Genomic DNA, 57671 nt, shown 5'->3' with positions numbered 1-57671 from the left:
TAGCACCGGATGTATTCTGGATGAATATGCCTAATTTCCAGCAGTATGTTAAAAATGGCATGCTGGAACCACTGAGCAATTATCTGAAAGAGAAATCAGCGCCGAAACTGGATGATTTTGTTAAAAGCTCAGTCGATGCCTATCAATACCAGTCGCAGCAGTATGCCATCCCAAGGGATATTGATGCAATTGCCGTCTGGTACAACAAAAAAATGTTCGATCAGGCTGGCGTGAGCTATCCCGATAAAAACTGGACATGGGACGATTTAAAACAAAAATCAGTGCAGTTGCGTAAAGGGCTGGATAAACAGTCTTATCCACTGGCAATGGAATTCAGCAGCGGGCAGGACAGTTACTTTAATCTGCTATTACAGGCTGGCGATAAGATTGTCCTGCCTGAGGGCAAAACGGATGTTGCCAATGACAAAGCCATCGCCGTCTATCGCGATGTTCAAGGCATGCTGAACGCGGGACTAATCCAACCGCCAGGCGAGATGGAAGCCTCGGATGTCTTCCAGTCAAACCGGGTAGCCATGGTCTACGCAGGCTCATGGTGGGCATTACCCTTCTCTCAAAATGAGCTGATTAAGGATCACATCGGCGTGGTACCAATGCCTAAAATGGCAGAGCAGGCAGGTGTATCCCATAGCCTGGCATTTGCCATGTCAGCAAAAAGTCAGCATAAAGATGCGGCGTGGAAGTTCATTGAGTTCATGAGTTCTGAGCATGCGCAGCAGACGCTGGCTACGGGAAAAGTCGTGATCCCCGCGAACCAAAAAGTGGCCAAAGAGTGGGCTGAAGGCTTTAAGGGTATTGATGTTTCAGCCTATATAGATTCATTGGCTTTCTCACATAAATATCCAACCGCAGGCTCTAATACCGCCAAGTGGAATAGCATCCTGAATGATGGCTTGAAAAAAGTCTGGACGGGTACTGACCCAGAAAAAGTCATGCCTGGTGTTGCAAAACGCGTTGAACGAGAAATGCAGAAATAATCCTGAGGGAGCCATGCTCCCTCTCGCTTTCGCCCACGCAATATATTTTGGTTGCACAGTGAGCATCCCGGAGTCTGTATGAGCTATTCAGATGAAACTGCATCCCCACAATTACCAGCCAGGGAAGTGCACAAAAAATCCCTGACCAAGCTGGAAAAAGAAGAACGCTTCTGGGGATGGATAATGATTATGCCGTTACTGGCGGGGTTAATTGTTTTTTACTTTACTCCATTCTTCCAGAACGTTTTTTATAGTTTCACCGACCTGGGCGAGTTTCAGATCTGGACGACAATCAGCTTAGATAACTATATTAATTTATTCAGCGATGATGAGTTTCGTTCAGCAATATATAACACCCTGGCCTATGTTTTTATTTGCGTACCGATAATCACCATTTTGTCATTACTGCTCGCAATTGGCCTGAATCAGGCGATTCGCGGTCAGTGGTTGTTTCGCACGCTGTTATTTCTACCCGCTGTCACTATGCCTGCGGCCATTGCTATGGTCTGGCAGTGGTTGATGAACCGAAACTTCGGCTTAATTAATCAGATCCTGGCTTTTTTCGATCTTCCGGCCATCGGTTGGTTATCCGATCCCGATGTCGTCCGCCTGAGCGCCTCGTTGGTTATCATCTGGTCGGCTATTGCGCTGAAGATGATCATTCTGCTCGCTGGATTGCAGGGGATCCCCAAACAAATTTATGAAGCGATGTCGCTGGATGGCATCAGCAAATTGCGTGGATTCTGGTCTATTACCTTACCGCTAATGATCCCAACGCTGTTTTTCGTACTGGTGATCTCTTTTATCGAAACGCTGCAAATTTTCGATGTGGTTTATCTGCTGTTTGGTAGTTCATCCATGGTGGACGATCAGACGATGACCATCGCCTATCTCTTCTATAAATACGCCTTTATCTACCATGAAAAAGGGTATGCCTCAGCAATCGCCGTGGTGATTTTCGTTATCACGATGGTCCTGACGCTGCTGCAAATATGGATTGGTAAACGACTTAAAGCACAGTGAGGCACCACGATGTTCATGACAAAACGTGAAAAATGGCTAATTTACGGCCTGATGATCCTCGCGACGCTGGTAACGGTGGTTCCGTTTATCTGGATGATCATCACCTCTTTTAAAACCCAGGCAGAAAGCATCGCCTTTCCGCCGATCCTGCTACCCGCCAACCCAGGGTTTCAGGCTTACGGTAAAATCTTGCATGAAATGCCTTTTGGCAGCTTTTACTTTAACTCGATCGTCTCCACGCTGGTCATCGTCATTTTGCAGACGCTGATTGCGGCAATGGCAGCGTACGGTTTCTCCCGACTGCGTTTCAAAGGACGAGATGTCCTGTTTATGCTGTGTATTTCAATTCTGATGGTGCCCGGTCAGATCTTTTTAATCCCACAGTTTTTAACCGTTGAAAAAATCGGTTTGCTGAACTCAATTCCTGGACTGGTGCTACCGGGCTTATTCAGCATATATAGCGCCTTTTTATTACGTCAGTTTTTTCTGTCAGTACCTAAAGAACTGGAAGAAGCAGCCATTATGGATGGGTATAACCATCTGACTATTTTCTTCAAAATTATGCTGCCATTAATTAAACCGGGACTGATTGCCTGCGTCATTATTAACGGACTGTGGAGCTGGAATAATTTAATGTGGCCGCTGATCGTCAACACTTCCATGGATAAAATGACATTACCAGTAGGATTAGCCTCACTTTCTGGCCGCTCAGGCGTGGAATATCCGATGTTAATGGCGGGCGCATTGCTGGCGATTATCCCGATGTTGTTACTTTATATCTTCTTCCAGCGCTATTTTATTCGCGGCATCGCTGGTGCCGGAATTAAAGGATAAGGGGCAGTGTTATGTCAGGTATTCAATTACAGGCAGTAAGCAAAGTCTATCCCAATGGCTTTCAGGCGATCCATGGCGTTGATCTTGAAATCCACGACGGCGAATTCATGGTGTTTGTCGGGCCATCAGGCTGCGCCAAATCAACGCTGCTACGCATGATTGCAGGTCTGGAAGATATCACTCATGGCCATATCGCAATCGGAGAGAAGTGCGTCAACGACCTGCTACCAAAGGAGCGAGGCGTTGCCATGGTCTTCCAGAATTATGCCCTTTATCCCCACATGACGATTTATAAAAATATGGCATTCAGTCTGTTAGGGAAAATGAGCAAAGAAGAGATTGATATCCGCGTCCGGGAAGCAGCACACAAGCTGGAAATCGAAACATTGCTCGACAAAAAGCCCGGTCAGCTTTCAGGCGGTCAATGCCAGCGCGTAGCCGTTGGCAGGGCCATCGTGCGTAAGCCAGACGTTTTTTTGTTTGATGAGCCGCTGTCCAACCTGGATGCAAAACTGCGTGTTTCAATGCGCGTACGGCTGACAGAACTGCATCGACAACTGCGTCACGAAGGCGTGAGCGCAACCATGGTGTACGTCACGCACGATCAGATTGAAGCGATGACGATGGGAGACAGGATTTGCGTTCTAAATGGCGGCCGTATTATGCAGGTGGATACCCCAGGGAATATTTACCATCACCCCAGGAATAAATTTGTTGCTGGTTTTATTGGTAATCCGGCAATGAATATTATGCTGCTTGATATTGACCCCAGCACTCGTGGCCTGCGCCTGGCTGATAATTTAATCCTGCCACTAAATACGCGCTTGAGTAACCTACTGGAGCAATATCCGCACTCCAGCGTCTGGTTTGGCATCCGCTCAGAGGCCATTCAGTTAGCCTCGCAGCATGATGCCTCGGCGTTCGATGCGCACATTACCAACGTAGAAAGGATGGGCAACGAAGACCTTCTGCATTTTGATATTGGTGAGCAACATATGATCTTACGTATTAACTCCTCACCCGACTGGACCCCACTTCCCGGTGAATCTATCAAAGTGAAATTTAATCTGGAAGCCGCCTTTTTGTTTGATAAAAAACATGAAGAAAATTTGGTCTGACCGTTATTCAGGCTAAGTGAAAAATGAGAGGTTTATATGTGTGCGAATAAAGTGACCGTATTAGTGGTAGGGGCTGGTGCGCGCGGAGAAATATATTCTCGCTATGCGCTTGAACATCCAGACAGAATGCAGGTGGTAGGCGTTGCCGAGCCCAGAGAGGCATACCGCCAGCAGTTTGTCGCACAGCATAAGATTGACCCAAATAACGTGTTTTGCGACTGGCAAGAAGCTGCGGCCCAACCCAAAATGGCCGATGTGGTACTTATTTGCACGCAGGATAATATGCACAAAGATCCTGCCGTGGCGTTTGCAAATCTCGGCTATCACATTCTGCTGGAAAAACCGCTCGCCCCTACGCCAGAAGATTGCCGGATCATTATTGATGCGGTCAAACGCAACAACGTATTACTGGCCGTCGCGCACGTCCTGCGTTACACCCGCTATACGCAAAAGCTGAAATCACTGCTTGATGATGGCGTAATTGGCGATATTGTCAGCATGCAGCATCTCGAACCCGTAGGTTACTGGCATCAGGCGCACTCGTTTGTACGTGGTAACTGGCGCAATGAAGCAGAATCGTCATTTATGTTGTTACAGAAATCCTGTCATGATTTGGACTGGATCCGCTACATCATGAGCGACAACTGCCAGGACGTAGGATCATTTGGTAGCCTGAGTCACTTTGTGAAAGAGAATCAGCCTGCTGGTGCCGCCGACCGCTGCCTTGATTGTCAGGTTGAAGCAACCTGTCCCTGGTCTGCCTGCAAAATTTATCTGGGTGAAAACCACAAATGCACTCCACACTTCCGTCGAGTGCTGACTGCAGATCCTAGCGAAGAGAATGTTCGCCAGGCGCTGCGCGATGGGCCTTATGGTCGTTGCGTTTATCGTTGTGATAATGATGTAGTGGATCATCAGGTTGTTAACTTACGTTTTGCCCACCAACAGACAGTGACCTTTACCATGACCGCGTTTACCAAAATGGAAGATCGAAAAACGCGCCTGTTTGGCACCAGAGGTTATCTGGAAGGTGATGGCGAGCAAATCAGGGTGTTTGATTTCCTGACAGACAAAGAAACAGTGCATCAGATCGAGGAGATCGCCGCTGGCACACAAACCCAGATGGGGGGGCATGGTGGTGGCGATTACTACCTGATGGATCGCTTTATCCACGCAGTGATGGCCAACGATCAAAATATGATTCTTTCTGGCCCAGATGAATCACTGGAAAGTCACTTAATGGTCTTTGCCGCAGAGCGCGCTCGCAAGGAAAACTGTCTGGTTACGCTGTGAAGCCGGAGGAGATGAGGCATGTTTTACGGTGTTGATATTGGTGGAACCAAAACTGAAATTGTCGCTTTTGATAAGGAAATGCAGGTTTGCTGGCGTAAGCGCGTCGCCACGCCAGTGCAGGATTATGAACTCTTTCTTTCGACCTTTACTTCACTTATTGATACCGCCGACTGGGCGACTGGAACGCAAGGAAAAATTGGCATCGGCATGCCCGGTCTTATGGACAGACATACCGGAAAATTACTGTCATCTAACGTGCCTTGCCTCACAGGACGCCAGGTGATGAACGATCTGGCCCACCGCCTCAATCGTTCGGTTGAACTGGACAATGACTGCTGCTGTTTTGCACTCTCGGAAGCCCATACCCAGCAGGCTCGCCAGTTCTCCCGAATTTTTGGTGCCATTATTGGCACCGGCATGGGTGGAGGGTTAGTCATTGACGGTCAGTTGTATCGGGGTCGCAACCGAATGGCCAGTGAGTTCGGCCATTTACCGCTTCCGGCAACGTTTATGCGTCGTTATCACTTGCCTGAGTTGAAGTGCGGCTGTGGCTTACAAGGGTGTCTGGAACGCTATCAATCCGGTCCTGGTTTACTGTGGCTCCACAAACACTTCAGTGGAGAACAACTCAAAATGGAGACCCTGCTGGAGCATTATCGTCATGGCAATGCCAGCGCCGTTACTACCATAGAAGCATGGATTGATATGTTGGGTTGTACGCTGGCGCAATTGCAGTTGATTCTGGATGTCGATGCTTTTGTTCTCGGCGGTGGAGTTTCCAACATCGAGGAAATTTATACGTTGCTGCCGCAGGCCATGTCACGTTACTTGTTCCCGGGATTAGAGCCTGCCCGCGTATTCCCGGCCATCCATGGTGCATCCAGCGGGGTTCGCGGTGCCGCATTGCTGCTGGTTGAACAGGGTACGCTGACCCACTAAAACACTGCTGGCGAGAAAATCTCGCCAGCAATTTCAGTTATTCATCCGCAATCACCACATCCACCCCAAGCTGGATTAACGTCCGGTGATAATTTTCAGGGATACCGCTGTCGGTAATCACCCGGTCAATCCCGCTGATTTCGCTAATCATACAGAAACTTTTGCGGCCAAACTTGCTGGAGTCAGCGACTACCGTGACCTCCTGTGCAACCTCACACATTACCTGATTCAGATGCGCTTCTCCCGGATGTGGCGTGGTTATCCCTGCTTCCAGGCAGAATCCATCAACGCCCAAAAAAAGCTTATCAAACCGGTATTGTCTGAGCTGGTGTTCTGCTGAAGGGCCATACAATGAATAGACGCTTTGCCTGACGTTCCCTCCCAGGATCATGACGTCTACGCGCTCAAAATTCGCCAGCTCCCACGCAATGTTGAGCGCATTGGTCATCACCACCAGATCGCGGCGATTCTTTAACATTGGAGGAATGAGCGTGGTGGTCGAACCGGAATCGAGGATTAACGTGTCACCATCTTTCACAAAGCTGGCTGCTTTTTCGGCAATACGCGTTTTCACATCGCGATTCAGCCGGTCCTTATCCTGCAAAGGTCGGTCAAGGGCAAAGTGCTGATTGAGAACCGCCCCGCCGTAGGAGCGCATGACGCATCCTTTCTGCTCCAGATAACGTAAGTCGTTGCGGATCGTGACCGATGACACACCAAAATGGACGCTCAGTGGCTCGACACGAACGCTACCCTGATCGCACAGCAGATCAATTATTTGCTCGCGACGTCTTAAGTTATCCAGCATTTCTATTGCTCCATCAAATATTCATGTTGTTTTGTTTTAGCGCTTTAGCGCTTTCGTTTTCTTTTGAATATATTACATCAGAAGCAATAAGGTGAATTTGTGCGCACAGACTCAGCGTTTAATTTAACCAAAACTGACTATTTTCTTTCGTTTTAGCAAACCGAAACGAAGAAAACCGAAAAAATGAAAAGACTCAAAACGGGTAAGATGCGAGAAAGAGACGGGAAGCATGCAAAAAAACGAAAGCGAGCTACTAAAAAAGCTCGCTTATGGTTTGTTTTTGTTTAATTGAATGGGATCACATTTTTGAATTTTAGAGCGGGACTACTCAACAATGATCACTTCAACACCGCTGCGGCGTAGTTCCTGCAAACTCTCCTCTGGGATACCTTCATCAACAATGATGGTATGGATCCTCTGAGTATCAATGATCTTATGCAGGCTGGAGCGGTTAAACTTCGTCGAGTCGGTAACAACAATAATACGTTCAGCCACTTCACACATCCGACGGTTGAGACGCGCTTCATCTTCGTTGTGCGTGCTAACACCACGCTCTAAATCAATAGCATCAACGCCAAGAAACAGCATGTCGAAGTGATAATTTTGGAGCGATTGCTCTGCCTGATCGCCATAAAAAGATTGTGACTGACGACGCAAATGACCGCCGGTCATCAGCAGCTCAACCCCTTCTGCTTCCAGTAACGCATTGGCGACATTCATACCGTTGGTCATAGCAATGACATTGGTATGCTGGCGCATCAGGCGGGCAATTTCATAGGTCGTGGTACCGGAGTCAAGGATCACGCGGTGTCCCGGTTGAATCAGCTCTGCGGCGGCTCTGGCAATACTGCGTTTTACTGCCGTATTAAGTGAACTCTTATCTTCAACAGAAGGCTCCACAACAGGCGCATTGCTTTCGCAAATCAGCGCCCCGCCATAGGCACGTACCGCAATCCCCTGCTTTTCCAGAAAAGCGAGGTCGTTGCGAATAGTGACCGTGGAGACGCCAAAAAATAAGGAGAGATCGTTAACCTGAACGCTTCCCTGCTGCCGTAACCGCTGGATGATCTGCTCACGTCTTTCGCTGGTGCCAATAACGCGCTTGTCTGCAGAGGACTCGGTGTTACTCATAAGAAATCCTTTAGTTGAACCTTTCGTTTTATTTCGTTTTATCTATTAACGCCTTTCTTTTATGCGAATGCAAGCCCCGCAAGCAGGGAAGAGCCGGACGAACTTACGCTGAAACCTTTCATTGCGTTTCTTTTGTGAAACAGATCGGAAAACTATTATCTTTCGTTTTATTTTTATAACACCATAATGCAGTATTAAATGAAACAAAACGAAAGATTGATGTCGCAGTAATCTGACCTGGAGAGGAAAGTGAAACATCTAACTAAAATGGTCGAGCAGCATAAACGGGGGAAGGCAAACGGGATTTATGCCGTTTGTTCCGCGCATCCAATCGTACTGGAAGCCGCAATACGCTACGCCCATGCCAATCATACACCGCTGTTGATCGAAGCAACCTCTAATCAGGTTGACCAGTTTGGCGGCTATACGGGTATGACACCAGCCGATTTTCGCAGTTTTGTCTGCGGTTTAGCCGACTCGCTTAATTTTTCTCAGGATATGCTGATTCTCGGTGGAGACCACCTTGGACCAAACCGTTGGCAAAATCTGCCAGCAGAACAAGCAATGGCCAACGCTGACGATCTGATCAAGAGTTATGTCGCCGCTGGCTTTAAAAAAATCCACCTTGATTGCAGCATGTCTTGTGCTAACGACCCAGTTCCACTAACGGATGAAATCGTCGCCGCGCGCGCCGCGCGGCTGGCAAAAGTTGCCGAAGAAACCTGTATTGCGCATTTTGGTGAATCTGATCTGGTCTATGTAATTGGCACAGAAGTTCCGGTTCCTGGTGGCGCACACGAAGCGTTAACCGAACTGGCGGTAACAACGCCGGATGCCGCACGTGCAACGCTGCAGGCCCACTATCACGCCTTTGAAAAGCGCGGGCTGGAAGGTATATGGGCACGTATTATCGCCCTGGTCGTGCAACCTGGCGTTGAATTCGACCACACGCACATCATTGATTATCAACCGCAGAAAGCCGTGGCACTCAGCAAAATGGTGGAAGACTACGACACGCTGGTTTTTGAAGCGCATTCTACCGATTACCAAACGCCTCAGTCCTTGCGCCAGTTGGTTAAAGATCATTTCGCGATCCTGAAAGTCGGCCCGGCGCTGACCTTTGCCCTGCGCGAAGCGTTATTTTCATTAGCCGCTATTGAAGAGGAATTGCTGCCCGCAAAAGCCAGCTCAGGCCTGCGACATGTCCTGGAAAGCGTGATGCTTGATCGTCCGGAGTACTGGCAGAGCCACTATCACGGCGATGGCAATGCGCGCCGTTTGGCCCGCGGATATAGCTACTCAGATCGGGTTCGTTACTACTGGCCGGACAGCCAGATTGATGAGGCATTCGAACGTCTGGTGCGTAACCTGGCCGACGAACCGATCCCGTTACCGCTGATTAGCCAGTATCTACCCTTGCAGTACGTAAAAGTGCGCGAGGGAGATCTCAGCGCGACACCGCGAGAACTCATCATTAACCATATTCAGGACATACTGCAGCAATATCACTGCGCCAGCCTGGGTGATTCATCCCATAACGCATAACAAGAAAGAGAAAAATACCATGCCAAACATTGTATTAAGTCGCATTGACGAACGTTTAATTCACGGTCAGGTCGGTGTGCAATGGGTCGGATTTGCGGGGGCAAATCTGGTGCTGGTCGCCAATGATGAGGTGGCTGAAGATCCGGTGCAGCAAAACCTGATGGAAATGGTTCTGGCGGAAGGGATTGCCGTGCGCTTCTGGTCACTACAAAAAGTAATCGACAATATTCACCGTGCCGCCGATCGCCAGAAAATTTTGCTGGTCTGCAAATCGCCTGCGGATTTCTACCGTCTGGTCGAAGGCGGTGTTCCTGTTAATCGTATCAACGTTGGCAACATGCACTATGCCAACGGCAAGCAGCAAATCGCCAAAACGGTTTCTGTAGACGCTGCCGATATAGCGGCGTTCAACGGGTTGAAAGCCGCTGGGGTGGAATGCTTCGTTCAGGGCGTTCCAACAGAACCCGCCCAGGACCTCTATAAACTTCTCTGAGGGATTCACAATGGAAATCAGTCTGTTGCAGGCTTTTGCGTTGGGTATTCTCGCCTTTATTGCAGGCCTGGATATGTTCAACGGGTTAACGCACATGCACCGCCCGGTTGTTCTCGGGCCGCTGGTCGGCCTGATTCTGGGCGATCTGCATACCGGTATTTTAACCGGGGGTACGCTGGAACTGGTGTGGATGGGCCTGGCTCCGCTGGCGGGAGCACAGCCGCCAAACGTCATCATCGGCACCATCGTAGGAACAACTTTCGCCATCACCACTGGCGTAAAACCGGAAGTAGCTGTCGGTGTCGCTGTACCGTTCGCGGTAGCGGTACAAATGGGCATTACCTTCCTCTTCTCCGTGATGTCCGGGGTGATGGCTCGCTGCGATCGCATGGCGGCGAATGCCGATACAGACGGAATTGAGCGGGTCAACTATCTGGCGTTACTGGCGCTGGGGACGTTCTACTTCTTATGCGCTTTCCTGCCGATTTACTTTGGTGCGGAACATGCCAAAACAGCTATAGATGTTCTGCCGACCCGCCTAATTGACGGCCTCGGCGTGGCAGGCGGCATCATGCCAGCTATCGGTTTCGCCGTACTGCTGAAAATCATGATGAAAAACGTCTACATCCCTTACTTCATCCTGGGTTTTGTCGCCGCCGCCTGGCTCAAACTCCCTGTGCTGGCAATCGCCGCAGCAGCACTGGCCATGGCACTGATCGATTTTCTGCGTAAATCACCTGAAACTACAGCTCCCGCAGCACAAAAAGAGGAATTCGAAGATGGCATCTAATCAAACGGCTCTGCCGAACATTTCCGAAACCGAAGAAACGCTGCTGTCCGGCACGAATGAAAACGTCTACGAAGACCAGAATATCGGTGCCGAGCTGACGAAAAAAGATATCAACCGTGTTGCCTGGCGTTCCATGTTGTTACAGGCCTCTTTCAACTATGAACGTATGCAGGCATCAGGATGGTTGTACGGCCTGTTACCTGCACTGAAAAAGATCCATACCAACAAGCGAGATCTGGCACGTTCAATGAAAGGCCATATGGGCTTCTTCAACACGCACCCGTTCCTGGTTACGTTTGTTATCGGGATTATCCTGGCGATGGAACGCTCCAAGCAGGATGTGAACAGTATTCAAAGCACCAAGATTGCCGTCGGTGCGCCGCTTGGCGGTATCGGTGACGCCATGTTCTGGTTAACGTTATTGCCTATTTGCGGTGGTATCGGGGCAAGTCTGGCGCTGCAAGGTTCTATTCTTGGCGCTGTAGTCTTTATTGTGATGTTTAACGTGGTTCATCTTGGTCTGCGCTTTGGGCTGGCACACTATGCTTACCGAATGGGCGTTGCAGCTATCCCACTGATTAAAGCTAACACTAAAAAGGTTGGTCATGCGGCATCTATCGTTGGGATGACGGTGATCGGCGCGCTGGTAGCGACCTATGTTCGCCTGAGCACCACGCTGGAAATTACTGCTGGCGATGCGGTTGTGAAACTACAGACAGACGTTATAGACAAGCTGATGCCTGCATTTTTGCCGCTGGTCTACACATTGACCATGTTCTGGCTGGTTCGTCGTGGCTGGAGCCCTCTGCGCCTTATCGCTATTACCGTAGTACTCGGCGTTGTGGGTAAGTTCTGTCACTTCCTGTAAATATAAGGGGTTGTAGATGTTAGGTATTATTTTGACGGGTCATGGCGGGTTTGCCAGCGGAATGGAAAAAGCGATGAAACAGATTTTAGGTGAACAGACTCAGTTCATCGCCATCGACTTTCCGGAAACCTCAACAACAGCCTTACTCACCTCGCAACTAGAACAGGCAGTGAGTGAGCTGGATGCTCAGCAAGACATCGTGTTTCTGACAGACCTGTTGGGCGGGACGCCATTTCGCGTCGCTTCCACGCTGGCCATGCAAAGGCAAGGTACTGAAGTGATCACTGGCACCAATCTGCAACTGCTGCTGGAAATGGTACTGGAGCGCGACGACCTGAGCAGCGAAGCATTTCGTTTGCAGGCGCTGGAATGCGGACATCGGGGGTTGACCAGCCTGGTGGACGAGCTGGGACGCTGCCGCGAGGAAAAACCCGTCGAGGAAGGGATATGACACAGGTGCTACGCGCCAAGCGTCTGCTCACGGAACAAGGCTGGCTGGACGATCATCAGGTGCGTATTGAGGATGGCACCATTACAGCCATTGAGCCTATCGTCTCAGGCGTGATGGTGCGCGATGCTGAGCTGTTGTGCCCTGCATATATCGATACCCATGTGCACGGAGGCGCAGGTGTCGATGTCATGGATGATGCGCCGGATACGCTCGATAAGCTGGCAATACACAAAGCGCGTGAAGGGGTAGCCAGTTGGCTACCCACCACCGTCACCGCCCCATTACCAGATATTCACCGGGCGTTGAAACGTATTGCCCATCGCTACCATTCCGGCGGGCCTGGCGCGCAGGTACTGGGTAGTTATCTTGAAGGTCCGTACTTTACGCCTCAGAACAAAGGAGCGCATCCGCCTGAGCTCTTCAGGGAACTGGAGCTCAGGGAACTGGATGAACTGATTGCGATTTCCCAACAAACATTGCGCGTCGTTGCGCTGGCGCCAGAAAAAACCGGCGCATTGCAGGCTATCAAACATCTGAAGCAGCGCAACGTACGGGTGATGCTGGGCCACAGCGCAGCCACCTGGGAGCAAACCCGCGCCGCCTTTGATGTCGGGGCTGATGGACTGGTTCACTGCTATAACGGTATGACCGGTTTACACCACCGGGAGCCCGGAATGGTTGGTGCAGGGTTAACCGACTCTCGCGCCTGGCTGGAGCTTATCGCTGACGGACACCATGTCCACCCGGCGGCCATGAAGCTGTGCTGCTGTTGCGCGAAAGACAGACTGGTGCTGATCACCGATGCGATGCAGGCAGCTGGTATGCCGGACGGGCGCTATACACTCTGCGGTGAGGAAGTGGAAATGCGCAGCGGTATTGTGCGTACCGCTTCCGGTGGCCTGGCGGGCAGCACGCTCTCGGTTGATGCAGCCGTACGTAATATGGTCGAGTTCACCGGGATCACCGCTGAAGAGGCGATCCACATGGCTTCGCTCCATCCCGCTCGCCTGTTGGGAATCGATCGCCAACGCGGATCGTTAGCGGTGGGCAAATATGCCGACATTATCGCCCTCAATAGCAGCCTGCATTTGCAGCAGATCTGGATTCAGGGTCAGTCTCTCCCCCTTTAGACCTTTCATTTTGTCTCGTATTGGCCTGCGGTCTTTGATCGCCGGGCCTTTCTTTTCCTTTCGCTTATAAAATTTTGATTCGCACTATCTGCAAGCGATTCTTTAAATATCAACAAGATGATTACAGCCTTAGTTCTCACGATCACAAATTTCGTTTTATTTCATTTTACATCATTGCTCTTTCACTTTCTTTCATATAGATTTTAATCAATCGATCATATGAACAAGTGAAACGAAACGAAAGATAGCTACATTCTCGCCAGCGTCTTATGTGGAATTTACAAGACTAAGGACTTAAGTTATGCCAGAAACCTATACCCCTGTTACCGCGGTAACGGGCACCTGGACCGAAGAAGAGATCCGTCAACAACCTGCCAGTTGGATCCGTTCCCTTACGAATATCGACAACATTCGATCTGCCATTGACAGCTTTCTCGCGCCATTACTGCGCAAAAACGATCTGCGGATCGTACTGACCGGGGCGGGTACTTCCGCATTTATCGGCGACATTATTGCTCCGTGGCTGGCAAGCCAAACCGGAAAAAACATCAGCGCCGTGCCGACCACCGATTTGGTCACCAATCCGATGGATTATCTGAATCCAGCACATCCGTTGCTGCTGGTTTCTTTCGCTCGCTCAGGTAACAGCCCCGAAAGCGTTGCGGCTGTGGAACTGGCTAATCAGTTTGTACCTGAGTGCTATCACCTGCCAATTACCTGTAACGAAGCAGGTAGCCTGTATCAAAACGCCGTCGCAAGCGACAATGCCTTTGCACTGTTAATGCCTGCTGAAACGCACGACCGTGGCTTCGCCATGACCAGCAGTATTACTACCATGATGGCCAGTTGCCTGGCGGTATTCGCCCCGCAAAAAATCAACAGCCAGACCTTCCGCGACGTGGCCGATCGTTGCCAGACGATCCTGACTTCACTGGGTGATTTCAGCGACGGCGTGTTCGGCAACGCGCCATGGAAACGGATCGTCTACCTCGGTAGCGGTGGGCTACAGGGAGCCGCGCGTGAATCGGCACTGAAAGTCCTGGAACTGACAGCGGGTAAACTGGCGGCATTCTATGACTCACCGACCGGTTTTCGTCATGGGCCAAAATCGCTGGTTGATAACGAAACGCTGGTAGTGGTCTTTGTTTCCAGCCACCCATATACACGCCAATACGATCTTGATCTGTTAGCTGAGTTACGCCGCGATCGGCAGGCGCTGCGGGTAGTCGCGATTGCCGCACAAACCGATGACGTGATTGAAGCCGGCCCGCATATCCTGCTGCCGCCTGCCCGCAGCTTCATTGATATGGAACTGGCGTTCTGCTTCCTGATGTATGCGCAGGTCTTCGCCCTGACACAGTCAATCAGTATCGGTAATACGCCAGATACGCCTTCTGCCAGCGGTACCGTGAACCGCGTCGTACAGGGCGTTGTTATTCATCCCTGGAACGCCTAAAAGGATCGTTTTATGAGCATTATTTCTACAAAATACCTCCTGCAGGATGCGCAAAAAAAAGGCTATGCCGTACCGGCCTTTAACATCCATAACGCCGAAACGATCCAGGCGATCCTGGAAGTGTGCTATGAAATGCAATCGCCGGTGATCCTTGCCGGAACGCCGGGTACGTTTAAACATATCGCGCTGGAAGAGATCTACGCGCTGTGCAGCGCTTATTCCACCAGCTACGGTATACCGCTTGCGCTGCACCTCGATCACCATGAATCACTGGACGATATCCGTCGCAAGGTAAATGCCGGGGTGCGCAGCGCCATGATTGATGGCAGCCACTTTCCGTTTGAAGAAAATGTGAAACTGGTGAAATCCGTTGTGGACTTTTGCCATGCCAAAGATTGCAGCGTGGAAGCTGAGCTGGGCCGCCTCGGCGGCGTTGAAGATGATATGAGCGTGGATGCCGAAAGCGCCTTCCTGACCGACCCGCAGGAAGCGAAACGGTTTGTCGAACGTACCGGCGTCGACAGCCTGGCTGTTGCCATCGGCACAGCACACGGTTTGTACACTAAAACACCCAAAATCGATTTCCAGCGTTTAGGGGAAATTCGTGAAGTGGTGGATATTCCGCTGGTGCTGCATGGTGCAAGCGATGTTCCTGACGACTACGTCCGCCGCACAATCGAGCTGGGAATATGCAAAGTTAACGTGGCCACCGAACTGAAAATCGCCTTTGCCGACGCGGTCAAAGCATGGTTTGCAGAAAATCCGCAGGGCAACGATCCTCGCTATTACATGCGGGTCGGTATGGATGCAATGAAAGAAGTGGTGCGGAGTAAAATTAACGTCTGTGGTTCAGCAAACAAATTGATGGCTACCTGCGAATTATCGTGACCATTATTATATTCTGCGCGAGTGCTATCTGCGTGATGTCAGGTAGCGCTCATCTTCCGAATATTAAGGATATATATTCTTTAAGTTCCGCTGAATGAATTAATATTTTTTATACTGCAACAATAATATATTCCAATAATCAATGTTATTCAATGTTTTTATGGTGAGGATTCAAATATGAGTAGTCCAAATATTCTATTAAGCCGTATTGATAACCGATTAGTACATGGGCAGGTTGGCGTTACATGGACATCAACAATTGGTGCTAACTTGTTAGTCGTTGTTGATGATGACGTTGCTCAGGATGAGATTCAGCAGAAATTAATGGGTATCACTGCCGAAACCTACGGTTTTGGCATTCGTTTTTTTTCCATAGATAAAACCATAAACGTTATCGGTAAAGCCGCGCCACATCAGAAAATTTTTCTTATTTGTCGGACGCCACAAACGGTAAGAAGATTGCTTGAAGGCGGTATTAAGCTGAACGATGTCAACGTAGGCAATATGCATTTTTCTGAAGGCAAAAAACAGATCAGCAGCAAAGTTTATGTTAACGGACAAGATCTTGATGACCTTCAATTTATAAAGAAACAGGGTGTTAATATCTTTATTCAGGATGTCCCTGGCGATCAAAAAGAACAGATCCCTGATTAAAAGGCAAACAACTTTTTCATAATAAAAGGATTTATTTACTTGGGGTGATCTATATGCATGAAATAACTCTTATTCAGGGTTTATCCCTGGCTGCATTAGTCTTCTTTCTGGGAATCGACTTTTGGCTGGAAGCCTTGTTTTTATTCAGACCAATTATCGTATGTACTTTGACCGGCGCTATCTTGGGTGATATTGACATTGGCCTGATTACGGGAGGTTTGACCGAGTTGGCTTTTGCCGGTCTGACCCCCGCAGGAGGTGTGCAGCCTCCCAATCCAATCATGGCTGGTTTAATGACCACGGTTATCGCATGGTCTACCGGCGTGGATGCCAAAACGGCCATCGGTCTTGGTTTGCCCTTCAGCCTTCTGATGCAATACGTAATATTGTTCTTTTACTCAGCCTTCTCATTGTTCATGGCAAAAGCTGATAACTGTGCGAAAGAAGCAAACACAAGCGCATTTTCGCGTCTGAATTGGCTGACAACGCTGATTGTTGCTTTTTCATACGCCATCATCGCCTTCTTGTGTACATATCTGGCCCAGGGCGCTATGCAGTCACTGGTAAAAGCCATGCCCGCCTGGTTAACACATGGATTTGAAGTGGCTGGTGGCATTTTGCCCGCGGTCGGTTTTGGTTTGTTACTCCGCGTGATGTTCAAAGCACAGTACATTCCTTACCTGATTGCTGGCTTCCTCTTTGTTTGCTACATCCAGGTTAACAACCTTCTGCCAGTCGCAGTGTTGGGCGCAGGTTTCGCCGTATATGAGTTTTTCAATACGAAAGCCAAACAGCAGGCTCAACCTCAGCCTGTCGCCAATAAAAACAATGAAGAAGAGGACTATAGCAATGGGATCTGAAATCAGTAAAAAAGACATTACTCGTCTGGGCTTTCGCTCGTCGCTTCTTCAGGCCAGCTTTAACTATGAAAGAATGCAGGCAGGTGGTTTTACCTGGGCTATGCTCCCGGTGCTGAAAAAAATCTATAAAGATGATAAAGCCGGTCTAAGCGCGGCGATGAAAGATCATTTAGAATTTATCAATACCCACCCTAACCTGGTCGGTTTTCTGATGGGATTGTTAATCTCCATGGAAGAAAAGGGGGAAAACCGAGACACCATCAAAGGCTTGAAAGTGGCGTTGTTCGGACCTATCGCCGGGATCGGTGATGCCATTTTCTGGTTCACCTTACTGCCTATTATGGCAGGGATCTGCTCCTCTTTTGCTAGCCAAGGAAACATACTGGGGCCAATTTTATTTTTCGCCGTTTATTTGATGATCTTTTTCCTGCGCGTTGGCTGGACGCATGTCGGTTATTCAGTAGGAGTTAAGGCTATCGATAAAGTACGAGAAAATTCGCAGATGATCGCCCGCTCAGCAACGATCCTCGGGATCACTGTTATTGGCGGACTTATCGCGTCCTATGTACACATTAATGTTGTAACTTCTTTTGCAATCGACAGTAGCCACAGCGTGGCCTTACAGCAGGATTTTTTCGATAAGGTATTCCCGAATATTTTACCGATGGGTTACACATTGCTGATGTACTACATGTTACGGGTGAAAAAAGCACACCCGGTATTGTTAATCGGCGTCACGTTTGTACTGTCTATTATCTCGTCAGCACTTGGCATTCTTTAATCGAAAGGAGGATGAAGCGGCCTGCAACATCCTCCTGCAAAAGGACTCGAAAATGCAATATACCCAGTACTGCGATAATTATGACGTCTTAAGCGATCGCGCCAGCGAACAGCTAATTACGTTGATACAGAATAAACCTGACGCAACCATCTGTCTGGCAACAGGGGGCACACCGCTTCTCACCTATCGCTACTTTGTTGAAAAAATTAACCAACGTAAGATCGATATTGAGCGGGTGGTTTTCGTTAAACTGGACGAGTGGGTCGGTATTCCGCTGAACTCACCCGCAACGTGTGAATCTTTCCTGCAACAACACATCGCTCAACCACTAGGGTTACGAGCAGAACAGTTGGTTGGTTTTCAATCTGAAAATGTTAGCGAGCAGGAGTGCGAACGCATCACAGAGATTATTGCCAGCCGGGGCGGCCTCGATTTATGCCTGCTAGGAATAGGCAAAAATGGCCATTTGGGGTTGAATGAGCCCGCAGAGATCCTGGAACCATTTTGCCATATCAGCATACTTGAAGAAAAAACGCGCCATCACGACATGTTAAAAACGGCTGCTAATCGTGTGACCCACGGTATTACGTTGGGGTTGAAGGACATCCTGAACGCAAAAGAGATCTTGCTGCTGATAGCAGGCGAAGGGAAGCACGATGCGGTAGAAAAATACCTCGCCGCCACCGTTACAACGACTATGCCTGCTTCATTTTTATGGCTGCATCGCAATGTGAGTTGCCTGATTGACGGCTCACAATACTCTGATAAATAAAATTTACAGCAAGCGCCACATTCTCCTTTTTGTCGCGCCACTGCGTTGCAGTTTGCCTTTTAGCTGCAACGCTTTCATCGAGTTCTTCCGACATTTCTTCCGACATTTCTTCCGACAAGCAGACGTTTAATCTCAGTCTTTTTACTCCCCCTGCTGGTCCAGCGCGTACTTATACAGCGCATTCTTTTTCACGCCGTGAATTTCCGCCGCCAGCGCCGCCGCTTTCTTCAGCGGCAGCTCTTTTTGTAACAACGCCAGCGTACGCAGCGCATCAGCCGGGAGGTCATCTTCTTGCGCTTTATGCCCTTCGACAATCAGCACCATTTCGCCCTTACGACGGTTTTCATCTTCCTTGACCCACGCCAGCAGTTCGCCGACCGGCGCGCCGTGAATGGTTTCCCAGGTTTTGGTCAGTTCGCGTGCCAGCACCACATAACGGGATTCTCCCCAGACGGCGACCATATCTTCCAGGCTATCCAGTAAACGGTGGGTGGATTCATAAAAAATAAGCGTACGCGGTTCTGCTTCAATGGCTTTCATCACATCGCGGCGGCCTTTTGATTTCGCAGGCAGGAAACCTTCGTAGCAAAAACGGTCAGACGGCAGACCAGCAGCACTCAGCGCGGCAATCGCCGCGCACGGGCCAGGCAGCGGTACCACGCGGATGCCTGCTTCGCGACAGGTGCGCACCAGGTGGTAGCCTGGGTCGTTAATCAGCGGCGTTCCGGCATCGGAAACCAACGCGATGTTTTGCCCCTCTTTAAGCTTTGCCACCAGCGTCTCGGCTTTTTGTTGCTCATTGTGATCGTGTAAGGCAAACAAACGGGCGTTAATCGCGAAATGTTGTAACAATAATCCGGTATGACGAGTGTCTTCAGCGGCAATTAAATCAACGGCTTGTAAAACTTCGAGCGCTCGTTGGGTAATATCAGCCAAATTTCCGATAGGAGTAGGTACAATAAAGAGTTGGCCTTGAGAATTATCCGCCGATTCGTGTTGTTTCATTGTGTCGTCCGTATTGCCGATTTAATATTGAGCATTGCGTAAAAAAATATCACTGGATACAGTATGGTACCCTCAACATTTTCTCGTTTGAAAGCCGCGCGCGCGCTACCAGTCATTCTGGCAGCATTGATTTTCGCAGGCTGTGGCACCCAGGCGCCAGACCAAAGTGCAGCCCATATGCAGGGCACTGCGCAGGCTGATTCCGGCTTTTATCTGCAACAGATGCAGCAAAGCTCAGATGATAGCAAGACCAACTGGCAATTACTCGCCATTCGTGCACTGCTGAAAGAAGGCAAGAGCCAGCAGGCTATCGAATTGTTCAACCAGTTACCGCAGAAGCTAAACGATGCCCAGCGTCGTGAGCAGTCACTGCTGGCCGTCGAGATCAAGCTCGCGCAGAAAGATGTCGCGGGAGCACAGGCCCTGCTGGATAAACTCACGCCCGCCGATTTCGACCAAAACCAGCAGGCGCGTTACTGGCAGGCGCAAATCGACGCCAATCAGGGTCGCCCGTCGCTGACTCTGCTGCGCGCCCTGATCGCGCAGGAACCGCTGCTGGCCGCGAACGCTAAGCAGAAAAACATAGATGCAACCTGGCAGGCGCTGTCGTCCATGACCCAGGAACAAGCGCAGACGCTGGTCATCAATGCTGATGAAAACGTACTGCAAGGCTGGCTGGACCTCCAGCGCGTCTGGTTCGATAACCGTAACGACCCGGACATGATGAAAGCCGGTATTGCCGACTGGCAAAAACGTTACCCACAAAACCCGGGGGCAAAACTGTTGCCAACGCAGTTGGTTAACGTGCAGAGCTTTAAGCCCGCCTCCACCAGCAAAATTGCGCTGCTGCTGCCGCTGAACGGTCAGGCCGCTGTATTTGGCCGTACTATCCAGCAAGGCTTTGAAGCTGCGAAAAACATGGGCACTCAACCCGTAGCAGCCCCAGCTGTTGCCGCGCCTGCTGCAGATACAGCAGCCATGGCGACTACGGAACAACCGCAAACGACAGACGGTGTTGCCAGCCCTTCTCAGGCGTCAGTAAGCGATCTGACCAATGAGGAGCCTGCACAGCCAGAAACGACAGCCCCACAGCCAACAGCGCCTGCACAACCAACAACCGCCAGCGCGCCGGCAAATCCGTCCGCTGAGCTGAAAATCTACGACACCTCGTCGCAGCCGCTGAATCAGATCCTGACCCAGGTACAGCAGGATGGCGCCAGCATCGTGGTTGGCCCGCTGTTGAAGAATAATGTTGAAGAGCTGATGAAAAGCAACACGCCATTGAACGTCCTGGCGCTTAACCAGCCGGAGGCGGTGAAAAACCTGCCGAACGTCTGCTACTTTGCCCTGTCGCCAGAAGATGAAGCGCGCGATGCCGCACGCCACATCCGTGATCAAGGCAAACAAACGCCGCTGCTGTTGCTCCCACGCAGTTCGTTAGGCGATCGCGTGGCTAATGCTTTTGCACAGGAATGGCAAAAACTGGGCGGCGGCGTAGTGCTGCAGCAGAAGTTCGGCTCCACGGCTGAGCTGAAAATGGGTGTCAACGGCGGCTCTGGCATTTCCCTGACGGGCAGCCCGGTAGCCTCTTCTGTACCTGCGCAGCCTGGCGTGACGATTGGCGGTCTGACGATTCCGGCAGCGCCTACAGATGCACAAATCACCGGCGGCAGTGGTCGTGTTGACGCCGTGTATATTCTGGCGACGCCGGAAGAAATCGCCTTTATTAAACCGATGATCGCCATGCGTAACGGCAGCCAGAGCGGAGCATCGCTGTATGCCAGCTCCCGTAGCGCTCAGGGAACCGCTGGCCCGGACTTCCGTCTGGAAATGGAAGGCTTGCAGTACAGCGAAATCCCAATGCTGGCAGGCGCTAACACGCCTCTCATGCAGCAGGCGCTTGGCGCGGTGCGTAACGACTACTCGCTGGCGCGTATGTACGCAATGGGTGTCGATGCATGGTCGCTTGCCAACCACTTCTCGCAAATGCGTCAGGTGCAGGGCTTCGAAATTAACGGCAACACTGGCGCATTAACCGCAAATCAGGATTGTGTGATTAACAGGAAGTTATCATGGCTCAAATACCAGCAAGGACAGGTCGTCCCCGCCAGTTAACGAGTAAACAGACCGGTGACGCGTGGGAAGCTGTTGCGCGTGACTGGCTGCACAGCAAGGGACTGCATTTCATCGCCGCCAACGTGCGTGAACGTGGCGGCGAAATCGACCTGATAATGCGTGAAGGCAACACCACCGTATTTGTTGAAGTTCGCTATCGGCGTTCAGCCCAGTTTGGCGGCGCGGCGGCGAGTGTGACCCGGAGCAAACAACACAAATTATTACAGACCGCCCGCTTGTGGCTTGCGCGCCACAATGGGAGTTTTGATACTGTGGATTGCCGGTTCGATGTGTTAGCCTTCACCGGAAATGATGTTGAGTGGTTTAAAGACGCGTTCAACGACCGCTCATAGTTGAAGATTCAGAGCCTGGTTCTTAAGGATTAGCGTGTTAGATAGAATTAAAGTCTGCTTTACAGAAAGCATTCAAACTCAGATAGCTGCGGCTGAAGCGCTCCCGGATGCGATCTCCCGTGCAGCCATGACGCTGGTTCAGTCCCTGCTCAATGGCAACAAAATTCTCTGTTGTGGTAATGGGACGTCCGCTGCCAACGCACAGCATTTTGCTGCCAGCATGATCAATCGTTTTGAAACGGAACGACCAAGTTTACCTGCTATTGCACTAAATACTGATAATGTGGTCTTAACTGCGATTGCCAACGATCGCCTGCACGACGAAGTTTATGCAAAACAAGTCCGTGCTCTGGGACATGCAGGTGATGTTCTGCTGGCAATCTCTACGCGTGGTAATAGCCGCGATATCGTAAAAGCTGTTGAAGCCGCAGTGACACGCGACATGACAATCGTCGCGCTGACCGGGTATGACGGAGGGGAGCTGGCCGGATTGCTGGGGCCGCAGGATGTTGAAATCCGCATTCCCTCACACCACAGTGCCCGCGTTCAGGAAATGCATATGCTGACGGTCAACTGCCTTTGCGATCTCATCGATAACACGCTTTTTCCTCACCAGGATGATTAAGGAGTACACATGAAGGCATTTTCGCCGCTTGCTGTGATTATCGCTGCACTGCTGCTGCAAGGCTGTGTAGCTGCCGCCGTGGTCGGAACCGCAGCCGTCGGGACTAAAGCCGCGACGGATCCGCGTAGTGTCGGCACTCAGGTAGATGACGGAACCCTGGAATTACGCGTCAATACGGCGTTGTCGAAAGATGCCCAGATCAAGAAAGAAGCGCGTATCAACGTTAGCGCCTATCAGGGCAAGGTTCTGCTGGTCGGTCAGTCACCGAATAGCGAACTGTCTGCGCGGGCAAAACAGATTGCAATGGGCGTAGAAGGTACCACTGAGGTCTTTAATGAGATCCGTCAGGGTCAGCCAATCGGTCTGGGCGATGCGTCCAACGATACCTGGATCACCACCAAAGTACGTTCCCAGTTGCTGACCAGCGATCAGGTGAAATCCTCTAACGTGAAAGTCACCACCGAGAACGGGGAAGTGTTCCTGCTGGGTCTGGTTACTGAACGTGAAGCGAAGGCGGCGGCAGATATCGCCAGCCGGGTAAGCGGCGTGAAACGCGTCACTACGGCCTTTACGTTTATTAAGTAATACCGATGCCGGATAGCGACGCATGGGCGTCTTATCCGGCCTACAGGACGTCATCGTTTGTAGGTCGGATAAGCGTCAGCGCCACCCGGCATTTTATTTTGCCCTTTCGCGTAGCTCGGAAGAGGTCAGGATGGTAACGCCCTCATCTCCTGGCGCCAGCGCTTCTGCCAACATTGCCCGTGCAACATCCCGCGCTTCAATCGACTTCCAGTTACCCGGCAGCAGCCTGAACAACGGCGCTAAAAACTTCTCATTCGTCCGCTGCTTATCCCGTTCTCCCAGTAGCATCGAAGGTCGGACAATCGTCAGGCGCGGCCATTTCTGCGCGATTAACGCCTGCTCCATTTCCCCTTTCACCCGGTTATAAAAAAACGGTGAATTCGCATTCGCGCCCATCGAACTCACCACCAGCATATGCTGAGCGCCTAACCGACGTCCCGTCAGGGCGGTGTCCACCACCAGCGTATAGTCAGCGTGGATAAACGCCTCTTTCGAGCCGGCTTCACGTCGGGTGGTTCCCAGACAACAAAAAACGATATCGACCGGATCGGTGACTTGTGCCAGAGCATCGGTTAGCTGCGGATCATGGGGATTATAAACGCCAACCGTATAAGCCAGCGGTCGACGCGTCGGCGCCGTAATGGCGTTGACCCGGGGTTCATTAAGCAGCATACGCAGCAAATTTCCGCCTACCAGCCCCGTTGCGCCTGTTATTAACACCTGACTCATCCTCGCTCCTTTACAGAATTGTCCGTCTTGCACTCTCAGCCTTAGCGACCAGACTTAATAGTCCGTGAGGTAATTATCCGTCAACATGGAAATTCTGCCTTATTCGCAACCAACTCAACGGAGGAAACATGAGCAAGAAGATTGCCGTTTTAATCACTGATGAGTTTGAAGATTCAGAATTTACATCACCAGCAGCAGAATTCCGCCAGGCCGGGCATGAAGTCATCACCATTGAAAAACAGGCAGGAAAAACGGTGAAGGGGAAAAAAGGTGAAGCCAGCGTCACCATCGATAAAGCGATCGAGGATGTGCGCCCTGCCGATTTTGACGCCCTGCTACTGCCAGGCGGTCACTCGCCGGACTACCTGCGCGGGGACGATCGTTTCGTGACCTTTACCCGGGATTTTGTTAACAACGGCAAGCCGGTGTTTGCTATTTGCCACGGCCCACAGTTGCTGATCAGCGCGGATGTCATTCGTGGCCGTAAACTTACCGCCGTGAAACCTATCATCATTGACGTAAAAAACGCGGGCGCCGAATTTTACGATCAGGAAATGGTGAATGATAACGATCAGCTGATAACCAGCCGAACACCGGACGATCTTCCGGCGTTTAACCGTGAGGCATTACGTATTCTCGGGGCGTGAATCACGTAGCCAGAGCATCTTTTTGCCAAAGCCCAGCGTGTTATCGGTGAATTTGATTTCATCCAGCCGAATCTCCCACACGGGTGCAGGCAACATTCTGGCCACGGGGAAGCGGCGATTATACGCTTTACGCGCAACGTCGCTCTCCTCTCCCTCAAGACGGCGGATTTCCCCTTTAAACTGTACCCCACGAATCAGGGCGACCGTTTTGGGCTGGCCGTTTACCGTGCCGGCAACGGGCGCGCGCGGGCCGGACATCTGAGCATGGCGCGTTATCTCTTCGGTCAGCACATAGAATGCCATCTTCTGAGCATCAAACAGGTAAAACGCATTCGCGCACCACAATTCACCCTCATGGTGTACACACCAGGTCACGACATGCTGCTTCGCCAGCCACCGGGTCATCGCAGTCAGTGTTTCCATTTCTGTTCTCTTTTATACTGTAGGCCTGAAAATTATCACGTCGATGGTGACAATGACACCCTGGTATCTGTACCTGATCCGTACCGCGGACAACGCCTTATACACCGGAATTACCACCGATGTGGAGCGCCGATATAAGCAACATCAGAGCGGGAAAGGCGCGAAGGCGCTGCGTGGAAAGGGGGAACTCTCCCTGGCATTTGCGGCGCAGGTCGGCGACCGTTCGCTGGCTCTGCGCATCGAGTATCGCGTCAAACAGCTCACAAAGCGTCAAAAAGAGCGCCTTGTAGAAGGCGAAGGGCTTGAGGCTCTGCTGAGCAGCCTGCAAGCCCCGGATGTTAAAAACGATTGAAGTGATCGTGGTATTCCACCAGGCCCGTCACGCCCTCCAGCGCATCGTCCGCCAGGCGATGAACCTGGAACGCGCTTTCGGTGCCCGGCCAGCGGCAGCGCAGGTCATGATGTGCTGCCAGCTCAAAGCCAAAGCGGCTGTACAGTGCCGGATCGCCCAGCGTAACCACTGCGGCGTAGCCAAACTCGTTCAGGGAATCGAGTCCTTCATAGACCAGCTGACGCGCCAGCCCCTGCCCCCGGTAGTTTTCATCCACCGCGAGCGGCGCCATGCCGACCCATTGCAGATCTTCGCCCTGAACATCGACAGGACTAAACGCGACGTAACCCACTACCTGACCTTCGTCATCGGTCGCAACCAAACCCAGCGTTAAGAAACCATCTTCACGCAGGTCGTGCACTAATTTCGCTTCCGCATCGCTCTCAAATGAACGGCGTAACAGCGCATCAATACCAGGGGCATCAATGGGAATCTCAACTCGAATCAGCATGGCTCACCTACCGAGGTCTGTTTGGTGTCTGGCGTTGTTTTCATTCCCGCCTCAACAAAATCCGCCAACTGCATCAGCATGACGCGCAGCGCTTTAGGCATCTGATCCAGCTCGATGGCGTCCATCAGATTTTTTACATACAGCCCTAATTCTGTATCACCTTCAATTACCAGGCGACGCTGGAAGAAAAGCGTATCCGGATCCTGCTTACGTGCCGCAATCATCAGTAAGTCACTGGCGTCAGCGCTAAAACTCACATCCGCATCGGCATTTTGGCTGACGATAAGTTTATCGTTCTCAACAGAGGTATACCATTTGAGACCAATGTCACGTACATGGATGCTTAACCAGCGGCCTTCGAGAAACTCCAGCTCTCCATCAGCCAGCGCCTGGCTAAACTGCCAGCTCAGAACCTGCTCCAGGACCTGGCGCTTCAGCGCAAAGGGCGTCAGTTTAACCGGTACACTCATCAGAGAAGGACCAAAATGTACTAAGCGTGAACGCAGTTTATCCAACACGAGCTTTACTCCCTGTTTCAATAGTCCTGCTATTTTGCCATATCAAATAAACGACATAGCGGCATAAATCAACAATTCGATGCGAAATTGTTACCTCTTTATTGCTGTCACCAATACGACTTTAACTGCCTCAAATCAAAAATTGTCTCAGCAAGGTTAACTAAAATCCCTCTTCGTTAACATTTCTGCGCCTTTCACGGCGCAACGTTCAGGATAAATTATGGAGCTGCTCTGCCCTGCCGGAAATCTCCCGGCGCTTAAGGCGGCCATCGAGAACGGCGCTGATGCTGTCTACATCGGGCTGAAAGATGATACCAACGCCCGTCATTTCGCCGGCCTTAATTTTACCGAGAAAAAATTGCAGGAAGCGGTGAGTTTTGTCCATCAACACCGCCGTAAGCTGCACATCGCGATTAACACCTTTGCGCATCCGGATGGTTATGCGCGCTGGCAGCGTGCCGTAGATATGGCGGCGCAACTGGGTGCGGATGCGCTGATCCTTGCCGATCTTGCCATGCTTGAGTATGCCGCAGAGCGCTATCCGCATATTGAGCGCCATGTCTCTGTTCAGGCATCTGCTACCAACGAAGAGGCGATTAATTTTTATCATCGCAACTTTGATGTCGCCCGTGTGGTGCTGCCGCGCGTGTTGTCTATTCATCAGGTGAAACAGCTCGCTCGCGTCACGCCTGTTCCACTCGAAGTGTTCGCCTTTGGGAGTTTGTGCATTATGGCGGAAGGCCGGTGTTATCTTTCATCCTACCTGACGGGCGAATCGCCTAACACGGTTGGCGCCTGCTCTCCCGCGCGTTTTGTTCGCTGGCAGCAGACCCAACAGGGCCTGGAATCCCGTCTGAATGAAGTGCTGATTGACCGCTATCAGGACGGAGAAAACGCCGGTTATCCGACGTTGTGTAAAGGCCGCTATCTGGTTGACGGCGAGCGCTATCATGCGCTGGAAGAACCCACCAGCCTGAACACACTGGAGCTGCTGCCGGAGCTGCTGGCGGCCAATATTGCCTCGGTAAAAATCGAGGGACGCCAGCGTAGCCCGGCCTACGTCAGCCAGGTGGCGAAAGTGTGGCGTCAGGCAATCGACCGCTGTATAGCCGACCCGCAAAACTACGCACCACAGGCGGCATGGATGGAAACGCTCGGTTCCATGTCCGAAGGCACGCAGACCACGCTAGGCGCGTATCACCGTAAATGGCAGTGAGAGAAGCAATGAAATATTCCTTAGGGCCGGTGCTGTGGTACTGGCCAAAAGAAACGCTGGAAGATTTTTATCAGCAGGCCGCCGCCAGCCAGGCCGATATTATCTATCTTGGCGAAGCGGTATGCAGTAAACGCCGTGCCACCAAAGTGAGCGACTGGATCGATATGGCGAAGTCGCTCGCTGGCAGCGGTAAACAGGTGGTGCTGTCAACGCTGGCGCTGGTGCAAGCCTCGTCTGAGCTGGGCGAATTAAAGCGCTACGTCGAAAACGGCGACTTCCTACTGGAAGCCAGCGATCTCGGCGTGGTAAACATGTGCGCCGAGCGTAAGCTGCCGTTTGTCGCCGGACACGCGCTCAACTGCTACAACGCGGTGACGCTGCGTTTACTGCTCAAACAAGGGATGGTGCGCTGGTGTATGCCGGTAGAATTATCTCGCGACTGGCTGATCAATCTGCTCAACCAGTGTGAAGAGTTGGCTATCCGCGATAAGTTTGAAGTAGAGGTATTGAGCTACGGCCATCTGCCGCTGGCGTACTCTGCCCGCTGCTTTACGGCGCGCTCCGAAGACCGACCAAAAGACGAATGTGAAACCTGCTGCATCAAATACCCGAACGGGCGAGATGTGCTGTCGCAGGAGAATCAGCAGGTCTTTGTTCTCAACGGGATCCAGACCATGAGCGGCTATGTTTATAACCTCGGTAACGAGCTGACATCCATGCAGGGTCTGGTGGATATTGTGCGCCTGTCACCTTCTGGCACGGAAACATTCGATATGCTTGATGCCTTCCGCGCCAATGAAAATGGCACTGCCCCATTACCGCTCGCCGCTCATAGCGACTGCAACGGTTACTGGAAACGTCTGGCCGGGCTGGAGCTGCAGGCGTAAAAAAGCTCACTTTGTTAACAACGTTAATCAAATTTTAATGCAGTATTAAATGATTAACCGGTAACAAAGTGAGCCGTTATGACTGACAAAACTATTCCGTTCTCGGTGCTGGATCTGGCACCGATCCCTGAAGGATCTTCGGCAAAAGAAGCCTTTACGCACTCGCTTGATCTCGCCCGGCTGGCTGAAAAGCGCGGCTATCACCGCTACTGGCTGGCAGAACATCACAACATGACTGGCATCGCCAGCGCCGCAACCTCAGTTCTGATTGGTTATCTGGCTGCCAATACCACCACGCTGCATCTGGGTTCTGGCGGCGTGATGCTGCCCAACCATTCGCCGCTGGTGATCGCCGAGCAGTTCGGTACCCTAAATACACTGTATCCGGGACGCATCGATCTCGGGCTTGGCCGCGCGCCGGGGAGCGATCAGCCAACGATGCGCGCGCTGCGTCGCCATATGAGTGGAGATATCGATAACTTCCCACGCGATGTAGCAGAACTGGTGGACTGGTTCGACGCCCGCGACCCGACCCCCCATGTACGCCCCGTGCCTGGATACGGCGAGCAGATCCCAGTCTGGTTATTAGGTTCCAGCTTGTATAGTGCACAGTTGGCGGCACAGCTTGGCCTGCCGTTTGCCTTCGCCTCGCACTTTGCTCCGGATATGCTGCATCAGGCGCTGCATCTGTATCGCAGCCAGTTCAAGCCCTCAGCGCGGCTGGCAAAGCCCTATGCGATGGTGTGCATCAACATCATAGCCGCCGACAGCAATCGCGACGCCGAGTTTCTTTTCACCTCGATGCAGCAGGCGTTTGTGAAACTGCGTCGTGGCGAAACCGGCCAGCTACCGCCGCCGGTAGAGAATATGCATCAACTGTGGTCCGCTTCTGAACAGTATGGCGTGCAGCAGGCGCTAAGCATGTCGCTGGTCGGTGATAAGGCGAAAGTGCGACACGGGCTGGAGGCTATCTTGCGTGAAACCCAGGCTGATGAAATTATGGTTAACGGCCAGATTTTTGATCACCAGGCGCGGCTACACTCATTTGATTTGGCGATGGATGTGAAGCAGGAATTGTTGGGGTAGTACAATTTGTGCCGGATGGTGGCTGCGCCTTATCCGGCCTACTCAATCTCTGTAGGCCCGGTAAGGTAGCGCCACCGGGCAATTGTTCTACTGGTACACTGGCAGCAGGTTAACGCTCGACAGGATATGGATAACCGCGTTGCCGACACCGAAGACCAGAATCAGGGCAATCATCGGTTTACCGCCCCAAACACGGAATTTCGGGCTGCCGAAACGTTCGCGGGATTTACGTGCCAACAGCGCTGGCACAATGGCAGCCCAGATAGTTGCAGCTAAACCTGCATAACCAATGGCGTACAGAAAACCGTTCGGCCACAGCAGGCCACCGACAATTGGCGGGACAAATGTCAGCAGTGCCGTTTTGAAACGACCCATTGCCGAGTCATCAAAACCAAACAGATCCGCCAGATAGTCGAACAGACCGAGCGTCACACCGAGGAATGAACTCGCCACCGCAAAGTTGGAGAACACCACCAGCAGCAGATCCAGACTACGGCTGTTCAGCACACCGCTCAGCGCCTGGACCAGCACGTCAATATTCCCGCCCTGCTGCGCAATACCAATAAATTCCGGACGAGGAATATTCCCCATCGTACCCAGCAACCATACGATATACAGCACCAGCGCCAGCAGCGTGCCGTATACCAGGCACTTAACGATGGTCTTGGGATCCTTGCCGTAATACTTCATCAGGCTCGGGACGTTGCCGTGATAACCAAACGACGCCAGACAGAACGGCAGCGTCATCAGCAGGTACGGCGTATACGAAGCGTTGCTCTGCGCCACGTTAAACAGCGTTGCGGGCTGCACGTGTCCCAGCAGGCTGCCGAAGGTCAGGAAAAAGGTAATGACCTTCGCGCCCAGCACAATCGCCGTCATACGGCTAACCGCTTTGGTGCTTAACCACACCACAAACGCGACCAGTAGCGCAAAGCCAAGACCTGCCGCGCGCGCCGGAACGTTCAGCGACATCTCGGCAAAGGTGTGGTGCAGAATCGAACCGCTCGCCGAAATATAGGCATAGGTCAGAATGTAGAGCACAAAGGCAATAGAGATGCCGTTCACAACGTTCCAGCCTTTGCCCAGCAGATCTTTCGTGATGGTGTCGAAGCTCGAACCAATGCGGTAATTGAGGTTGGCTTCGAGGATCATCAACCCGGAGTGCAGCATGCAGAACCAGGTGAAGATCAGCGCCGCCATTGACCAGAAAAACCACGCCCCGGACATGACCACCGGCAGAGAGAACATCCCCGCGCCAATAATGGTGCCGCCGATGATCACCACGCCGCCAAGCAGCGAAGGTGACGTTTGGGTGGTGGTTAGTGTTGCCATTTAGCCGTCTCTCCAGTCATTTATATTGTGACTACATCTCAATGTGCTGCACTGTACCAGTACACGAGTACAATTGAAATAAAAAAAGCCCCGATTGTTGAGATCGGGGCTGTATATATTACTTTACGCTGTTAAACCGTGAGGCTTATGCGTCACCGCCGAAACGACGACGACCGGCTGAGTCATCACGACGCGGAGCTGAAGAATCGTCACGGCGCGGGCCACGACCACCTTCACGACGTTCGCCGCTGAAACGACGACCATCACCACGACCGCCTTCACGACGCTCGCCGCCAAAACCACGGCCTTCACCGCGACCGCCTTCACGACGCTCGCCGCTGAAGCGACCACCGCCACGACGCTCACCACCGGTGTGCGGTACTGCATCGCCAACCAGTTGCATGTTCATCGGCTTGTTCAGGATGCGGGTACGGGTAAAGTGCTGCAGCACGTCGCCCGGCATACCTTTCGGCAGTTCGATAGTGGAGTGGGAAGCAAACAGCTTGATATTACCGATGTAACGGCTGCTGATATCACCTTCGTTAGCAATCGCGCCAACGATATGACGTACTTCAACACCGTCATCACGACCCACTTCAATGCGGTACAGCTGCATATCACCAACGTCACGACGTTCACGACGCGGACGGTCTTCACGGTCGCCACGCGGGCCACGATCGTTGCGGTCACGCGGACCACGATCGTCACGGTCGCGGAATTCGCGTTTCGGACGCATCGGCGCATCTGGCGGCAGGATCAGCGGACGTTCGCCCTGAGCCATTTTCAGCAGTGCGGCTGCCAGCGTTTCGATATCCAGCTCTTCTTCCGGCTGCATTTTCGCCAGCAGAGCACGGTACTGATCCAGATCGCTGCTTTCCAACTGCTGCTGTACTTTCGCCGCGAATTTTTCCAGACGGCGTTTGCCCAGCAGCTCTGCATTCGGCAGTTCTACTTCTGGAATGGTCAGCTTCATGGTGCGTTCGATGTTACGCAGCAGACGACGCTCACGGTTCTCAACGAACAGCAGCGCACGACCCGCACGACCCGCACGACCGGTACGGCCGATACGGTGAACGTAAGACTCGGAATCCATCGGGATGTCGTAGTTAACAACCAGGCTGATACGCTCAACGTCCAGGCCACGGGCCGCAACGTCGGTTGCAATCAGAATATCCAGACGGCCATCTTTCAGACGCTCCAGAGTCTGCTCACGCAGAGACTGGTTCATGTCGCCGTTCAGTGCAGCGCTGCTATAACCGCTACGCTCCAGCGCTTCTGCCACTTCCAGGGTCGCATTTTTGGTACGGACGAAGATAATCGCCGCATCAAAATCTTCTGCTTCCAGGAAACGCACCAGCGCTTCATTTTTACGCATGCCCCATACAGTCCAGTAGCTCTGGCTGATGTCAGGACGGGTAGTAACGCTGGACTGAATACGTACTTCCTGCGGCTCTTTCATAAAGCGGCGGGTAATACGACGAATCGCTTCCGGCATGGTGGCAGAGAACAGAGCGGTCTGATGACCTTCCGGGATCTGCGCCATGATGGTTTCAACGTCTTCGATGAAGCCCATACGCAGCATTTCATCAGCTTCGTCCAGTACCAGACCGCTCAGTTTGGAGAGGTCCAGAGTACCGCGCTTCAGGTGATCCAGCAGACGGCCCGGCGTACCGACGACGATCTGTGGTCCCTGACGCAGAGCACGTAATTGCACGTCATAACGCTGGCCGCCGTACAGGGCTACCACGTTCACGCCGCGCATGTGTTTAGAGAAATCCGTCATGGCTTCTGCAACCTGAACCGCCAGTTCGCGGGTCGGTGCCAGCACCAGAATCTGAGGTGCCTTCAGCTCAGGATCAAGATTGTTGAGCAGCGGTAAAGAGAACGCTGCCGTTTTGCCGCTACCGGTCTGGGCCATACCCAGAACATCGCGACCGCCCAGCAGATGCGGAATGCACTCTGCCTGGATTGGAGATGGTTTTTCGTAACCCAGATCGTTAAGGGCTTCAAGGATAGGAGCCTTCAGGCCCAGATCTGCAAAAGTGGTTTCGAATTCAGCCATGTAGTACGTGTGCCTCAAAATTAATGGCGGCCAGTCTACATAACTCATCATGAAATTGATCTGCAATTTTCATTGAAAAGTGTGAACCGGCTCAAAGTAGGTGTATTAACGAACAACAACGCCCTCACCCGTGAAGGTGATGGCAATCAAAAAAGATTACGGGCTGATGTGTACGTCAGCTATTGCTGGTCCGATTCTGCCAGGTCATCTTGGTCCTGGCCCAGGAGCGATAATTCCAACAATGCGTATCGGTGCTCAACAAAGTTATGAACGTTGTTAGCCACCGCCAGTTTGAACAATGCCGTAGCGTTGTCCAAATCCCCCAGACTTAGGTAGTACTTACCTAAATAGAAGTTGGTTTCACTGAGATGCTCAGCGAGCGAGGTGTTATCCGTTGCGTCCGCCTTCAGGCGTTCCATCAGCGTTACTTCGCTAATGTTGCCCAGGTAGAACTCGACAATGTTCCATCCCCATTGCTCTTTATCCGATTTTTCGAAGCGTTGTTTTAACGCTTCTTTAGCCTGCTTCTCATCGAGCTTCTGCTCGGCAAGATAAAGCCACAGACTGCGGAAAGGATCATTGGGATCGTCTTGATAAAACGCCAGCAGATCATCTTGCGCTAACTTGTCGCGACCGCCGTAATACAATGCGATACCGCGATTTAAGTGCGCGTAGTTGTAAGTTGGATCAAGCTCAAGTACAGAATCAAACGCTTCATAGGCAGCATCAAAATTGCCTGCCTGCGTTAAATATATACCTAAGTAATTGAATACTTCAGGCATATCTGGTCGGATTGCCAGCGCTTGTGAAAAATCATTTCGCGCAAGTGCCCTCAGACCGAGACTATCATACAACACTCCGCGCTCATATAAAAGCTGTGCGCGTTCGTCATCGGTTAAAGCCCGGCTGGCAAGAATTTGTTCCATACGTGCCAGAATCACTTCCTGCTGCAAAGTCGGTTGCAATGGTACTGCGAGGACTTCACTCTTACGCCAGGCGGAATTACTGCATCCAGCCAGCGTGAGTGCTGTCGCAACGAAACACCAGCGCAAAAAAGGCTTCATTTCCCACTCCCGAAGACAACGATTGAATGAACGTCCAGGTTCCCCGGTTGCTAACAAGGCGTCCTGCCGGGTTAAAGGCCCTCCGCTCTCACGGAGGGCAATGGCAACCTTACTCGCCCTGTTGGCTTACCGGAGCTTCCGGTTCGCCTGCAGGCTGAGACTGCTCAGTTGCTTCTTTAATGCTCAGACGTACACGGCCCTGGCGATCAACTTCCAGAACTTTAACCGGTACTTCCTGGCCCATCTGCAGGTAATCGGTCACTTTCTCAACGCGCTTGTCAGCGATCTGAGAAATGTGTACCAGACCTTCTTTACCGCCACCGATGGCCACGAAGGCACCGAAGTCAACGATACGGGTCACTTTACCATTGTAGATACGACCTACTTCGATCTCTGCGGTGATCTCTTCGATACGACGGATAGCATATTTCGCTTTCTCGCCGTCGGTCGCTGCGATCTTCACAGTACCGTCATCTTCGATTTCGATAGTAGTGCCAGTCTCTTCGGTCAGGGCACGGATAACAGAACCGCCTTTACCGATAACGTCTTTAATCTTGTCCGGGCTGATCTTGATGGTGTGGATACGTGGCGCGAATTCAGAGATATCGCCACGCGGCGCGTTAATCGCCTGTTCCATCACACCCAGGATGTGCAGACGCGCACCTTTAGCCTGGTTCAGAGCAACCTGCATGATCTCTTTGGTGATACCTTCAATTTTGATATCCATCTGCAGTGCAGAGATACCGTCGCGGGAACCCGCCACTTTGAAGTCCATATCGCCCAGGTGGTCTTCGTCGCCCAGGATGTCAGACAGAACAACATAGTTGTCGCCTTCTTTCACCAGACCCATCGCGATACCCGCAACGGCGGCTTTGATCGGCACGCCTGCGTCCATCAGCGCAAGGGAAGCCCCGCATACGGAAGCCATGGAAGAAGAACCGTTAGATTCGGTGATTTCAGAAACCACACGCACGGTGTACGGGAATTTATCCAGTTCCGGCATCACTGCCAGCACGCCACGTTTCGCCAGGCGACCATGACCAATCTCACGGCGCTTCGGAGAACCGACCATACCGGTTTCGCCTACGCAGTACGGAGGGAAGTTGTAGTGGAACAGGAAGTTGTCAGTACGCTCGCCCATCAGTTCGTCGAGGTTCTGCGCATCACGGGTGGTGCCCAGGGTCGCAGTGACCAGCGCCTGAGTTTCGCCACGGGTGAACAGTGCGGAGCCGTGGGTACGCGGCAGAACGCCGGTGCGCACGTCCAGACCACGGATCATGTCTTTTTCACGGCCATCGATACGCGGCTCGCCTGCCAGTACGCGGCTACGAACAACGTTTTTCTCGATAGCGTGCAGGATTTCACCCAGTTCGTTAGCGTCCAGGGTTTCATCTTCAGCCACCAGAGTCGCGATGGTTTCAGATTTGATCACATCAACCTGAGCGTAACGCTCTTGTTTGTCGGTGATACGGTAAGCATCGCTCAGACGAGCTTCTGCCAGTGCGGCAACGCGCGCGTTCAGCGCTTCGTTGACGGCTTCTGGCTGCCAGTCCCAACGCGGTTTGCCGGCTTCTTTCGCCAGCTCGTTGATAGCCTGAATAACAACCTGCTGCTGTTCGTGACCGAATACTACAGCGCCCAACATCTGGTCTTCGCTCAGCAGTTCAGCTTCGGATTCAACCATCAGTACGGCAGCTTCGGTACCGGCAACAACCAGGTCCAGCTTGCTTTCTTTCAGTTCATCCTGAGTCGGGTTCAGTACGTACTGGTCATTGATATAACCAACACGTGCAGCACCGATCGGGCCGTTGAATGGGATGCCAGACAGCGTCAGCGCAGCGGATGCGCCGATCATTGCCACGATATCCGGGTTAACCTGTGGGTTAACAGAAACAACGGTCGCGATAACCTGAACTTCGTTAACGAACCCTTCCGGGAACAGCGGGCGAACCGGGCGGTCAATCAGACGCGCGATCAGGGTTTCGCCTTCGCTCGGACGGCCTTCACGACGGAAGAAGCTACCCGGGATACGGCCAGCAGCGTAGGTACGCTCCTGGTAGTTAACGGTCAGCGGGAAAAAGTCCTGGCCTGGTTTCGCTTTTTTCTGGCCAACAACGGTAACGAATACTGCAGTGTCATCCATGCTAACCATAACAGCGGCAGTCGCCTGACGCGCCATCATGCCGGTTTCCAGCGTAACGGTATGCTGACCGTACTGGAATTTACGAACGATCGGATTAAGCAAAATAATATCCTTTCTCTATTTTTTGACGGCACATTTTTGCGCCATCGTTAATACCCGATCTTCTGCGCATCCTCGCGACTAATGACAACCCTAACCCATACGCATGAGTAAAGCCTCTCATTAGCCGCGCGAACCTCTGCAACGGAAGATCATTCATAGCAACAATACATTAGTTTCCAGCGAATTGCTGCCATCTGCTGGAAAAAAGGGGCCATGAAGGCCCCCTCTTTCTGAAACTCGAAAGAATTAGCGACGCAGACCCAGACGCTCGATCAGCGCGGTGTAGCGTGCAACATCTTTACGTTTCAGGTAGTCGAGCAGTTTACGACGCTGAGAAACCATGCGCAGCAGACCACGACGGCTGTGGTGATCTTTTTTGTGCTCTGCAAAGTGGCCCTGCAGGTGGTTAATCTGTGCAGTCAACAGAGCAACCTGAACATCGGTAGAACCGGTGTCGTTTGCATCACGACCAAACTCAGAAACGATTTTAGCGGTAGCTTCAGTACTTAGAGACATTTTAAAACTCCAAAGTGTTAAGAATGAAAGGATGCCGATCTCTAATTCAGCTATCCCAGTGTATACACTTTATCCTTCAAACTGACTTTGCGTTGGCTGCGTCCGCTCACCTCAGTCACTTACCTAAGTAAGCTCCTGAGGATGCTCAGACTTGCCGCCTTGATGCAGCTCGAATGATTTTGTGTATACGCCACGCAGATTGTTAAACAATTTACGCGACGTTAAGCGGCAGTATTCTACTCGCAGCGCCCTTTTATCGCAAGACGGAGAGCGTTATGCCGGATATTCAACCACCAGGCGACGGGGGGCGACACGACCTTCATCGTCGATCTCCCCCATGCCGATAAATTTTCCGTCATCGCCTTCCGTCACACGCACCAGGCCTTCCAGCGGGACACCTGTCGTACGTACCGGGTTACCATTTTTAAAGTAAACCGACGATGTTAAAGGCAAATTAACAACAGGATAGTCCGATGCTGGACTGTCCATTGGCATCAGCAAGGGATCAAGCAACTGAGCGGCCGGAATGTTCTGCTGCTCAGCCTGTTCAACCAGCTCGCGCAAGTGTTCCAGCGTCACCATACGATCCACCGGGTACTTGCTGACCGTCAGACGACGCAGGTACGTTACGTGCGCACCACAGCCGAGCTTCTCGCCCAGATCGTCGATAATAGTGCGAATATAGGTACCTTTGGAGCAGTGAACTTCCAGCTCCAGCTCGTTACCTTCATGGCGAATAAACAGCAGCTCATAGACGGTAATCGGGCGCGCTTCACGCGGCACTTCAATACCCTGACGCGCATATTCGTACAGCTTTTTACCCTGATACTTCAGCGCCGAATACATTGACGGAATCTGCTCGATATCGCCGCGGAAAGTCTCCAGCGCGCTCGCAAGTTGCTCTGCGCTGAAGGTTACGGGACGTTCCTGCACGATTTGCCCATCGGCATCAGAGGTGTCAGTACGTTGCCCCAGGCGGGCTACTACGCGATAGCGTTTGTCAGAATCCAGCAAATACTGCGAAAACTTCGTCGCTTCACCGAGGCAGATGGGCAGCATGCCCGTCGCCAGCGGATCCAGCGCGCCGGTATGACCCGCACGGTTGGCATTGTAGATGCGCTTTACTTTTTGCAGTACGTCATTGCTGGACATGCCCTGCGGCTTATCCAGCAGCAGGACACCGTGAATGTCGCGACCACGACGACGAGGACGACTCATCAGTCCCCCTTGCTGTCGTCCGCTGGGTTCACACGACGTTCATCGTCATGTTTTACCACGCTGGTCACCAGGTTAGACATACGCATCCCTTCAACCAACGAGTTGTCGTAGAAGAAGGTCAGTTCAGGCACGATACGCAGACGCATCGCTTTCCCGAGCAGGGAGCGGATAAAACCAGAGGCTTCCTGCAGGGCCTTAATGCCGTTTTTCACAGCCGCTTCGTCCTGGTCGTTAAGGAAAGTCACGAATACTTTGGCATACGCCAGGTCACGGGACATCTCAACACCCGATACGGTGGTCATCATGCCAACACGCGGGTCTTTGATTTCGCGTTGCAGGATGAGTGCGATTTCTTTCTGCATTTCCTGCGCCACACGCTGCGGGCGACCAAATTCTTTCGCCATAATAAATTCTCCAGAATAAAGACAAAAAAGGGGCCATAAGCCCCTTTTTAAATTTCTTGCCGGGTGGCGCTTCGCTTACCCGGCCAACACCTAATCATCTTCTAAGAATTTTGGGCTGCAAATTGCGGTCCAAAAGACGACGAAGATTATGCGATGGTACGTTTGATCTCGATAATCTCGAACACTTCGATCATATCGCCAACGCGAACGTCGTTGTAGTTCTTAACGCCGATACCACATTCCATACCGTTACGGACTTCGTTAACGTCATCTTTGAAGCGGCGCAGGGATTCCAGCTCGCCTTCATAGATAACCACGTTGTCGCGCAGGACGCGGATTGGGTTGTGACGCTTGATAGTACCTTCGGTAACCATACAGCCCGCGATCGCACCGAATTTCGGCGATTTGAACACGTCGCGCACTTCAGCCAGACCGATGATCTGCTGTTTCAGTTCCGGAGACAGCATACCGCTCATTGCCGCTTTCACTTCGTCGATCAGATGATAGATGACGGAGTAGTAACGCAGATCCAGACTTTCGGATTCGATCACTTTACGAGCAGAAGCATCAGCACGGACGTTGAAGCCAACCAGAATCGCGTTGGACGCCGCAGCCAGGGTTGCGTCGGTTTCGGTGATACCACCTACGCCGGAACCGATGATCTTCACTTTCACTTCGTCGGTAGACAGTTTCAGTAAGGAGTCGGAGATCGCTTCTACAGAACCCTGTACGTCAGCTTTCAGTACGACGTTCACTTCGTGAACTTCGCCATCGGTCATGTTGGCGAACATGTTCTCAAGTTTAGATTTCTGCTGACGAGCCAGTTTAACTTCACGGAATTTGCCCTGACGATACAGTGCAACTTCACGGGCTTTCTTCTCGTCACGCACCACGGTCACTTCGTCACCGGCAGCCGGAACACCGGACAGACCGAGGATTTCCACTGGAATGGACGGACCTGCTTCCAGAACTTCCTGACCCAGTTCGTTACGCATCGCACGCACGCGGCCGTATTCGAAGCCACACAGTACGATGTCGCCTTTATGCAGCGTACCTTCGCGTACCAGGACGGTAGCAACCGGACCACGACCTTTATCCAGGAAGGATTCGATTACCGCGCCGCTCGCCATACCTTTACGAACAGCTTTCAGCTCCAGCACTTCGGCCTGCAGCAGGATCGCATCCAGCAGTTCGTCGATACCGGTACCGGCTTTCGCAGAAACATGAACGAACTGGCTCTCGCCGCCCCACTCTTCCGGCATGATGCCGTACTGGGACAGTTCGTTTTTAACGCGATCCGGATCTGCTTCTGGTTTATCGATTTTGTTGACTGCAACCACCACCGGCACACCTGCCGCTTTCGCGTGCTGGATAGCTTCGATGGTCTGCGGCATCACGCCGTCGTCTGCTGCAACAACCAGAACCACGATATCCGTTGCCTGAGCACCACGAGCACGCATGGAGGTAAACGCGGCGTGACCCGGGGTATCCAGGAAGGTGATCATACCGTTGTCAGTTTCAACGTGGTACGCACCGATGTGCTGGGTAATGCCGCCCGCTTCGCCAGAAGCCACTTTCGTGGAACGAATGTAGTCCAGCAGGGAGGTTTTACCGTGGTCAACGTGACCCATGATGGTTACAACCGGTGCGCGCGGTTCAGCCGCAGCGCCGGTGTCACGGTCGCTCATTACTGCTTCTTCCAGCTCGTTTTCACGACGCAGGATAACTTTGTGGCCCATCTCTTCGGCAACCAGCTGTGCGGTTTCCTGGTCGATGACCTGGTTGATGGTCGCCATAGCGCCCAGTTTCATCATCGCTTTGATGACCTGAGAGCCTTTCACCGCCATCTTGTTAGCCAGTTCGCCAACGGTGATGGTTTCGCCGATCACAACGTCACGGTTAACAGCCTGAGCTGGCTTCTGGAAGCCCTGCTGCAGAGCGGAACCTTTACGCTGTTTACCGCCTTTACCACCACGAACTGCGGCGCGCGCTTCTTCACGGTCGGCTTTCGATTCAGCGTGTTTGTTGCCTTTCTTCGCCGGACGCGCGGCTTTCGCGCTGCGAGTACGGCCACGGCCGCCTTCTACTTCACGATCGTTTTCGTCTTCCGCCTGGCGAGCGTGCTGAGAAGTCGTGACGTGATAATCGCTGGTATCTTCAACAGGTTCAGCGTTATTCACACCATTTTTCTCGTTTTCTTCCGCCATACGGCGAGCTTCTTCCGCTACGCGGCGAGCTTCTTCTTCAAGCTTGCGACGTGCTTCTTCTTCCGCTTTACGTTTCAGTTCTGCGGCTTCATTTTCACGGCGGGCTTTTTCGGCCTGGGCGGTTTTAGTCATATCGTCGGTCTGTTGATTGCTCACTTTGTCTTTTTCCGCAGCTTCACGTTTCGCTTTATCAGCGGCTTCACGCTTAGCTTGTTCTGCGGCCTCACGTTCGGCTTTTTGTTGCGCCTCGCGTTTGGCAGCTTCTTCTGCCTCACGACGGGCTTGCTCTTCCGCTTCACGCTGCGCCTGCTCTTCCGCGGCCAGGCGTTCAGCCTCTTGCGGATCGCGTTTCACAAAGGTGCGTGTCTTGCGGACTTCGATTTGTACCGATTTGCTTTTCCCACCGGTACCTGGAATATTGAGAGTACTGCGCGTTTTACGCTGCAATGTCAACTTATCCGGCGCTGAGCCGTTCTCACGGTTCAGATGCGCCAGTAAGGTTTGTTTCTCTTGTGCGGACACAGAGTCATCAGCAGACTTACGGATACCTGCATCAGCAAATTGCTGTACCAGGCGATCCACGGAGGTCTGTATCTCTGCAGCCAGCGTTTTTACGGTTACATCTGTCATACTGTTCCTTCCTGCTACAGTTTATTACGCTTCATCACCGAACCAGCAAATATTACGGGCAGCCATAATCAGCTCACCGGCTTTTTCGTCGGTCAACCCTTCGATATCAGCCAGATCATCAATGCCCTGTTCGGCGAGATCTTCCAGCGTACAAACACCACGGGCAGCCAGTTTAAAGGCCATATCGCGATCCAATCCTTCCAGATTCAGCAGATCGTCAGCCGGTTTGTTATCACCGAGGCTTTCTTCCTGGGCCAGTGCCAGAGTGGTCAGTGCGTTTTTAGCACGCTCGCGCAGCGCTTCAACGGTCTGTTCATCGAGGCCGTCAATTTCCAGCAGTTCTTTCATTGGCACGTAGGCCAGTTCTTCCAGCGTCGCAAAACCTTCTTCCACCAGAACTGTCGCGAAATCTTCATCGATATCGAGATATTTGGTGAAGGTATCGATGGCTGCATGTGCTTCAGCCTGATGCTTCGCTTGCAGGTCATCAACGGTCATTACGTTGAGTTCCCAACCGCTCAGTTGTGAAGCCAGGCGGACGTTCTGACCGTTACGTCCAATCGCCTGAGCCAGGTTACCGGCTTCAACCGCGATATCCATGGTGTGTTTGTCTTCATCCACCACGATAGAAGCGACATCTGCTGGCGCCATTGCGTTAATCACGAACTGCGCCGGGTTATCATCCCACAGGACGATATCGATACGCTCGCCGCCCAGTTCGGTAGAGACCGCCTGAACGCGCGCACCGCGCATACCCACACACGCGCCGACCGGATCAATACGCTTGTCGTTGGTCTTAACAGCGATTTTCGCACGAGAGCCAGGATCGCGAGCAGCCGCTTTAATTTCAATCACTTCTTCGCCAATTTCTGGCACTTCAATGCGGAACAGCTCAACCAGCATTTCCGGTTTGGAACGGGTTACGAACAGTTGCGCACCGCGCGCTTCCGGGCGCACAGAGTACAGAACGCCACGAATACGGTCGCCAGGGCGGAAGTTTTCACGCGGCAGCATGTCTTCACGCAGGATCACGGCTTCAGCATTGCTGCCCAGATCCAGGGAAATGTTGTCACGGTTAACTTTTTTCACCACACCCGTAACGATTTCGCCTTCGTGTTCGCGGAACTGATCAACAACCATTGCGCGTTCAGCTTCACGTACTTTCTGTACGATAACCTGTTTCGCAGTCTGGGTGGTGATACGGTCAAAGGTGACAGATTCAATCTGATCTTCAACATAGTCGCCCACGTTCAGGCTTTCGTCTTCGAAGCGTGCCGCTTCCAGCGTAATTTCTTTAGTTGGCTGGGTAACTTCTTCTACGATTACCCAACGACGGAAGGTATCGAAATCACCGCTTTTACGATCGATTTCTACACGGACGTCGATCTCTTGCTCATATTTTTTCTTTGTTGCTGTAGCCAGCGCACTTTCCAGCGCTTCAAAAATTTTCTCGCGTGGCAGCGCTTTTTCGTTGGATACGGCTTCAACAACAGCCAAAATTTCTTTGTTCATCGCGGGCTTTTCACCTCAATCCAGACTGTTAAAAGTGGGGAACCAGGTTCGCCTTCTGGATATTACTCAGCGCGAACACTTCATCTTTACCTTCGACTGTGACCGTGATCATCTCACCGTCCACCGCTTTGATAACGCCCAGCCATTTACGACGGTTTTGTACCGCCATACGAAGAACCAGCGTGACTTCTTCCCCCAGGAAACGCACGTAGTGTTCAGCAGTGAACAGAGGACGGTCGAGACCCGGCGAGGAAACTTCCAGGTTATAGGCAACGGTGATTGGGTCTTCGACATCCATCACGGCGCTTACCTGATGGCTCACATCAGCACAATCATCAACATTGATGCCATCTTCACTATCAATATAGATGCGCAGTGTGGATGTGCGACCGCGAATAAATTCGATGCCGACCAGTTCGTAGCCCAGGGCTTCAACCGGTGCTGTAATCATCTCTGTTAATTTTTGCTCTAATGTGGACAAGCCCACCCCCAAGACATAAAAAAAGGGCCTAAAGCCCAGTTATTCTGTAGTCAGATAACAAAAAACCCCGATAAATCGGGGCTTTAGATAACTGAACCCTATAACCGCACCTGCGGTTCGGAGAACCTTCCGAAAGAATTTTTTTCAAATCCAGCTACGAAGGCCTAAGTCTTCACAGTATATTTGAAAAAGAACTCTAAGGGAAAGTGGTTGCGGGGGCCGGATTTGAACCGACGACCTTCGGGTTATGAGCCCGACGAGCTACCAGGCTGCTCCACCCCGCGCCTGAAACGTGGCAAATTTTACTCGTTTTGGGTAAAAAATGCAAATACTGCTGGGATTTGGTACCGAGGACGGGACGTAAAATCTGCACACAGTATATTGATTCACTATGCGTTATGTCAACCTTGTTACGACTATGCAAATCAATGAATGCCTACCAGCGCATCTCCAGCAAGATAAATATGCCATCCGCGCCGCTATTTAACGAAATTGTCACTAAACTCTTCCTGTCATCCAGAAAAGATGATTAAATGAAAACTCATTTATTTTGCATAAAAATGCATTTAGTATAATAAGCCGACCTCTTCACCAGTCTATCAAGCAGGGTTTTATTTTATGACGACGATTCTCAAGCATCTCCCGGTAGGTCAACGTATTGGTATCGCTTTTTCCGGCGGCCTGGACACCAGTGCAGCACTGCTGTGGATGCGACAAAAAGGGGCTGTCCCATATGCATATACTGCGAATTTGGGCCAGCCGGATGAGGATGACTATGACGCCATTCCTCGCCGTGCAATGGAATATGGTGCTGAGAATGCTCGCCTGGTAGATTGCCGCAAGCAGCTGGTTGCCGAAGGGATCGCTGCCATTCAGTGCGGCGCCTTCCACAACACCACCGGTGGCCTGACCTATTTCAACACCACTCCGCTGGGCCGCGCCGTTACCGGCACCATGCTGGTTGCCGCCATGAAAGAAGATGGCGTGAACATCTGGGGTGACGGCAGCACCTATAAAGGCAACGATATTGAACGTTTCTATCGTTACGGCCTGCTGACCAACGCGGAACTGCAGATTTACAAACCATGGCTGGATACCGATTTTATCGATGAACTGGGTGGTCGCCATGAGATGTCCGAATTTATGATCGCCTGCGGCTTCGACTACAAAATGTCTGTTGAGAAAGCGTACTCCACTGACTCCAATATGCTCGGTGCGACCCACGAAGCGAAAGACCTGGAATTCCTGAACTCCAGCGTCAAAATCGTCAACCCGATTATGGGCGTGAAGTTCTGGGATGAGAGCGTGAAGATCCCGGCAGAAGAAGTGACCGTACGCTTTGAACAGGGTCATCCGGTAGCGCTAAACGGTAAAACCTTCAGCGATGATGTAGAAATGATGCTGGAAGCCAACCGCATCGGCGGCCGTCACGGTCTGGGCATGAGCGATCAGATTGAAAACCGTATTATTGAAGCGAAAAGCCGTGGCATCTATGAAGCCCCGGGGATGGCGCTGCTGCACATCGCTTACGAGCGTCTGCTGACCGGTATCCATAACGAAGACACCATTGAGCAATATCACTCTCATGGTCGTCAGTTGGGCAAACTGCTGTATCAGGGCCGTTGGTTCGACTCGCAGGCATTGATGCTGCGTGACGGTCTGCAGCGTTGGGTCGCCAGCCAGATCACCGGCGAAGTGACGCTGGAGCTGCGCCGCGGCAACGACTACTCGATCCTCAATACCGTGTCCGACAACCTGACCTATAAGGCTGAGCGTCTGACCATGGAGAAAGGCGAGTCAGTATTCTCACCTGACGATCGTATCGGCCAGCTGACCATGCGTAATCTGGACATCACCGATACCCGCGAGAAGCTGTTCGGCTACGCGAAAGCCGGTCTGTTGACCGCCTCTTCAACGACCGGCCTGCCGCAGGTTGAGAATCTGGAAAACAAAGCGAAGTAAACATTCAGCATTCTAAGGCCGCGAAAGCGGCCTTTTTTATGCGCGGAATATAAGGTGTCTGTAGGCCTGATAAACGTAGCTCAATCTGGCGTTGTAATAATGTCGGATGGCGGCGTAAACGCCTTATCCGACCTACAGACAACCATAAATAACAGACGAAAAAAAAGACGCTTTGCAGCGTCTTTTTTTTGGAATTTGGTACCGAGGATGGGACTCGAACCCACAAGCCCGTTAGGGCACTACCACCTCAAGGTAGCGTGTCTACCAATTCCACCACCTCGGTACAGAATACTTAGTGTGGGATATCGCTGGTCGGCTGAGCCGGAGCAGCTGGCTGAGTTTGCTCGGTTTTCGCCGGTGCGCTCAGATTTTCCCACTCACTTCCTTTATTGGTCTTATTGCTGTTCATGTTACCCAGCACCAGACTGATGATGAAGAACAAGGTTCCCAATACAGCTGTCATACGGGTCATGAAGTTACCAGAACCACTTGAACCAAACAGAGTACCAGAAGCGCCTGCGCCAAAAGAGGCTCCCATATCAGCGCCTTTACCTTGCTGCAGCATGATCAAGCCTACCAGGCCAATTGCCACAATAAGGAAAACTACTAAAAGAGCTTCGTGCATAATCAACCTGTTCCTTGCGGAGTTGCCGCGTACAATGCTTCGACCATTAAAGCGGGAATGTTTACTGTTTCCCACTGAAGCGGGTGTGAATACTAACCAAAGCGAATAACCTTCGCAAGGGCAATTTGTTAGCATTGTATCAACTGCGGAAAAAATCGCCATATCAATCAAAAACGCAGCAATTTCTCCCAGCATCTCTGCATGACTGCGCGTTGATCGTCAAGGTTAGCCCATACCACAACGGGGATTTCACAAATCAGATCGCCATTTTCTGGCCAACAGTGAATAACTTGCTGATTCACCAACTCTTCCGCCACCATTGATTCGGGTAACCATGCCATTCCCATATGGCGCAGCACCATTTCGCGTATCGTTTCACTTAAACCGCTCTCAAAGACTTTTTTCAGGCGCGGACGGACGCGTTGTTCTGCCGGCTCAATAATGCGTCTGACAAAGGTATAGTCGCTGTAGCAGAGCCACGGAATAGACACCTGCGGATCGTCAAGCGTATCCGCCAGCTGTGCAGAAATAACCGGAATAAATCGTTCATATCGCCATAGCGAACGTTTTAATCCGCCGGCGATCTCCAGCCCCGGCTGCGCTGACGGTAAGTCGTATGTCACCAGCAAATCAATCTGCCGGTCAATCAGCGCATTAAAGTGATTGTCTATCCCCTGAATACTGGCATTTACCGTGAAATTGAGCTGTGGTTCACTCTGGCGTAAATAGTTGATCATATCCGGCAGGATATTGACCGACAGCGTATGCAGACTGACCATGACCAGCGTGTTATCCGTTGCGGGCGACATCGCCGATAGCTCGTGGCGCGCCTCTGTTAACGTACTGAGGACGTGTCGGGCATAGGGCTCAAAACGTTCACCATAGCGCGTCAGCGTGACGGGAGTCGTGGTCCGATCAAACAATGGCACGCCAAGCACCTCTTCCAGAGCTTTAATACGCCGACTGAGTGCAGGTTGAGTAATATGCCGCTGCGCAGCGGCTTGAGAGTAATTTCCATGCTGACTCAACGCCAGAAAATCTTCCAGCCACTTACAATCCACGTTTAACTCTCCACCATGCCATAACCGCATCCTCCAATAACAAATCGGTAATAGTCATAGATATAGTAATGGCTTTATGGTGAGCGTCATAACAACAATATTCCGTTTCACCTGCCGACTCTCACCCTCGACGTTTGACAGGACCGATATGTTTACTTTACTGACCAATGCCCGTGTTTTTTCCCCTGAGGATTTAGGCCTCTGCTCCCTGCTTATTCATGCCGACCGAATTGTGGCGATAGAAAAAGATATTTCACTCTTTGATGGCGTCAAAGAGGTCATCGATTGTCGGGGTAAATGGGTTATCCCTGGTATCATCGATCAGCATGTCCATCTTACCGGTGGCGGCGGGGAAGCCGGGTTTGCCAGTCGGACGCCAGCCGTCAAGCTGCGCGATCTGATTCAGGCGGGCATTACCACGGTCGTCGGCGTGTTGGGTACCGACGCTATTTCTCGCTCACCGAAAGATCTCTACGCCAAAATGCAGTCCCTTAATCTCGAAGGACTGCGTGCGTTTATGCACACGGGAGCCTACGCGGTACCCAGCCCGACCATTACGCGATCCATCCGCGATGACATGGCATTTATTCCGGCGATTCTTGGCGTAAAAATCGCGCTCGCCGATCACCGCGGTTCGTATCCCTCTTTCCAGGAATTGCTGAGAATAGTCAGCGATATCCGCGTATCTTCCTTACTGGCCGGGAAAAAAGGGCTGTTGCATGTCCACCTGGGGAATCTACCGGAAGGGATGTCGCAACTGCTTGAGCTGTGTGATGCAGGCATTCCGATTCACCACATTTCGCCGACGCATGTGGCGAGAACAGAACCCTTGTTCGAACAGGCGATTGCTTTCGCCCATCGCGGCGGCCATATCGACGTTACGTCTGGCGGCAGCCGCTTTACACCTCAGGAGCAGGCGATTCTCCACGCCCTGGAAGCGCAGGTTCCGGCCGAGCGCATAACGATCAGTTCTGACGGCAATGGCAGCGTGCCGCGCTTTAACGCTCAGGGTATCGTGGAGGGTTTAAGCGCGGCGCCGGTCGCAGGGAACCTTAACCTGCTTCCCCGCCTGATTGATGTGGGAATTCCGGTCTCTCAGGCGATCGCCATGTTGACGGCAAACGTCGCACGCTCGCTGGGTATTTCCGGCGGTGTGCTCAGCGCCGGGGAACGTGCCGATATCTGCGTACTTAATGATGACCTCTCGCTGGCCCATCTGTTTGCTGCGGGTAAACCGTTGCTGCGCGATGGCGAGTGCCAGGTCACCGGCAACTTTGAGTGAGGAAGCGAGAATGTCATTATTACTGGCGCTAATCGCCATTATCTTTGCCGGACGTCTGATTCTCAAAAAGTATCATCCCCAGTCAGTGCTGCTGTTGACCGGGATTGTTCTCCTGCTGATCGCGCATTTTAGCGGCATGACGACACTCAGTAGTCTGGTGAAAAAAAGCACCGGATTTGGCCCCTTCGACGCCTTTGAGTTTATTCGCGATACCCTGAGCGTGCGCCTTGGCGGTCTTGGGCTGCAAATTATGCTGATTGGTGGTTTCGCTACCTATATGTCGGCCATTGGCGCAAGCCAGGTGCTGGTTCGGGTGACGTCTCGTCCGTTGCAGCGTCTGAACTCGCCTTATCTGCTGTTGGGACTGGCGCTGCTGCTGGGCCAATTCCTGTCGCTGTTTATCAGCAGCGCTACCGGACTGGGCCTGTTGTTAATGGCGACGCTTTACCCACTGCTGACCCGACTGGGCTGCAGTCGCGCCGCCGTTGCCGCCGTTATCGCCAGTACCTGTGCGGTTGAGTTTGGCCCCGGTTCCGGCAACTCAGTTCTCGCCGCCAAAACCGCAGGTATCGAGGTCGTGAACTATTTCGTGCAGGATCAGTTGCCGATCGTCGTCCCCGTTATCCTTTTCATCGCGCTGCTGCATATTGTTGTGCAACGCTTTTTCGATCGTCGGGAAAGCGGTGACAATGCGGCTCAGCAGATGCAGACATTAACGTCGACCGAAGAAGCCGACGCCCCGATCGGCTGGCTGTTTTTGCCCATGCTGCCGCTGGTGTTGATGCTGGTGTGCAGCGATTTAGTGTTCAGCTCGCTCAAAATTACGCTGGATACCGCCGTACTGATAAGTCTGGCCATTACGCTGGTTTGTGAGTACGGACGCCATCGTAAAGCCCGGGAAGTCATGGCTGGCGTACAAAAGGTATTCGACAGCATGGGCAGCGTTTTTGCCACCGTGGTGACGCTGATTATCGCCGGTGAAGTTTTTTCTGCCGGACTGAAAGCCATTGGCGCCGTCGACGCACTGCTGTCGCTTTCCGGTGAATTTGGTCTCAGCGCCGCCTCAATTATCCTGTTGATGACACTTATCACCTTTGCGATTTCAGCGCTGATGGGTTCCGGAAATGCGGCATTTTTCTCCTTCGCCCCAATGGTGCCGGACATCAGCCGCCATATCGGCAGCGATATCGCAGTGATGATGCTACCTATCCAGATATCAGCGGGTATTGGTCGTACGTTATCTCCCATTGCTGGCGTCATCATTGCCATCGCGGGCATTGCCGGCGTATCGCCAGTAGATATTGTCAAGCGCACCGCGATCCCGATGCTCGGGGGTTGGCTACTAATGATTGCGCTGACTTTTGCCCGGTCAGGGCATTTACTGGCGGTTCTGCCGTGGCTGGCAGTCCTTGTACTGCTGATGCTCGGGGGGTATTTCTGGCAACGCCGACGTAAACAGCCGCTGGCGGTATAGTAAAAAAAAGCCGGAGTCTCAGACTCCGGCTCTCACTGTCTTCAGTGTTTACGCCGCTTTCACTGCATCTGCAATACGGTGGGCGAATTCAGTTACCTGCGCCTCGTCTTCACCTTCAACCATCACACGAATTAATGGTTCAGTACCAGACTTACGCAACAGGACGCGTCCACGATTACCCAGCGCCGCTTCCACGTCTGCCATCACCGCTTTCACATTGTCATTTTCCAGCGGATCGCCGCTACCTGCGGTATAACGAACGTTAACCAGCAGTTGCGGGAACATTTTCATGCCGCTGCACAGGTCGTGCAAACTCATATGATTGCGCACCATCGCGGTCAGCACCTGCAGACCTGCCACGATACCGTCACCGGTGGTGGTTTTATCCAGCAGGATCACATGGCCTGAGTTTTCCGCACCGATACTCCAGCCTTTTTCCTGCATTTTTTCCAGGACATAGCGGTCACCGACTTTCGCACGGGCAAACGGAATACCCAACTGTTTCAACGCCAGCTCAAGGCCCATGTTGCTCATCAGCGTGCCTACCGCGCCACCGCGGAGTTGTCCCTGACGCAGCGCTTCACGGGCGATGATATACATGATTTGGTCACCGTCGACCTTATTGCCTTCGTGGTCGACCATGATCACGCGGTCTCCGTCGCCGTCCAGCGCGATACCCAGATCGGCTTTTTCTGCGATCACACGCGCTTGCAGGGCACGGACGTCGGTAGCGCCGACCTCTTCATTGATGTTAACGCCGTTTGGCTCACAACCAATGGCGATAACATTGGCGCCCAACTCACGCAGTACATTTGGCGCAATGTGATACGTCGCACCGTTAGCGCAATCCACCACAATTTTAAGCTCGCTCAGGCTCAGTTCATTCGGGAAGGTGCCTTTGCAAAACTCGATATAGCGACCGGCGGCATCGACGATACGGGTGGCTTTACCCAGCTCAGCCGAATCCACGCAGGTGATCGCTTTTTCCATCTCGGCTTCTATGGCCTCTTCAACCGCATCCGGCAGTTTGGTGCCGTCGATAGAGAAAAATTTGATCCCGTTGTCATAGTACGGGTTGTGCGAAGCGGAGATAACGATCCCGGCTTCCGCACGGAAAGCACGCGTCAGATAAGCAACGGCAGGTGTTGGCATTGGGCCAGTGAAAGAGGCAGAAAGACCTGCGGCAGCCAGGCCCGCTTCCAGCGCAGATTCCAGCATATAGCCGGAAATACGCGTATCTTTACCGATGATAATTTTTCGTGAACCATGACGTGCCAGCACTTTTCCTGCCGCCCACCCCAGTTTGAGCACAAAGTCAGGGGTAATTGGGGAGTCGCCTACGCGACCACGGATCCCATCAGTGCCAAAATATTTACGATTACTCATAGCGTTTGTTTTCCTTTGCAGACAATGTGGCTTCCACCACACGCATCGCTTCTACGGTTTCTTTGACGTCATGGACACGAACGATCTGCGCCCCCTGCATTGCGGCAATCACCGCGCACGCAAGACTACCGCTCAGGCGTTCGGATGGCCCCACATTCAGTAGTTGACCAACCATTGATTTTCGTGACATTCCAACCAGCAGCGGCAGATCAAAATGATGAAACTCAGCCAGGCGCGCCAGTAATGTGTAGTTGTGGGTGAGATTTTTACCGAATCCGAATCCCGGGTCGAGCAACAATTTATCTTTTGTGATTCCGGCTCGTTCACAACGTGCTATTTGCTCAACAAAGTAACGATTTACCTCAGCGAACACATCCTCGTACTTTGGCGCTTCCTGCATGGTTTTCGGCTGCCCCTGCATATGCATCAAACAAACCGGCAGTCCGGTTTCCGCGGCGGCTTCCAGCGCCCCGGGTTCCGAGAGTGAACGAATGTCATTAATGATATGTGCGCCGACCCGCGCGCATTCGCGAATCACTTCGGGTTTTGAGGTATCGACGGAAATCCATACTTCAAAACGTTGAGCAATCGCCTCCACCACGGGGATAACTCGTTGCAGCTCTTCTTCCACGCTCACATCAGCAGCGCCCGGACGCGTGGACTCCCCCCCCACATCAATGATAGTCGCCCCAGCGTTAATCATCAGATTTGCGTGTTTTACCGCCTCAACCAGAGAGTTGTGCGCCCCGCCATCGGAAAAAGAATCTGGCGTAACGTTTAAAATCCCCATGACGTGAGGATGGCTGAGATCCAGTGAAGAACCCTGAGCAAAGAGTTTCATAGTTTTATCCCTGGTAAAAATCTTGAGTATGCAGATAAGAAAAACCCCGGAGCAAGCCCCAGGGTTTTCAATTAAAACACGGTCATCATCAACGATAACTTATTTGTCGCCCAGTTGCTCTGACATGGTGCCAGAGTCCGGCGCACGCGGTTCATCAACCGGACGCGGCGCGCTCGGCTTGCCGGTGCTGCCAGAGTTGTTGTTAGAAGAACCCGGTTCTTCCCAACCCGCTGGCGGACGCACGTCGCGGCGAGCCATCAGATCATCAATCTGCGGTGCATCGATGGTCTCATATTTCATGAGCGCATCTTTCATCGAGTGCAGAATGTCCATGTTTTCGTTCAGCAGACGACGCGCACGGTCATAGTTACGCTCAATCAGCAGCTTAACTTCCTGATCGATAATACGAGCCGTTTCATCGGACATATGTTTAGCTTTCGCAACAGAACGTCCCAGGAACACTTCGCCTTCTTCTTCAGCGTACAGCAGCGGACCGAGTTTATCGGAGAAGCCCCACTGAGTAACCATGTTACGTGCCAGGTTAGTCGCGACTTTGATGTCGTTCGACGCACCGGTAGAAACATGTTCAGCACCGTAGATGATCTCTTCCGCCAGACGACCGCCATACAGCGTGGAGATCTGGCTTTCCAGCTTCTGACGGCTGGCGCTAATTGCGTCGCCTTCAGGCAGGAAGAAGGTCACACCCAGCGCACGACCGCGTGGGATAATCGTTACTTTGTGTACCGGATCGTGTTCCGGCACAAGGCGACCGATAATCGCGTGGCCAGCTTCGTGATACGCGGTAGATTCTTTCTGCGCTTCCGTCATCACCATGGAGCGACGTTCCGCACCCATCATGATTTTGTCTTTCGCTTTCTCGAACTCAACCATCGACACCACGCGCTTGTTGCCGCGAGCAGCAAACAGCGCCGCTTCGTTCACCAGGTTCGCGAGGTCCGCACCGGAGAAGCCAGGGGTACCACGGGCAATGATTGCCGCATCGATATCCGGAGACAGTGGTACGCGACGCATATGCACTTTCAGGATCTGTTCACGACCGCGAACGTCCGGCAGACCAACCACAACCTGACGGTCGAAACGGCCTGGACGCAGCAGCGCAGGGTCAAGAACGTCCGGACGGTTAGTTGCCGCGATAACGATGATACCTTCGTTACCTTCGAAGCCGTCCATCTCAACCAGCATCTGGTTCAGCGTCTGCTCACGTTCATCGTGACCACCGCCCAGACCAGCGCCACGCTGGCGGCCTACGGCGTCGATTTCATCGATGAAGATGATGCACGGTGCCGCTTTCTTGGCCTGTTCGAACATGTCACGCACACGAGATGCACCAACACCCACGAACATTTCCACGAAATCAGAACCGGAAATTGTAAAGAATGGAACCTTCGCTTCACCGGCGATAGCTTTCGCCAACAAGGTTTTACCGGTACCCGGAGGACCGACCATCAGGACGCCTTTCGGGATTTTACCGCCCAACTTCTGGAAACGGCTCGGTTCGCGCAGGTATTCAACCAGCTCAGCAACCTCTTCCTTCGCTTCGTCACAACCCGCAACGTCAGCAAACGTGGTTTTGATCTGATCTTCCGTCAGCATGCGCGCTTTGCTCTTACCGAACGACATGGCGCCTTTGCCACCACCGCCCTGCATTTGACGCATGAAGAAGATCCAGACACCAATCAGCAGCAGCATTGGGAACCAGGAAATGAAGATAGAAGCCAGCAGGCTCGGCTCTTCAGGCGGTTCACCGACAACCTTGACGTTTTTGGTCAGCAGGTTATCAAGCAGCTTCGGATCGTTAACCGGAATGTAGGTCGTGTAACGGTTACTATCTTTCTTGGTAACGTTAATCTCACGTCCGTTGATCTTCGCTTCACGAACCTGGTCCTGATTGACCTCTTGCAGGAAGGTAGAGTAATCAACCTTACGGCCATTAGACTCGCTGGGCCCAAAGCTCTGGAATACTGACATCAGCACAACGGCAATGACCAGCCAGAGAATTAGGTTTTTCGCCATGTCACTCAAGGGATTAACCTCATATTACAACTGTGTTAAAAACAGCGTCAGGATACTCTATATCCAGTTTCTTTCAAACTTTCGTTTGAAATCTACCGGTTATGGTTTACGCCCGGTCGCTACAATATACACTTCACGCGAACGGGCGCGAGAAGAGTCCGGCTTACGAACTTTGACCTTCGTAAACAGGGAGCGAATCTCTCTTAGATACTCATCGAAGCCTTCGCCCTGGAACACCTTCACTACAAAACTACCACCTGGCGCTAAAACATCTCGAGCCATTCCAAGCGCCAGCTCTACCAGATACATGGCCCGGGGAATATCCACCGCCGGTGTTCCACACATATTTGGCGCCATATCAGACATGACAACTTGTACTTTACTGTCACCTACGCGTTCAAGTAACGCTTGCAGGACTAATTCATCACGAAAGTCGCCCTGAAGGAAGTCCACACCAACGATTGGATCCATAGGTAAAAGATCGCAAGCGATAATGCGGCCGCTGTTGCCGATCTGCGTAACCGCATATTGCGACCAGCCACCCGGTGCAGCGCCGAGATCAACAATCGTCATCCCCGGTTTAAAAATTTTGTCACTTTGCTGTATTTCATCAAGTTTAAACCAGGCACGGGAACGTAACCCCTTTTTCTGCGCCTGTTGAACATATTTATCGCTAAAGTGTTCCTGAAGCCAGCGACTCGAGCTGGCAGAACGCTTTTTACCTGTCATTTCACATTCCCAAAGGGCAGTTCATCGTAACCAATGGTGTAAATTTCTACACAGCTATTTGGTGATATATGGGAGATGGCGGTAGAATGACCCGTTTTCAATCCCAACGTAAGCAAAAATATACGATGAATCTGAGTACTAAACAAAAACAGCACCTGAAAGGTCTGGCACATCCGCTCAAGCCGGTAGTTATGCTTGGCAATAATGGTTTGACCGAAGGGGTACTGGCCGAGATTGAACAAGCGCTAGAGCACCATGAACTTATCAAGGTGAAAATCGCCTCGGAAGATCGCGATACCAAAACCTTGATCGTGGAAGCTATCGTACGCGAAACCGGCGCCTGCAATGTACAGGTCATCGGCAAAACGCTGGTACTGTATCGCCCGACTAAAGAACGTAAAATCTCGCTGCCACGCTAAGAATATCCCAAAGTCGCACACGAAGTTTGTGTAAAACGCGGGGTTTTCCGCTAGCAGGAGAGCAAAATGCCACGCTCTCTTCGTTGATAAAAGGCCGCTATGCGGCCTTTTTCCTTTCTTTACAATGTATCAACATCTTAACCAAGATGCGAATTACAGGTATTCGACCTTCGTTACTTCATATTCAACTTCACCGCCCGGCGTTTTGATAACGACGACGTCATCCTGCTCTTTGCCAATCAGGCCACGAGCAATAGGCGAGTTCACTGAAATCAGGTTCTGTTTAAAATCAGCTTCATCATCACCAACAATACGCCAGGTCTGCTCTTCGTCATTATCGAGATTCAGAACGGTAACCGTCGCGCCGAAAACAACACGACCATTGTTCGGCATTTTTGTGACGTCAATCACCTGCGCATTGGACAGTTTAGCTTCGATATCTTTAATGCGTCCTTCGCAGAATCCCTGCTGTTCGCGAGCCGCGTGATACTCCGCGTTCTCTTTCAGGTCACCGTGTTCACGCGCTTCCGCGATAGCGGCGATAATTTCAGGACGGCGCACAGATTTCAGAAAATCCAGCTCTTCGCGCAGTTTTTCAGCACCACGTAAGGTCATCGGGATAGCTTGCATTTGTTATACCTCTTGAACATTCCTGTAGGGGGCGATGGTTCTCACCCCGGCTGCTAAGCCCACTCTGGCATACGCCATGCCAGAGTCAGAAGCAAAAAAATACCGACCCGGGGCTCAAGGTCCCAGGTCAGCTACAATTCTCTATTTGATGATCATTTTACCCTGGAGTTCCCTATGGGTCATCGTTTACTTTTTGGGGCGTTGCGCCGTAGTATGACGGCCTGTTTCCAGGTTGTTAGCGCGAGATTATGCGATTTCCCAGATTTACCATTGGATTGACTGCCAGTATAGCGTTCAGCGTTCAGGCTGCGAATGTCGACGAATACATCAACCAGCTTCCTGCCGGGGCCAACCTCGCCCTTATGGTACAGAAGGTTGGCGCACCTGCACCCGCTATCGATTTTCATAGCCAGCAGATGGCGCTCCCCGCCAGTACCCAGAAAGTGATCACCGCGCTGGCGGCGTTGATTCAGCTCGGGCCTGACTTCCGTTTTACCACCACGCTTGAGACGAAAGGCAACGTGGAAGGCGGCATCTTGAAAGGCGACTTAGTGGCGCGATTTGGTGCCGATCCGACGCTAAAACGCCAGGATATTCGCAATATGGTGACGACCCTGAAAAAATCGGGTGTGACGCAAATTGCCGGAAATGTTCTGATCGACACCTCTATTTTCGCCAGTCATGATAAAGCCCCCGGTTGGCCCTGGAACGACATGACGCAATGTTTTAGCGCCCCGCCAGCCGCAGCCATTGTCGATCGCAACTGTTTCTCGATTTCGCTCTACAGCGCGCAAAAACCGAACGATCTGGCATTTATTCGCGTGGCATCCTACTACCCGGTCACCATGTTCAGCCAGGTGCGAACCCTCGCGCGTGGCTCTGCCGAAGCGCAATATTGTGAACTGGACGTGGTTCCAGGCGATCTCAACCGCTTCACGCTGACCGGATGCCTACCTCAACGCGCCGACCCGCTGCCGCTGGCGTTCGCCATTCAGGACGGTGCCAGCTATGCTGGGGCGATTATCAAAGATGAGCTAAAACAAGCGGGTATCACTTACAGCGGCACGCTGCTGCGCCAGACGCAGGTCAACGAGCCGGGAACCGTGGTTGCCAGCAAACAGTCAGCGCCGCTGCATGACCTGCTTAAGATTATGCTGAAAAAATCGGACAACATGATCGCCGATACCGTTTTCCGCATGATTGGCCATGCACGATTTAACGTCCCGGGCACCTGGCGGGCAGGTTCCGATGCCGTACGCCAGATTTTGCGTCAGCAAGCGGGCGTTGATATCGGCAACACCATTATCGCCGACGGTTCTGGCCTCTCCCGCCATAACCTGATTGCCCCAGCGACCATGATGCAGGTGCTGCAATACATCGCACAGCACGATAACGAGCTGAACTTTATTACTATGCTGCCGCTGGCGGGCCATGACGGCTCCCTGCAATACCGTGCGGGCCTGCATCAGGCTGGCGTGGATGGCAAAGTATCGGCGAAGACAGGCTCGCTACAGGGCGTCTACAACCTCGCAGGCTTCATCACCACGGCAAGCGGTCAGCGCATGGCATTTGTGCAGTATCTGTCGGGTTATGCGGTAGAGCCGGCTGATCAGCGTAATCGTCGTATTCCGCTGGTTCGCTTTGAGAGCCGGTTGTACAAGGATATTTATCAGAATAACTGATAGAAAACGGGCCGC

The 57671-nt window shown here is 52.1% G+C and carries 57 protein-coding genes and 2 tRNA genes (1 of these 59 only partly in view); 32 read left to right on the top strand and 27 right to left on the bottom strand.

Going from position 1 to position 57671, the window contains the following annotated elements:
- The 6 genes from FDW92_RS02520 to FDW92_RS02495 all read left to right on the top strand — a co-directional run.
- Window positions 1-995 carry the 3' portion of a sugar ABC transporter substrate-binding protein gene (locus FDW92_RS02520; RefSeq protein WP_042311206.1) on the top strand. 265 nt of this gene lie to the left of the window's left edge, so the window shows 995 of its 1260 coding nt (coding positions 266-1260); the start codon falls outside the window, past its left edge; the stop codon is at window positions 993-995.
- Between the two features lie 78 nt (window positions 996-1073).
- Window positions 1074-2018, top strand: a complete 945-nt coding sequence (locus tag FDW92_RS02515; RefSeq protein ID WP_042311208.1) for a sugar ABC transporter permease — start codon at window positions 1074-1076, stop codon at window positions 2016-2018.
- Window positions 2019-2027: 9 nt separating this feature from the next.
- On the top strand, window positions 2028-2852 hold the full coding sequence (locus tag FDW92_RS02510) for a carbohydrate ABC transporter permease (protein ID WP_003024907.1): 825 nt from the start codon (window positions 2028-2030) through the stop codon (window positions 2850-2852).
- An 11-nt stretch (window positions 2853-2863) separates the two neighbouring features.
- Window positions 2864-3970 carry a sn-glycerol-3-phosphate ABC transporter ATP-binding protein UgpC gene (ugpC, locus tag FDW92_RS02505; RefSeq protein ID WP_042311210.1) on the top strand — a complete coding sequence of 369 codons (1107 nt, stop codon included), beginning with the start codon at window positions 2864-2866 and terminating at the stop codon, window positions 3968-3970.
- A 36-nt stretch (window positions 3971-4006) separates the two neighbouring features.
- Window positions 4007-5263 (top strand): Gfo/Idh/MocA family oxidoreductase, encoded by a 1257-nt coding sequence (locus FDW92_RS02500; protein ID WP_042311212.1) that lies wholly within the window; start codon window positions 4007-4009, stop codon window positions 5261-5263.
- An 18-nt stretch (window positions 5264-5281) separates the two neighbouring features.
- Window positions 5282-6202, top strand: coding sequence for an ROK family protein (locus tag FDW92_RS02495; protein WP_008785896.1), 921 nt, complete (start codon window positions 5282-5284; stop codon window positions 6200-6202).
- 37 nt (window positions 6203-6239) lie between these two features.
- Here the strand turns inward: FDW92_RS02495 and agaR are convergent, their stop codons facing one another.
- On the bottom strand, window positions 6240-7010 hold the full coding sequence (gene agaR / locus FDW92_RS02490) for a transcriptional repressor AgaR (RefSeq protein ID WP_003024920.1): 771 nt from the start codon (window positions 7008-7010) through the stop codon (window positions 6240-6242).
- 324 nt (window positions 7011-7334) lie between these two features.
- A complete protein-coding gene (locus tag FDW92_RS02485) occupies window positions 7335-8141 on the bottom strand; it encodes a DeoR family transcriptional regulator (RefSeq protein WP_003024922.1) in 807 nt (268 codons plus the stop codon).
- A gap of 249 nt (window positions 8142-8390) precedes the next feature.
- Between FDW92_RS02485 and kbaZ the strand changes: the two genes are divergently transcribed.
- From kbaZ to FDW92_RS02425, 12 genes are all read left to right on the top strand, one after another.
- Window positions 8391-9686, top strand: a complete 1296-nt coding sequence (gene kbaZ / locus FDW92_RS02480) for a tagatose-bisphosphate aldolase subunit KbaZ (RefSeq protein WP_072014785.1) — start codon at window positions 8391-8393, stop codon at window positions 9684-9686.
- A 19-nt stretch (window positions 9687-9705) separates the two neighbouring features.
- The gene (gene agaV, locus FDW92_RS02475) at window positions 9706-10179 is read left to right on the top strand and encodes a PTS N-acetylgalactosamine transporter subunit IIB (protein WP_038634137.1); all 474 of its coding nucleotides are present in this window, start codon (window positions 9706-9708) and stop codon (window positions 10177-10179) included.
- 10 nt (window positions 10180-10189) lie between these two features.
- A complete protein-coding gene (agaW, locus tag FDW92_RS02470; protein WP_042311217.1) occupies window positions 10190-10969 on the top strand; it encodes a PTS N-acetylgalactosamine transporter subunit IIC in 780 nt (259 codons plus the stop codon).
- Window positions 10959-11837, top strand: coding sequence for a PTS N-acetylgalactosamine transporter subunit IID (gene agaE / locus FDW92_RS02465; protein WP_042311219.1), 879 nt, complete (start codon window positions 10959-10961; stop codon window positions 11835-11837). Before agaW ends, agaE begins: the two co-directional genes overlap by 11 nt.
- Before the next feature lie 16 nt (window positions 11838-11853).
- The gene (gene agaF, locus FDW92_RS02460; RefSeq protein WP_042311221.1) at window positions 11854-12288 is read left to right on the top strand and encodes a PTS galactosamine/N-acetylgalactosamine transporter subunit IIA; all 435 of its coding nucleotides are present in this window, start codon (window positions 11854-11856) and stop codon (window positions 12286-12288) included.
- Window positions 12285-13418 (top strand): N-acetylglucosamine-6-phosphate deacetylase, encoded by a 1134-nt coding sequence (gene nagA, locus FDW92_RS02455; protein ID WP_042311223.1) that lies wholly within the window; start codon window positions 12285-12287, stop codon window positions 13416-13418. Before agaF ends, nagA begins: the two co-directional genes overlap by 4 nt.
- A gap of 301 nt (window positions 13419-13719) precedes the next feature.
- Window positions 13720-14874 (top strand): AgaS family sugar isomerase, encoded by a 1155-nt coding sequence (locus FDW92_RS02450; protein WP_042311225.1) that lies wholly within the window; start codon window positions 13720-13722, stop codon window positions 14872-14874.
- A 12-nt stretch (window positions 14875-14886) separates the two neighbouring features.
- On the top strand, window positions 14887-15762 hold the full coding sequence (kbaY, locus tag FDW92_RS02445) for a tagatose-bisphosphate aldolase subunit KbaY (protein WP_042311227.1): 876 nt from the start codon (window positions 14887-14889) through the stop codon (window positions 15760-15762).
- Between the two features lie 177 nt (window positions 15763-15939).
- Window positions 15940-16416, top strand: a complete 477-nt coding sequence (agaB, locus tag FDW92_RS02440; protein WP_042311230.1) for a PTS galactosamine transporter subunit IIB — start codon at window positions 15940-15942, stop codon at window positions 16414-16416.
- 53 nt (window positions 16417-16469) lie between these two features.
- A complete protein-coding gene (agaC, locus tag FDW92_RS02435; RefSeq protein ID WP_137400537.1) occupies window positions 16470-17276 on the top strand; it encodes a PTS galactosamine transporter subunit IIC in 807 nt (268 codons plus the stop codon).
- Window positions 17266-18057 (top strand): PTS galactosamine transporter subunit IID, encoded by a 792-nt coding sequence (gene agaD / locus FDW92_RS02430; RefSeq protein ID WP_042311233.1) that lies wholly within the window; start codon window positions 17266-17268, stop codon window positions 18055-18057. The genes agaC and agaD overlap by 11 nt, the downstream gene beginning before the upstream one ends.
- A 52-nt stretch (window positions 18058-18109) precedes the next feature.
- Window positions 18110-18829, top strand: coding sequence for a galactosamine-6-phosphate isomerase (locus FDW92_RS02425; RefSeq protein ID WP_042311235.1), 720 nt, complete (start codon window positions 18110-18112; stop codon window positions 18827-18829).
- 141 nt (window positions 18830-18970) lie between these two features.
- Here FDW92_RS02425 and rsmI read toward each other — a convergent pair whose 3' ends face one another.
- Window positions 18971-19834: a 16S rRNA (cytidine(1402)-2'-O)-methyltransferase gene (gene rsmI / locus FDW92_RS02420; RefSeq protein ID WP_042311238.1), complete on the bottom strand. Its 864-nt coding sequence runs from the start codon at window positions 19832-19834 to the stop codon at window positions 18971-18973.
- 63 nt (window positions 19835-19897) lie between these two features.
- On the opposite strand from rsmI, the gene FDW92_RS02415 reads away from it, so the two are divergent.
- The 4 genes from FDW92_RS02415 to dolP are packed head-to-tail and all read left to right on the top strand — an operon-like array spanning window position 19898 to window position 23512.
- Window positions 19898-21949 (top strand): penicillin-binding protein activator, encoded by a 2052-nt coding sequence (locus tag FDW92_RS02415; RefSeq protein WP_137398635.1) that lies wholly within the window; start codon window positions 19898-19900, stop codon window positions 21947-21949.
- Window positions 21907-22302, top strand: a complete 396-nt coding sequence (locus tag FDW92_RS02410) for a YraN family protein (protein WP_038634160.1) — start codon at window positions 21907-21909, stop codon at window positions 22300-22302. The genes FDW92_RS02415 and FDW92_RS02410 overlap by 43 nt, the downstream gene beginning before the upstream one ends.
- Window positions 22303-22336: 34 nt before the next feature.
- Window positions 22337-22927, top strand: coding sequence for a DnaA initiator-associating protein DiaA (gene diaA, locus FDW92_RS02405; RefSeq protein ID WP_003024948.1), 591 nt, complete (start codon window positions 22337-22339; stop codon window positions 22925-22927).
- A 9-nt stretch (window positions 22928-22936) separates the two neighbouring features.
- Complete coding sequence (gene dolP, locus FDW92_RS02400) at window positions 22937-23512, top strand: division/outer membrane stress-associated lipid-binding lipoprotein (RefSeq protein ID WP_003024954.1); 576 nt, start codon at window positions 22937-22939, stop codon at window positions 23510-23512.
- A gap of 93 nt (window positions 23513-23605) precedes the next feature.
- On the opposite strand, the gene FDW92_RS02395 is transcribed toward dolP, so the two are convergent.
- Window positions 23606-24241 carry an NAD(P)H-binding protein gene (locus FDW92_RS02395; protein WP_042311243.1) on the bottom strand — a complete coding sequence of 212 codons (636 nt, stop codon included), beginning with the start codon at window positions 24239-24241 and terminating at the stop codon, window positions 23606-23608.
- A gap of 128 nt (window positions 24242-24369) precedes the next feature.
- Here FDW92_RS02395 and FDW92_RS02390 point away from each other — a divergent pair, with 128 nt between their 5' ends.
- Window positions 24370-24888 (top strand): type 1 glutamine amidotransferase domain-containing protein, encoded by a 519-nt coding sequence (locus FDW92_RS02390; protein WP_042311246.1) that lies wholly within the window; start codon window positions 24370-24372, stop codon window positions 24886-24888.
- Here FDW92_RS02390 and FDW92_RS02385 read toward each other — a convergent pair.
- On the bottom strand, window positions 24868-25311 hold the full coding sequence (locus tag FDW92_RS02385; RefSeq protein WP_042311249.1) for a YhbP family protein: 444 nt from the start codon (window positions 25309-25311) through the stop codon (window positions 24868-24870). The two genes, FDW92_RS02390 and FDW92_RS02385, sit on opposite strands and share 21 nt — an antisense overlap.
- 43 nt (window positions 25312-25354) lie before the next feature.
- On the opposite strand from FDW92_RS02385, the gene FDW92_RS02380 reads away from it, so the two are divergent.
- Entirely contained in the window at window positions 25355-25663 is a 309-nt protein-coding gene (locus FDW92_RS02380) for a GIY-YIG nuclease family protein (protein ID WP_094301043.1), read from the top strand.
- On the opposite strand, the gene FDW92_RS02375 is transcribed toward FDW92_RS02380, so the two are convergent.
- Together FDW92_RS02375 and FDW92_RS02370 are read right to left on the bottom strand one after the other, a co-directional pair.
- Window positions 25650-26153: an N-acetyltransferase gene (locus tag FDW92_RS02375; RefSeq protein WP_003024966.1), complete on the bottom strand. Its 504-nt coding sequence runs from the start codon at window positions 26151-26153 to the stop codon at window positions 25650-25652. The two genes, FDW92_RS02380 and FDW92_RS02375, sit on opposite strands and share 14 nt — an antisense overlap.
- On the bottom strand, window positions 26147-26671 hold the full coding sequence (locus tag FDW92_RS02370; RefSeq protein WP_042311251.1) for an SCP2 domain-containing protein: 525 nt from the start codon (window positions 26669-26671) through the stop codon (window positions 26147-26149). The genes FDW92_RS02375 and FDW92_RS02370 overlap by 7 nt, the downstream gene beginning before the upstream one ends.
- Window positions 26672-26891: 220 nt before the next feature.
- Here FDW92_RS02370 and FDW92_RS02365 point away from each other — a divergent pair, with 220 nt between their 5' ends.
- From FDW92_RS02365 to FDW92_RS02355, 3 genes are all read left to right on the top strand, one after another.
- Window positions 26892-27887, top strand: coding sequence for a peptidase U32 family protein (locus tag FDW92_RS02365; protein WP_006687898.1), 996 nt, complete (start codon window positions 26892-26894; stop codon window positions 27885-27887).
- Window positions 27878-28774 (top strand): U32 family peptidase, encoded by an 897-nt coding sequence (locus FDW92_RS02360; RefSeq protein ID WP_042311253.1) that lies wholly within the window; start codon window positions 27878-27880, stop codon window positions 28772-28774. Before FDW92_RS02365 ends, FDW92_RS02360 begins: the two co-directional genes overlap by 10 nt.
- A gap of 78 nt (window positions 28775-28852) precedes the next feature.
- Complete coding sequence (locus FDW92_RS02355) at window positions 28853-29860, top strand: LLM class flavin-dependent oxidoreductase (protein ID WP_042311256.1); 1008 nt, start codon at window positions 28853-28855, stop codon at window positions 29858-29860.
- Between the two features lie 87 nt (window positions 29861-29947).
- On the opposite strand, the gene mtr is transcribed toward FDW92_RS02355, so the two are convergent.
- From mtr to FDW92_RS02295, 12 genes are all read right to left on the bottom strand, one after another.
- A complete protein-coding gene (gene mtr, locus FDW92_RS02350; RefSeq protein WP_042311258.1) occupies window positions 29948-31192 on the bottom strand; it encodes a tryptophan permease in 1245 nt (414 codons plus the stop codon).
- Window positions 31193-31337: 145 nt separating this feature from the next.
- Entirely contained in the window at window positions 31338-33254 is a 1917-nt protein-coding gene (gene deaD, locus FDW92_RS02345) for an ATP-dependent RNA helicase DeaD (RefSeq protein ID WP_042311259.1), read from the bottom strand.
- Window positions 33247-33327 carry a protein YrbN gene (yrbN, locus tag FDW92_RS02340; RefSeq protein WP_010723222.1) on the bottom strand — a complete coding sequence of 27 codons (81 nt, stop codon included), beginning with the start codon at window positions 33325-33327 and terminating at the stop codon, window positions 33247-33249. Before yrbN ends, deaD begins: the two co-directional genes overlap by 8 nt.
- Before the next feature lie 106 nt (window positions 33328-33433).
- A complete protein-coding gene (gene nlpI / locus FDW92_RS02335) occupies window positions 33434-34318 on the bottom strand; it encodes a lipoprotein NlpI (protein ID WP_042311261.1) in 885 nt (294 codons plus the stop codon).
- 109 nt (window positions 34319-34427) lie between these two features.
- The gene (gene pnp / locus FDW92_RS02330; RefSeq protein ID WP_005131812.1) at window positions 34428-36563 is read right to left on the bottom strand and encodes a polyribonucleotide nucleotidyltransferase; all 2136 of its coding nucleotides are present in this window, start codon (window positions 36561-36563) and stop codon (window positions 34428-34430) included.
- Window positions 36564-36809: 246 nt separating this feature from the next.
- The gene (gene rpsO / locus FDW92_RS02325; RefSeq protein WP_000059465.1) at window positions 36810-37079 is read right to left on the bottom strand and encodes a 30S ribosomal protein S15; all 270 of its coding nucleotides are present in this window, start codon (window positions 37077-37079) and stop codon (window positions 36810-36812) included.
- Window positions 37080-37352: 273 nt separating this feature from the next.
- Window positions 37353-38297: a tRNA pseudouridine(55) synthase TruB gene (truB, locus tag FDW92_RS02320; RefSeq protein WP_042311264.1), complete on the bottom strand. Its 945-nt coding sequence runs from the start codon at window positions 38295-38297 to the stop codon at window positions 37353-37355.
- Entirely contained in the window at window positions 38297-38701 is a 405-nt protein-coding gene (gene rbfA / locus FDW92_RS02315) for a 30S ribosome-binding factor RbfA (protein ID WP_042311266.1), read from the bottom strand. The genes truB and rbfA overlap by 1 nt, the downstream gene beginning before the upstream one ends.
- Before the next feature lie 146 nt (window positions 38702-38847).
- Complete coding sequence (gene infB / locus FDW92_RS02310) at window positions 38848-41538, bottom strand: translation initiation factor IF-2 (protein ID WP_042311268.1); 2691 nt, start codon at window positions 41536-41538, stop codon at window positions 38848-38850.
- Window positions 41539-41562: 24 nt separating this feature from the next.
- Window positions 41563-43050, bottom strand: coding sequence for a transcription termination factor NusA (gene nusA, locus FDW92_RS02305; protein WP_042311270.1), 1488 nt, complete (start codon window positions 43048-43050; stop codon window positions 41563-41565).
- A gap of 28 nt (window positions 43051-43078) precedes the next feature.
- Window positions 43079-43531: a ribosome maturation factor RimP gene (rimP, locus tag FDW92_RS02300; RefSeq protein WP_042311367.1), complete on the bottom strand. Its 453-nt coding sequence runs from the start codon at window positions 43529-43531 to the stop codon at window positions 43079-43081.
- Window positions 43532-43738: 207 nt separating this feature from the next.
- Window positions 43739-43815 (bottom strand) — tRNA-Met (locus tag FDW92_RS02295).
- Between the two features lie 334 nt (window positions 43816-44149).
- Here FDW92_RS02295 and argG point away from each other — a divergent pair.
- Window positions 44150-45493 carry an argininosuccinate synthase gene (gene argG / locus FDW92_RS02290; RefSeq protein WP_042311271.1) on the top strand — a complete coding sequence of 448 codons (1344 nt, stop codon included), beginning with the start codon at window positions 44150-44152 and terminating at the stop codon, window positions 45491-45493.
- Window positions 45494-45689: 196 nt separating this feature from the next.
- On the opposite strand, the gene FDW92_RS02280 is transcribed toward argG, so the two are convergent.
- From FDW92_RS02280 to FDW92_RS02270, 3 genes are all read right to left on the bottom strand, one after another.
- Window positions 45690-45776: transfer RNA gene (locus FDW92_RS02280), tRNA-Leu, on the bottom strand.
- Between the two features lie 9 nt (window positions 45777-45785).
- Window positions 45786-46118 (bottom strand): preprotein translocase subunit SecG, encoded by a 333-nt coding sequence (gene secG / locus FDW92_RS02275; RefSeq protein ID WP_006687886.1) that lies wholly within the window; start codon window positions 46116-46118, stop codon window positions 45786-45788.
- A 167-nt stretch (window positions 46119-46285) separates the two neighbouring features.
- Window positions 46286-47179: a LysR family transcriptional regulator gene (locus FDW92_RS02270; RefSeq protein ID WP_042311273.1), complete on the bottom strand. Its 894-nt coding sequence runs from the start codon at window positions 47177-47179 to the stop codon at window positions 46286-46288.
- Between the two features lie 148 nt (window positions 47180-47327).
- Between FDW92_RS02270 and iadA the strand changes: the two genes are divergently transcribed.
- Together iadA and dcuC are read left to right on the top strand one after the other, a co-directional pair.
- Entirely contained in the window at window positions 47328-48461 is a 1134-nt protein-coding gene (gene iadA, locus FDW92_RS02265; protein ID WP_042311275.1) for a beta-aspartyl-peptidase, read from the top strand.
- A 10-nt stretch (window positions 48462-48471) separates the two neighbouring features.
- The gene (gene dcuC, locus FDW92_RS02260) at window positions 48472-49935 is read left to right on the top strand and encodes a C4-dicarboxylate transporter DcuC (protein ID WP_042311277.1); all 1464 of its coding nucleotides are present in this window, start codon (window positions 48472-48474) and stop codon (window positions 49933-49935) included.
- Window positions 49936-49983: 48 nt separating this feature from the next.
- On the opposite strand, the gene glmM is transcribed toward dcuC, so the two are convergent.
- The 4 genes from glmM to rlmE form a co-directional block, all read right to left on the bottom strand.
- Entirely contained in the window at window positions 49984-51321 is a 1338-nt protein-coding gene (gene glmM, locus FDW92_RS02255) for a phosphoglucosamine mutase (RefSeq protein WP_042311278.1), read from the bottom strand.
- Window positions 51314-52162 carry a dihydropteroate synthase gene (folP, locus tag FDW92_RS02250; protein WP_042311280.1) on the bottom strand — a complete coding sequence of 283 codons (849 nt, stop codon included), beginning with the start codon at window positions 52160-52162 and terminating at the stop codon, window positions 51314-51316. Before folP ends, glmM begins: the two co-directional genes overlap by 8 nt.
- A gap of 99 nt (window positions 52163-52261) precedes the next feature.
- Window positions 52262-54196: an ATP-dependent zinc metalloprotease FtsH gene (gene ftsH / locus FDW92_RS02245; RefSeq protein ID WP_003025013.1), complete on the bottom strand. Its 1935-nt coding sequence runs from the start codon at window positions 54194-54196 to the stop codon at window positions 52262-52264.
- Window positions 54197-54295: 99 nt separating this feature from the next.
- Window positions 54296-54925 carry a 23S rRNA (uridine(2552)-2'-O)-methyltransferase RlmE gene (rlmE, locus tag FDW92_RS02240; RefSeq protein ID WP_006687879.1) on the bottom strand — a complete coding sequence of 210 codons (630 nt, stop codon included), beginning with the start codon at window positions 54923-54925 and terminating at the stop codon, window positions 54296-54298.
- Between the two features lie 125 nt (window positions 54926-55050).
- On the opposite strand from rlmE, the gene yhbY reads away from it, so the two are divergent.
- The gene (yhbY, locus tag FDW92_RS02235; protein ID WP_003025016.1) at window positions 55051-55344 is read left to right on the top strand and encodes a ribosome assembly RNA-binding protein YhbY; all 294 of its coding nucleotides are present in this window, start codon (window positions 55051-55053) and stop codon (window positions 55342-55344) included.
- Between the two features lie 153 nt (window positions 55345-55497).
- Here the strand turns inward: yhbY and greA are convergent, their stop codons facing one another.
- Entirely contained in the window at window positions 55498-55974 is a 477-nt protein-coding gene (gene greA / locus FDW92_RS02225; RefSeq protein WP_003025019.1) for a transcription elongation factor GreA, read from the bottom strand.
- 248 nt (window positions 55975-56222) lie between these two features.
- On the opposite strand from greA, the gene dacB reads away from it, so the two are divergent.
- Complete coding sequence (dacB, locus tag FDW92_RS02220) at window positions 56223-57656, top strand: serine-type D-Ala-D-Ala carboxypeptidase (protein WP_042311282.1); 1434 nt, start codon at window positions 56223-56225, stop codon at window positions 57654-57656.
- Window positions 57657-57671 lie beyond the last annotated feature (15 nt).

Origin of the sequence: Citrobacter sp. wls706 (genome assembly GCF_005281305.1) — a bacterium.
Classification (GTDB): domain Bacteria; phylum Pseudomonadota; class Gammaproteobacteria; order Enterobacterales; family Enterobacteriaceae; genus Citrobacter; species Citrobacter werkmanii.
The sequence above is the reverse complement of the archived record's forward strand: the minus strand, read 5'-3'. Positions and strand labels throughout refer to the sequence as shown.

Coding starts and splice junctions, on each gene's coding strand:
- nlpI (WP_042311261.1), bottom strand. CDS start 34,318: ATGAAGCCTTTTTTGCGCTGGTGTTTCGTTGCGACAGCACTCACGCTG.
- agaB (WP_042311230.1), top strand. CDS start 15,940: ATGAGTAGTCCAAATATTCTATTAAGCCGTATTGATAACCGATTAGTA.
- ugpC (WP_042311210.1), top strand. CDS start 2,864: ATGTCAGGTATTCAATTACAGGCAGTAAGCAAAGTCTATCCCAATGGC.
- FDW92_RS02510 (WP_003024907.1), top strand. CDS start 2,028: ATGTTCATGACAAAACGTGAAAAATGGCTAATTTACGGCCTGATGATC.
- agaR (WP_003024920.1), bottom strand. CDS start 7,010: ATGCTGGATAACTTAAGACGTCGCGAGCAAATAATTGATCTGCTGTGC.
- nagA (WP_042311223.1), top strand. CDS start 12,285: ATGACACAGGTGCTACGCGCCAAGCGTCTGCTCACGGAACAAGGCTGG.
- rsmI (WP_042311238.1), bottom strand. CDS start 19,834: ATGAAACAACACGAATCGGCGGATAATTCTCAAGGCCAACTCTTTATT.
- rbfA (WP_042311266.1), bottom strand. CDS start 38,701: ATGGCGAAAGAATTTGGTCGCCCGCAGCGTGTGGCGCAGGAAATGCAG.
- FDW92_RS02500 (WP_042311212.1), top strand. CDS start 4,007: ATGTGTGCGAATAAAGTGACCGTATTAGTGGTAGGGGCTGGTGCGCGC.
- yrbN (WP_010723222.1), bottom strand. CDS start 33,327: ATGAAAATTGCAGATCAATTTCATGATGAGTTATGTAGACTGGCCGCC.
- FDW92_RS02365 (WP_006687898.1), top strand. CDS start 26,892: ATGGAGCTGCTCTGCCCTGCCGGAAATCTCCCGGCGCTTAAGGCGGCC.
- dacB (WP_042311282.1), top strand. CDS start 56,223: ATGCGATTTCCCAGATTTACCATTGGATTGACTGCCAGTATAGCGTTC.
- FDW92_RS02385 (WP_042311249.1), bottom strand. CDS start 25,311: ATGGAAACACTGACTGCGATGACCCGGTGGCTGGCGAAGCAGCATGTC.
- FDW92_RS02395 (WP_042311243.1), bottom strand. CDS start 24,241: ATGAGTCAGGTGTTAATAACAGGCGCAACGGGGCTGGTAGGCGGAAAT.
- deaD (WP_042311259.1), bottom strand. CDS start 33,254: ATGGCTGAATTCGAAACCACTTTTGCAGATCTGGGCCTGAAGGCTCCT.
- nusA (WP_042311270.1), bottom strand. CDS start 43,050: ATGAACAAAGAAATTTTGGCTGTTGTTGAAGCCGTATCCAACGAAAAA.
- rlmE (WP_006687879.1), bottom strand. CDS start 54,925: ATGACAGGTAAAAAGCGTTCTGCCAGCTCGAGTCGCTGGCTTCAGGAA.
- folP (WP_042311280.1), bottom strand. CDS start 52,162: ATGAAACTCTTTGCTCAGGGTTCTTCACTGGATCTCAGCCATCCTCAC.
- agaF (WP_042311221.1), top strand. CDS start 11,854: ATGTTAGGTATTATTTTGACGGGTCATGGCGGGTTTGCCAGCGGAATG.
- mtr (WP_042311258.1), bottom strand. CDS start 31,192: ATGGCAACACTAACCACCACCCAAACGTCACCTTCGCTGCTTGGCGGC.
- FDW92_RS02355 (WP_042311256.1), top strand. CDS start 28,853: ATGACTGACAAAACTATTCCGTTCTCGGTGCTGGATCTGGCACCGATC.
- FDW92_RS02410 (WP_038634160.1), top strand. CDS start 21,907: ATGGCTCAAATACCAGCAAGGACAGGTCGTCCCCGCCAGTTAACGAGT.
- FDW92_RS02360 (WP_042311253.1), top strand. CDS start 27,878: ATGGCAGTGAGAGAAGCAATGAAATATTCCTTAGGGCCGGTGCTGTGG.
- FDW92_RS02380 (WP_094301043.1), top strand. CDS start 25,355: ATGGTGACAATGACACCCTGGTATCTGTACCTGATCCGTACCGCGGAC.
- yhbY (WP_003025016.1), top strand. CDS start 55,051: ATGAATCTGAGTACTAAACAAAAACAGCACCTGAAAGGTCTGGCACAT.
- rpsO (WP_000059465.1), bottom strand. CDS start 37,079: ATGTCTCTAAGTACTGAAGCTACCGCTAAAATCGTTTCTGAGTTTGGT.
- argG (WP_042311271.1), top strand. CDS start 44,150: ATGACGACGATTCTCAAGCATCTCCCGGTAGGTCAACGTATTGGTATC.
- agaD (WP_042311233.1), top strand. CDS start 17,266: ATGGGATCTGAAATCAGTAAAAAAGACATTACTCGTCTGGGCTTTCGC.
- agaV (WP_038634137.1), top strand. CDS start 9,706: ATGCCAAACATTGTATTAAGTCGCATTGACGAACGTTTAATTCACGGT.
- agaE (WP_042311219.1), top strand. CDS start 10,959: ATGGCATCTAATCAAACGGCTCTGCCGAACATTTCCGAAACCGAAGAA.
- dolP (WP_003024954.1), top strand. CDS start 22,937: ATGAAGGCATTTTCGCCGCTTGCTGTGATTATCGCTGCACTGCTGCTG.
- kbaY (WP_042311227.1), top strand. CDS start 14,887: ATGAGCATTATTTCTACAAAATACCTCCTGCAGGATGCGCAAAAAAAA.
- FDW92_RS02495 (WP_008785896.1), top strand. CDS start 5,282: ATGTTTTACGGTGTTGATATTGGTGGAACCAAAACTGAAATTGTCGCT.
- ftsH (WP_003025013.1), bottom strand. CDS start 54,196: ATGGCGAAAAACCTAATTCTCTGGCTGGTCATTGCCGTTGTGCTGATG.
- greA (WP_003025019.1), bottom strand. CDS start 55,974: ATGCAAGCTATCCCGATGACCTTACGTGGTGCTGAAAAACTGCGCGAA.
- truB (WP_042311264.1), bottom strand. CDS start 38,297: ATGAGTCGTCCTCGTCGTCGTGGTCGCGACATTCACGGTGTCCTGCTG.
- FDW92_RS02485 (WP_003024922.1), bottom strand. CDS start 8,141: ATGAGTAACACCGAGTCCTCTGCAGACAAGCGCGTTATTGGCACCAGC.
- glmM (WP_042311278.1), bottom strand. CDS start 51,321: ATGAGTAATCGTAAATATTTTGGCACTGATGGGATCCGTGGTCGCGTA.
- FDW92_RS02390 (WP_042311246.1), top strand. CDS start 24,370: ATGAGCAAGAAGATTGCCGTTTTAATCACTGATGAGTTTGAAGATTCA.
- FDW92_RS02515 (WP_042311208.1), top strand. CDS start 1,074: ATGAGCTATTCAGATGAAACTGCATCCCCACAATTACCAGCCAGGGAA.
- secG (WP_006687886.1), bottom strand. CDS start 46,118: ATGCACGAAGCTCTTTTAGTAGTTTTCCTTATTGTGGCAATTGGCCTG.
- infB (WP_042311268.1), bottom strand. CDS start 41,538: ATGACAGATGTAACCGTAAAAACGCTGGCTGCAGAGATACAGACCTCC.
- FDW92_RS02375 (WP_003024966.1), bottom strand. CDS start 26,153: ATGCTGATTCGAGTTGAGATTCCCATTGATGCCCCTGGTATTGATGCG.
- FDW92_RS02415 (WP_137398635.1), top strand. CDS start 19,898: ATGGTACCCTCAACATTTTCTCGTTTGAAAGCCGCGCGCGCGCTACCA.
- agaW (WP_042311217.1), top strand. CDS start 10,190: ATGGAAATCAGTCTGTTGCAGGCTTTTGCGTTGGGTATTCTCGCCTTT.
- agaC (WP_137400537.1), top strand. CDS start 16,470: ATGCATGAAATAACTCTTATTCAGGGTTTATCCCTGGCTGCATTAGTC.
- dcuC (WP_042311277.1), top strand. CDS start 48,472: ATGTCATTATTACTGGCGCTAATCGCCATTATCTTTGCCGGACGTCTG.
- iadA (WP_042311275.1), top strand. CDS start 47,328: ATGTTTACTTTACTGACCAATGCCCGTGTTTTTTCCCCTGAGGATTTA.
- FDW92_RS02425 (WP_042311235.1), top strand. CDS start 18,110: ATGCAATATACCCAGTACTGCGATAATTATGACGTCTTAAGCGATCGC.
- FDW92_RS02450 (WP_042311225.1), top strand. CDS start 13,720: ATGCCAGAAACCTATACCCCTGTTACCGCGGTAACGGGCACCTGGACC.